The organism is Enterobacter sp. UPMP2060, from assembly GCF_053709655.1.
Genome location: NZ_JBSKJQ010000001.1, coordinates 511,024 through 566,125, shown reverse-complemented (window position 1 = coordinate 566,125; position 55,102 = coordinate 511,024). Strand labels below are relative to the sequence as shown.

60 protein-coding genes, 2 tRNA genes and 1 other RNA gene (2 of these 63 running past the window's edge) are annotated in these 55,102 nt (G+C 55.0%); 28 read left to right on the top strand and 35 right to left on the bottom strand.

The window, feature by feature from the left end:
- Positions 1–441: the 3' end of an MFS transporter gene (locus ACWKXN_RS02780; protein ID WP_454543280.1), read on the top strand. Its footprint begins 774 nt before the window's first position; only the last 441 of its 1,215 coding nucleotides appear in the window; its start codon lies beyond the left edge, outside the window; its stop codon occupies positions 439–441.
- Positions 442–516: 75 nt separating this feature from the next.
- Here the strand turns inward: ACWKXN_RS02780 and flgL are convergent, their stop codons facing one another.
- The 11 genes from flgL to flgB form a co-directional block, all read right to left on the bottom strand.
- Positions 517–1,470, bottom strand: coding sequence for a flagellar hook-associated protein FlgL (gene flgL, locus ACWKXN_RS02775; RefSeq protein WP_023311143.1), 954 nt, complete (start codon positions 1,468–1,470; stop codon positions 517–519).
- A 14-nt stretch (positions 1,471–1,484) separates the two neighbouring features.
- A complete protein-coding gene (gene flgK, locus ACWKXN_RS02770) occupies positions 1,485–3,125 on the bottom strand; it encodes a flagellar hook-associated protein FlgK (RefSeq protein WP_096151211.1) in 1,641 nt (546 codons plus the stop codon).
- 75 nt (positions 3,126–3,200) lie between these two features.
- Complete coding sequence (flgJ, locus tag ACWKXN_RS02765) at positions 3,201–4,154, bottom strand: flagellar assembly peptidoglycan hydrolase FlgJ (RefSeq protein WP_454543279.1); 954 nt, start codon at positions 4,152–4,154, stop codon at positions 3,201–3,203.
- Positions 4,154–5,251 (bottom strand): flagellar basal body P-ring protein FlgI, encoded by a 1,098-nt coding sequence (locus tag ACWKXN_RS02760; protein ID WP_029740346.1) that lies wholly within the window; start codon positions 5,249–5,251, stop codon positions 4,154–4,156. Before ACWKXN_RS02760 ends, flgJ begins: the two co-directional genes overlap by 1 nt.
- 12 nt (positions 5,252–5,263) lie before the next feature.
- Positions 5,264–5,962 carry a flagellar basal body L-ring protein FlgH gene (flgH, locus tag ACWKXN_RS02755; RefSeq protein WP_024909015.1) on the bottom strand — a complete coding sequence of 233 codons (699 nt, stop codon included), beginning with the start codon at positions 5,960–5,962 and terminating at the stop codon, positions 5,264–5,266.
- A 57-nt stretch (positions 5,963–6,019) separates the two neighbouring features.
- Positions 6,020–6,802: a flagellar basal-body rod protein FlgG gene (flgG, locus tag ACWKXN_RS02750; RefSeq protein WP_008500810.1), complete on the bottom strand. Its 783-nt coding sequence runs from the start codon at positions 6,800–6,802 to the stop codon at positions 6,020–6,022.
- 11 nt (positions 6,803–6,813) lie between these two features.
- A complete protein-coding gene (locus tag ACWKXN_RS02745; protein ID WP_033145205.1) occupies positions 6,814–7,569 on the bottom strand; it encodes a flagellar basal body rod protein FlgF in 756 nt (251 codons plus the stop codon).
- Between the two features lie 20 nt (positions 7,570–7,589).
- Entirely contained in the window at positions 7,590–8,840 is a 1,251-nt protein-coding gene (flgE, locus tag ACWKXN_RS02740; protein WP_039261882.1) for a flagellar hook protein FlgE, read from the bottom strand.
- Between the two features lie 26 nt (positions 8,841–8,866).
- Positions 8,867–9,577 (bottom strand): flagellar hook assembly protein FlgD, encoded by a 711-nt coding sequence (gene flgD / locus ACWKXN_RS02735; protein WP_029740349.1) that lies wholly within the window; start codon positions 9,575–9,577, stop codon positions 8,867–8,869.
- Positions 9,578–9,588: 11 nt separating this feature from the next.
- Positions 9,589–9,993, bottom strand: coding sequence for a flagellar basal body rod protein FlgC (flgC, locus tag ACWKXN_RS02730; protein ID WP_008500814.1), 405 nt, complete (start codon positions 9,991–9,993; stop codon positions 9,589–9,591).
- Between the two features lie 3 nt (positions 9,994–9,996).
- Positions 9,997–10,413: a flagellar basal body rod protein FlgB gene (flgB, locus tag ACWKXN_RS02725; RefSeq protein WP_023311135.1), complete on the bottom strand. Its 417-nt coding sequence runs from the start codon at positions 10,411–10,413 to the stop codon at positions 9,997–9,999.
- Positions 10,414–10,570: 157 nt separating this feature from the next.
- Here flgB and flgA point away from each other — a divergent pair, with 157 nt between their 5' ends.
- The 3 genes from flgA (at position 10,571) to flgN (ending at position 12,047) form a co-directional block, all read left to right on the top strand.
- Complete coding sequence (gene flgA, locus ACWKXN_RS02720; protein WP_023311134.1) at positions 10,571–11,230, top strand: flagellar basal body P-ring formation chaperone FlgA; 660 nt, start codon at positions 10,571–10,573, stop codon at positions 11,228–11,230.
- A gap of 93 nt (positions 11,231–11,323) precedes the next feature.
- Positions 11,324–11,617 (top strand): flagellar biosynthesis anti-sigma factor FlgM, encoded by a 294-nt coding sequence (flgM, locus tag ACWKXN_RS02715; protein WP_023311133.1) that lies wholly within the window; start codon positions 11,324–11,326, stop codon positions 11,615–11,617.
- Between the two features lie 4 nt (positions 11,618–11,621).
- On the top strand, positions 11,622–12,047 hold the full coding sequence (gene flgN / locus ACWKXN_RS02710) for a flagella biosynthesis chaperone FlgN (RefSeq protein ID WP_454543278.1): 426 nt from the start codon (positions 11,622–11,624) through the stop codon (positions 12,045–12,047).
- Between the two features lie 59 nt (positions 12,048–12,106).
- Here flgN and murJ read toward each other — a convergent pair whose 3' ends face one another.
- From murJ to rimJ, 4 genes are all read right to left on the bottom strand, one after another.
- Positions 12,107–13,642, bottom strand: coding sequence for a murein biosynthesis integral membrane protein MurJ (gene murJ, locus ACWKXN_RS02705; protein ID WP_048975864.1), 1,536 nt, complete (start codon positions 13,640–13,642; stop codon positions 12,107–12,109).
- A gap of 129 nt (positions 13,643–13,771) precedes the next feature.
- On the bottom strand, positions 13,772–14,695 hold the full coding sequence (locus ACWKXN_RS02700) for a Gfo/Idh/MocA family protein (RefSeq protein ID WP_047648104.1): 924 nt from the start codon (positions 14,693–14,695) through the stop codon (positions 13,772–13,774).
- A gap of 2 nt (positions 14,696–14,697) precedes the next feature.
- Positions 14,698–15,348, bottom strand: a complete 651-nt coding sequence (locus ACWKXN_RS02695) for a YceH family protein (RefSeq protein ID WP_335279692.1) — start codon at positions 15,346–15,348, stop codon at positions 14,698–14,700.
- 9 nt (positions 15,349–15,357) lie between these two features.
- Entirely contained in the window at positions 15,358–15,942 is a 585-nt protein-coding gene (rimJ, locus tag ACWKXN_RS02690; protein WP_008500822.1) for a ribosomal protein S5-alanine N-acetyltransferase, read from the bottom strand.
- A gap of 236 nt (positions 15,943–16,178) precedes the next feature.
- Between rimJ and mdtH the strand changes: the two genes are divergently transcribed.
- From mdtH to ACWKXN_RS02645, 9 genes are all read left to right on the top strand, one after another.
- Positions 16,179–17,387 carry a multidrug efflux MFS transporter MdtH gene (gene mdtH / locus ACWKXN_RS02685; RefSeq protein WP_182931804.1) on the top strand — a complete coding sequence of 403 codons (1,209 nt, stop codon included), beginning with the start codon at positions 16,179–16,181 and terminating at the stop codon, positions 17,385–17,387.
- A gap of 123 nt (positions 17,388–17,510) precedes the next feature.
- Complete coding sequence (locus ACWKXN_RS02680) at positions 17,511–18,071, top strand: lipoprotein (protein WP_023311126.1); 561 nt, start codon at positions 17,511–17,513, stop codon at positions 18,069–18,071.
- A 126-nt stretch (positions 18,072–18,197) separates the two neighbouring features.
- Positions 18,198–19,244: a dihydroorotase gene (gene pyrC / locus ACWKXN_RS02675; protein WP_033145198.1), complete on the top strand. Its 1,047-nt coding sequence runs from the start codon at positions 18,198–18,200 to the stop codon at positions 19,242–19,244.
- A 74-nt stretch (positions 19,245–19,318) separates the two neighbouring features.
- Positions 19,319–19,564, top strand: coding sequence for a DNA damage-inducible protein I (gene dinI, locus ACWKXN_RS02670; protein ID WP_008500826.1), 246 nt, complete (start codon positions 19,319–19,321; stop codon positions 19,562–19,564).
- A gap of 275 nt (positions 19,565–19,839) precedes the next feature.
- A complete protein-coding gene (bssS, locus tag ACWKXN_RS02665; RefSeq protein ID WP_008500827.1) occupies positions 19,840–20,094 on the top strand; it encodes a biofilm formation regulator BssS in 255 nt (84 codons plus the stop codon).
- Positions 20,095–20,210: 116 nt separating this feature from the next.
- Positions 20,211–21,329: an N-methyl-L-tryptophan oxidase gene (solA, locus tag ACWKXN_RS02660; protein ID WP_454543277.1), complete on the top strand. Its 1,119-nt coding sequence runs from the start codon at positions 20,211–20,213 to the stop codon at positions 21,327–21,329.
- A gap of 59 nt (positions 21,330–21,388) precedes the next feature.
- A complete protein-coding gene (locus tag ACWKXN_RS02655; protein WP_259386044.1) occupies positions 21,389–21,502 on the top strand; it encodes a YceO family protein in 114 nt (37 codons plus the stop codon).
- A gap of 207 nt (positions 21,503–21,709) precedes the next feature.
- Positions 21,710–22,276, top strand: a complete 567-nt coding sequence (locus ACWKXN_RS02650) for a cytochrome b (RefSeq protein ID WP_048975871.1) — start codon at positions 21,710–21,712, stop codon at positions 22,274–22,276.
- Between the two features lies 1 nt (position 22,277).
- A complete protein-coding gene (locus ACWKXN_RS02645; RefSeq protein ID WP_454543276.1) occupies positions 22,278–22,856 on the top strand; it encodes a YceI family protein in 579 nt (192 codons plus the stop codon).
- 41 nt (positions 22,857–22,897) lie between these two features.
- On the opposite strand, the gene trhO is transcribed toward ACWKXN_RS02645, so the two are convergent.
- Positions 22,898–23,947 carry an oxygen-dependent tRNA uridine(34) hydroxylase TrhO gene (trhO, locus tag ACWKXN_RS02640; protein WP_454543275.1) on the bottom strand — a complete coding sequence of 350 codons (1,050 nt, stop codon included), beginning with the start codon at positions 23,945–23,947 and terminating at the stop codon, positions 22,898–22,900.
- 221 nt (positions 23,948–24,168) lie between these two features.
- Here trhO and ACWKXN_RS02635 point away from each other — a divergent pair, with 221 nt between their 5' ends.
- From ACWKXN_RS02635 to ACWKXN_RS02625, 3 genes are all read left to right on the top strand, one after another.
- Complete coding sequence (locus ACWKXN_RS02635; RefSeq protein WP_023311120.1) at positions 24,169–25,095, top strand: Kdo(2)-lipid IV(A) acyltransferase; 927 nt, start codon at positions 24,169–24,171, stop codon at positions 25,093–25,095.
- A 140-nt stretch (positions 25,096–25,235) separates the two neighbouring features.
- On the top strand, positions 25,236–26,453 hold the full coding sequence (gene mdtG, locus ACWKXN_RS02630) for a multidrug efflux MFS transporter MdtG (RefSeq protein WP_248232665.1): 1,218 nt from the start codon (positions 25,236–25,238) through the stop codon (positions 26,451–26,453).
- Positions 26,454–26,550: 97 nt separating this feature from the next.
- Entirely contained in the window at positions 26,551–26,925 is a 375-nt protein-coding gene (locus tag ACWKXN_RS02625) for a MysB family protein (RefSeq protein ID WP_023311118.1), read from the top strand.
- A gap of 6 nt (positions 26,926–26,931) precedes the next feature.
- Here the strand turns inward: ACWKXN_RS02625 and ACWKXN_RS02620 are convergent, their stop codons facing one another.
- The 3 genes from ACWKXN_RS02620 to mdoG form a co-directional block, all read right to left on the bottom strand.
- Positions 26,932–27,159: a YceK/YidQ family lipoprotein gene (locus tag ACWKXN_RS02620; RefSeq protein ID WP_033145189.1), complete on the bottom strand. Its 228-nt coding sequence runs from the start codon at positions 27,157–27,159 to the stop codon at positions 26,932–26,934.
- 84 nt (positions 27,160–27,243) lie between these two features.
- Positions 27,244–29,772, bottom strand: coding sequence for a glucans biosynthesis glucosyltransferase MdoH (gene mdoH / locus ACWKXN_RS02615; protein ID WP_023311116.1), 2,529 nt, complete (start codon positions 29,770–29,772; stop codon positions 27,244–27,246).
- Positions 29,765–31,318: a glucans biosynthesis protein MdoG gene (gene mdoG, locus ACWKXN_RS02610; protein WP_021240787.1), complete on the bottom strand. Its 1,554-nt coding sequence runs from the start codon at positions 31,316–31,318 to the stop codon at positions 29,765–29,767. Before mdoG ends, mdoH begins: the two co-directional genes overlap by 8 nt.
- 254 nt (positions 31,319–31,572) lie before the next feature.
- Here mdoG and mdoC point away from each other — a divergent pair, with 254 nt between their 5' ends.
- Positions 31,573–32,712, top strand: coding sequence for a glucans biosynthesis protein MdoC (gene mdoC / locus ACWKXN_RS02605; RefSeq protein WP_454543274.1), 1,140 nt, complete (start codon positions 31,573–31,575; stop codon positions 32,710–32,712).
- A 33-nt stretch (positions 32,713–32,745) separates the two neighbouring features.
- On the opposite strand, the gene ymdB is transcribed toward mdoC, so the two are convergent.
- From ymdB to csgB, 5 genes are all read right to left on the bottom strand, one after another.
- Positions 32,746–33,288 carry an O-acetyl-ADP-ribose deacetylase gene (ymdB, locus tag ACWKXN_RS02600; protein ID WP_023311113.1) on the bottom strand — a complete coding sequence of 181 codons (543 nt, stop codon included), beginning with the start codon at positions 33,286–33,288 and terminating at the stop codon, positions 32,746–32,748.
- Between the two features lie 106 nt (positions 33,289–33,394).
- Positions 33,395–33,715, bottom strand: a complete 321-nt coding sequence (locus ACWKXN_RS02595) for a type 1 fimbrial protein (protein WP_096151205.1) — start codon at positions 33,713–33,715, stop codon at positions 33,395–33,397.
- A 163-nt stretch (positions 33,716–33,878) separates the two neighbouring features.
- Positions 33,879–34,211, bottom strand: coding sequence for a curli assembly chaperone CsgC (gene csgC, locus ACWKXN_RS02590; RefSeq protein WP_033145185.1), 333 nt, complete (start codon positions 34,209–34,211; stop codon positions 33,879–33,881).
- Between the two features lie 61 nt (positions 34,212–34,272).
- On the bottom strand, positions 34,273–34,725 hold the full coding sequence (gene csgA, locus ACWKXN_RS02585) for a curli major subunit CsgA (protein ID WP_033145184.1): 453 nt from the start codon (positions 34,723–34,725) through the stop codon (positions 34,273–34,275).
- Between the two features lie 41 nt (positions 34,726–34,766).
- On the bottom strand, positions 34,767–35,222 hold the full coding sequence (gene csgB / locus ACWKXN_RS02580) for a curli minor subunit CsgB (protein ID WP_033145183.1): 456 nt from the start codon (positions 35,220–35,222) through the stop codon (positions 34,767–34,769).
- 763 nt (positions 35,223–35,985) lie between these two features.
- Between csgB and csgD the strand changes: the two genes are divergently transcribed.
- Genes csgD through csgG form a run of 4 tightly spaced genes read left to right on the top strand, consistent with a single transcriptional unit; the run spans position 35,986 to position 38,327 of the window.
- Positions 35,986–36,636 carry a biofilm master transcriptional regulator CsgD gene (csgD, locus tag ACWKXN_RS02575; protein WP_021240790.1) on the top strand — a complete coding sequence of 217 codons (651 nt, stop codon included), beginning with the start codon at positions 35,986–35,988 and terminating at the stop codon, positions 36,634–36,636.
- Positions 36,637–36,640: 4 nt separating this feature from the next.
- Complete coding sequence (gene csgE, locus ACWKXN_RS02570) at positions 36,641–37,030, top strand: curli production assembly/transport protein CsgE (RefSeq protein WP_033145182.1); 390 nt, start codon at positions 36,641–36,643, stop codon at positions 37,028–37,030.
- Positions 37,031–37,053: 23 nt separating this feature from the next.
- Positions 37,054–37,467: a curli production assembly/transport protein CsgF gene (csgF, locus tag ACWKXN_RS02565; RefSeq protein ID WP_008500846.1), complete on the top strand. Its 414-nt coding sequence runs from the start codon at positions 37,054–37,056 to the stop codon at positions 37,465–37,467.
- 26 nt (positions 37,468–37,493) lie between these two features.
- Positions 37,494–38,327: a curli production assembly/transport protein CsgG gene (gene csgG, locus ACWKXN_RS02560; RefSeq protein WP_025755858.1), complete on the top strand. Its 834-nt coding sequence runs from the start codon at positions 37,494–37,496 to the stop codon at positions 38,325–38,327.
- Between the two features lie 43 nt (positions 38,328–38,370).
- On the opposite strand, the gene ACWKXN_RS02555 is transcribed toward csgG, so the two are convergent.
- From ACWKXN_RS02555 to ghrA, 4 genes are all read right to left on the bottom strand, one after another.
- On the bottom strand, positions 38,371–38,853 hold the full coding sequence (locus ACWKXN_RS02555) for a DUF1097 domain-containing protein (protein ID WP_075203910.1): 483 nt from the start codon (positions 38,851–38,853) through the stop codon (positions 38,371–38,373).
- A gap of 96 nt (positions 38,854–38,949) precedes the next feature.
- Positions 38,950–39,504 carry a TorD/DmsD family molecular chaperone gene (locus tag ACWKXN_RS02550; RefSeq protein ID WP_029740002.1) on the bottom strand — a complete coding sequence of 185 codons (555 nt, stop codon included), beginning with the start codon at positions 39,502–39,504 and terminating at the stop codon, positions 38,950–38,952.
- A 21-nt stretch (positions 39,505–39,525) separates the two neighbouring features.
- On the bottom strand, positions 39,526–40,263 hold the full coding sequence (locus ACWKXN_RS02545; RefSeq protein ID WP_033145179.1) for a phosphatase: 738 nt from the start codon (positions 40,261–40,263) through the stop codon (positions 39,526–39,528).
- An 84-nt stretch (positions 40,264–40,347) separates the two neighbouring features.
- On the bottom strand, positions 40,348–41,286 hold the full coding sequence (gene ghrA / locus ACWKXN_RS02540; RefSeq protein ID WP_454543273.1) for a glyoxylate/hydroxypyruvate reductase GhrA: 939 nt from the start codon (positions 41,284–41,286) through the stop codon (positions 40,348–40,350).
- 232 nt (positions 41,287–41,518) lie between these two features.
- Here ghrA and ACWKXN_RS02535 point away from each other — a divergent pair.
- Positions 41,519–41,606, top strand: a tRNA-Ser gene (locus ACWKXN_RS02535).
- Between the two features lie 320 nt (positions 41,607–41,926).
- Here the strand turns inward: ACWKXN_RS02535 and ACWKXN_RS02530 are convergent.
- Complete coding sequence (locus ACWKXN_RS02530) at positions 41,927–42,832, bottom strand: LysR family transcriptional regulator (RefSeq protein ID WP_094934946.1); 906 nt, start codon at positions 42,830–42,832, stop codon at positions 41,927–41,929.
- Positions 42,833–42,941: 109 nt separating this feature from the next.
- Between ACWKXN_RS02530 and ACWKXN_RS02525 the strand changes: the two genes are divergently transcribed.
- The 4 genes from ACWKXN_RS02525 to ACWKXN_RS02510 all read left to right on the top strand — a co-directional run bounded on the left by ACWKXN_RS02525 (position 42,942) and on the right by ACWKXN_RS02510 (position 44,908).
- Positions 42,942–43,802, top strand: a complete 861-nt coding sequence (locus tag ACWKXN_RS02525) for a pirin family protein (RefSeq protein WP_048975956.1) — start codon at positions 42,942–42,944, stop codon at positions 43,800–43,802.
- Between the two features lie 21 nt (positions 43,803–43,823).
- Complete coding sequence (locus ACWKXN_RS02520; protein WP_454543272.1) at positions 43,824–44,501, top strand: isochorismatase family protein; 678 nt, start codon at positions 43,824–43,826, stop codon at positions 44,499–44,501.
- Positions 44,502–44,638: 137 nt separating this feature from the next.
- Positions 44,639–44,726: transfer RNA gene (locus ACWKXN_RS02515), tRNA-Ser, on the top strand.
- 44 nt (positions 44,727–44,770) lie between these two features.
- Positions 44,771–44,908, top strand: a non-coding RNA gene (locus ACWKXN_RS02510) — RtT sRNA.
- 200 nt (positions 44,909–45,108) lie between these two features.
- On the opposite strand, the gene phoH is transcribed toward ACWKXN_RS02510, so the two are convergent.
- From phoH to efeU, 4 genes are all read right to left on the bottom strand, one after another.
- On the bottom strand, positions 45,109–45,897 hold the full coding sequence (gene phoH / locus ACWKXN_RS02505; protein ID WP_024908976.1) for a phosphate starvation-inducible protein PhoH: 789 nt from the start codon (positions 45,895–45,897) through the stop codon (positions 45,109–45,111).
- 500 nt (positions 45,898–46,397) lie between these two features.
- Positions 46,398–47,681: an iron uptake transporter deferrochelatase/peroxidase subunit gene (efeB, locus tag ACWKXN_RS02500; RefSeq protein WP_033145174.1), complete on the bottom strand. Its 1,284-nt coding sequence runs from the start codon at positions 47,679–47,681 to the stop codon at positions 46,398–46,400.
- A 5-nt stretch (positions 47,682–47,686) separates the two neighbouring features.
- Entirely contained in the window at positions 47,687–48,814 is a 1,128-nt protein-coding gene (efeO, locus tag ACWKXN_RS02495) for an iron uptake system protein EfeO (RefSeq protein ID WP_454543271.1), read from the bottom strand.
- Positions 48,815–48,854: 40 nt separating this feature from the next.
- Positions 48,855–49,688 carry an iron uptake transporter permease EfeU gene (gene efeU, locus ACWKXN_RS02490; protein WP_193139018.1) on the bottom strand — a complete coding sequence of 278 codons (834 nt, stop codon included), beginning with the start codon at positions 49,686–49,688 and terminating at the stop codon, positions 48,855–48,857.
- Between the two features lie 251 nt (positions 49,689–49,939).
- Between efeU and ACWKXN_RS02485 the strand changes: the two genes are divergently transcribed.
- Entirely contained in the window at positions 49,940–51,124 is a 1,185-nt protein-coding gene (locus ACWKXN_RS02485; RefSeq protein WP_454543270.1) for a NupC/NupG family nucleoside CNT transporter, read from the top strand.
- A gap of 70 nt (positions 51,125–51,194) precedes the next feature.
- Here the strand turns inward: ACWKXN_RS02485 and ACWKXN_RS02480 are convergent, their stop codons facing one another.
- Together ACWKXN_RS02480 and putP are read right to left on the bottom strand one after the other, a co-directional pair.
- Positions 51,195–51,614 (bottom strand): DUF3574 domain-containing protein, encoded by a 420-nt coding sequence (locus ACWKXN_RS02480; protein ID WP_028019107.1) that lies wholly within the window; start codon positions 51,612–51,614, stop codon positions 51,195–51,197.
- Positions 51,615–51,730: 116 nt separating this feature from the next.
- Entirely contained in the window at positions 51,731–53,239 is a 1,509-nt protein-coding gene (gene putP / locus ACWKXN_RS02475) for a sodium/proline symporter PutP (protein ID WP_039261698.1), read from the bottom strand.
- A gap of 422 nt (positions 53,240–53,661) precedes the next feature.
- On the opposite strand from putP, the gene putA reads away from it, so the two are divergent.
- Positions 53,662–55,102, top strand: the 5' portion of a protein-coding gene (putA, locus tag ACWKXN_RS02470) for a trifunctional transcriptional regulator/proline dehydrogenase/L-glutamate gamma-semialdehyde dehydrogenase (RefSeq protein WP_454543269.1). It continues 2,522 nt past the right edge of the window; the window shows 1,441 of its 3,963 coding nt (coding positions 1–1,441); the start codon lies at positions 53,662–53,664; its stop codon lies off the right edge, out of view.

Genomic DNA, 55,102 nt, shown 5'->3' with positions numbered 1-55,102 from the left:
GCCGCCGGTGCGTTAGCTGCCCCGCTGGCAGGGGGTCTGGCAGACAAACTGGGCGCAGGAAAAGTCACGCAGATTGGTGCCGTTCTTGTGACCGTCTCATTCGCCCTGATGTTCCTGATGCCCGCGCTGGGCGTTCATGGACAGCTGATTCTTATCGCCATCTCCGCCGTCGGGTTCGACCTGGGTCTGCAGTCCAGCCTGGTCGCTCACCAGAACCTGGTATACAGCCTTGAACCGCAGGCGCGCGGTCGCCTCAACGCCCTGCTCTTTACGGTGGTCTTTATCGGGATGGCGCTGGGTTCCGCGTTAGGCAGCAATATCTACTCGCTGGCCGGCTGGACGGGCGTGGTCGCGCTGGCGACGGTCTGTGGCGTCATTGCGCTGGCAATCCGTCTGATAGAAAGCGCACGAGTCACCTCCGCATCAGCAGAAGTTGCATAAAAAAAATGCCCAATCCAGACGGATTGGGCAGTAAAACATGCCCAGTTTCAAGACATGTTCCAAGAGGTCAAGATGTTATTTGTTCAGCTGGAACAGAGACATGCCCTGCATATCGCTAAACGCTTTATAAGACGCCTGCAAGGCCGCCTGCTGCATGGTGTAAGAGGAAATCGCTTCGTTCCAGTCAACATCCACCAGGTCACTCATCTGCTTGGTCTGACCCAGCGCGCGGTCATCGCCCAGCGTATCGAGTTTTTCCAGCTCGTTCATCTTGGTTCCCACATCCGCAACGACCGTCAGGATATTGTTCTGGGAGTTTTTGATGCCGATTTGCGCATTGGCAATCACCTGGCTTTGCGCCGTTGCGGCAGCCGGATCGTTCTCAATCGGTGTCTTCAACGAGGCAATAGCAGAATCCAGGATTTTGAACATGTTGGTCTGGCCATATCCACCGCCCGGCAGCTGTTCCGCATTACTGGTAATGCTTTCGAAAATTTGCTGTCCGGTATGGCTGATGGTCATATTTCGCGCCGTATCAACCTGCTGCGTGATGGCCTCAGCGCCGCCGTTATAATCCCCGGTCGCGGCATCAAACGGTGCGCTCTCGGTTTTGTATCCCGCAAAGATAAAGCGACCATTACCATCCGTCGTGTTGGCCAGGTTCATCAGCTGATCGCGGATCCCCTGAATATCGGTCGCCAGAGAAAGACGGTCGTCATCGCTTAATGTGCCGTTCGACGCATAAACGAGCTTCTCGCGCACGCTTGAGATCGCAGTGTTGACCTGGGTTAACACGTTATCTTCCAGCGAGACCTTCTGCGTTGCAAAGGTACGCGCGAGCGCAAACTGGCTGTTTTGCGACTGAGACTGTGACAGAACGATGGCCTGCGACGCGGCGATAGGATCGTCCGAAGGACGATTGACGCGCTTGCCGGTGGACATCTGCTCACCGTAGCTCAGCCATCTGCTCTGGGAATCGGTGATCCCACGCATGTTCTGCTCGTACATCATCTGGGTGCTAATACGCATTGTTCACCTCAACCTTAACGAATGTTGATAATTGCATCGAAGAGCGTACTGGCAGTTTGTAGAACCTGGGCATTGGCCAGGTAATACTGCTGATAACGCTGCAAATTGCCATACTCTTCGTCGAGGTTTACCCCAGAGATGGTCTGCTGCTGCTTGATTAACTGCGTTTCCACGTTGGCTTTCGTCTGGCTGCTCACCTTCAGTGACGCCGTTGAGCTACCGACGGTACTGACGAGAGAGGCATACGCATCGTTGAAGGTTTTATTTCCACCCACCACTTTGCCGTTTTGCAGATCGAGCAGTTTCTGGCCGTTACGGTTGTCACTTTCGCCGCCGTTCTGCACCGATGCCATCGCCAGTTTGGACTCGTCGCTGATCGCGAGATCCATGTTCATGATGACGTTGGAAACAGGCTTCACGGTAAAGCTGTCTTTGGTATTTGCCGTGCCGCTCACGTTGACGTTAAGGCCATCAAACGACAGATTGCCGCTGGCATCAGGGCTCATCGTAAAGCTGGTTTTGTCTGACGTGCGGGTGACCGTCCAGTCAGTGCCGTTAAACTGCAGCTTATAGTCTGTCGCCTGGACCTGTTTGCTGTCCGCCACAGAAGCCGTAACAACGGCAGAGCCGCCGTTCTTGCTGTTGGACAGGACCGCCGGAGAACCGAAGTTGAACAGCTTACCGCCCGCATCACCGTTCGCATCAAAACCGGCTTCATGCTGCGCGTTCATTGAATCGGCAAAGGCCAGCGCCATCTGGTTCAGGGTGTTACGGGCTTTATCCAGATCTTCCGTGCGGAAGGTCAGTAAACCGCCCAAAGAACCGGTGGTGATCATCTTTTCCGGGATCTCGACATTACCCGCCACGTCATCGACGTAGGCCACGGTGGTACGAGCCGGATCGGCACTCGACTTCACGGCAGCCAGCTGGTTAGCTTTACTTCCCTGAACCAGGCTGTAACCGTTGCCGAAAGAGATGTTAAACGTACCGCTATCCTGAACAGACACTTCCACGCCCACGATTTTGTTCAGCTCATTGACGAGCTGATCGCGCTGGTCGAGCAGATCGTTAGGCGATGCGCCCGCACCGACGCCGGTCAGACGGGAGATCTGATCGTTCAGGTTCGCAATCTGTTTGGCATAGTTGTTGATCTGAGACACGCTGGTCCCAATCGCGGTATTGACCTGCGTATCCTGGTCACGCAGATACTGATCGTTGGTTTTGAACTGATTGACCAGACCGCCCGCTTTACCCAGCACCGTCTGACGTGCTGCCGGGTCTTCCGCGTTACTCACCAGGGTTTGCAGGCTTTTGAAGAAGTCCTGCAGGGTGGTGGAGAGCGAGTTGGTGGTATCGGAGAGCACATCGTCAATCTTTGACATCTGCTGATAGCGCGTCGTCAGACCGCTGCTCTGCGTCTGCGCGGCGCGCAGCTGGTTGGTGATGAAGGCGTCATACTCACGCTGGACACCGGAGACATAAACCCCGTTACCTACCCAGCCACCGCCGGTCAGCGTGCTGTTAGATGCACCCAGCACCGTGGTCTGGCGGGTGTAACCTGCCACGTTATAGCTTGAAATATTATTACTGACGGTATTGAGTGCCGACTGCGCGGCACTGAGGCCACTCATGGCGCTGTTAATCAAACTGGACATGGGGGTTCCTTTTATACGTTCAGACACGAGTCCTGATGAAGGTTATCGGCAACCTCCACCGGGACTTGAGAACTTTCAGAACAGATTTTCAATATCTGTGCTATAGGCTTTGCTGACCTTCTCGCCCATGGATTTCAGCTGCTGGATCATGCTGGTGAGCTTGCGCGCATAGTTCGGGTCAGTCGCGTAGCCCGCGTTTTGTAAGGCCTGAGCGCCCTGCTCCGCCGTCGCCGCCTGCGTAACGGCGGTATAACGCGGATTGCGGCTCAGCAGGCCAACGTAGTCGGACAATGCTTCCAGATAGGAGCTGTAGACGCGGAATTTTGCTTTGACCTTCACCGCCGCACCGTTCTCGTATTCGGTGGTCGTGATCTCCGTTGTTGGCCCCTTCCAGCTGGAGGTGGCCTTCACGCCGAAGATGTTGAAGCTCGGATCGCCGTTTTCCTTGCGGATCTGACGCTGGCCCCAGCCCGACTCCAGCGCGGCCTGCGCCAGAATCAGGTGATGCGGCACGCCGCTCTGTTCGCTGGCAAGGCGCGCGGGCAGAGAAAGCTGCGCCAGGAAGTCTTTGCTGTCAGCGGAGAGCGGCTCATCGCCGCTGCCCGTGGCTTTTGGCATCGCTTTACGCACCATTTGCGTCAGAGCCTGGTTCTGATAACTGGTCACCGTTTCCAGGTCGAATTTCATCGGCACCTGCTGCGTCTGTTCCTGAGGCTGAATGCCCTGCGCGGCTTCGGTCTGTTTCACAATCATGTCAGCCAGACCGAGGCCTTTACCGGCGGTCATCTGCTGCGCAATCTGCTGGTCATACATGCTGGTGTAGAGACGCGTTGAATCACTGCTGAACATCCCGTCTTTCGGCAGGGTTTCACGCATGCTTTTCAGCATCATCTGTACAAACATCCCTTCCACCTGGCGGGCGACCGGGCGGATGTTCGCCGCCGGGTCTTTGCCTGCTTTGGTTTTCAGTTCGTTGAGCGACTGGGCGTCCCAGGCTGCACTGGTCAACAGTTTGCTATCGGTCAGCATTAGATGATTTCCAGTTTGGCGCGCAGGCAGCCCGCGCTTTGCATGGATTGCAGGATGGACATCAGATCCATCGGCGTTGCGCCCAGGGCGTTCAGGGCACGCACCACGCTGTTCAGGTTGGCGCTGGAGCGAACGCTCTGCAGCGACCCGCCGCTCTGACGCATATCAATCTGCGTTTGCGGCGTCACCACCGTCTGACCGCCACCAAATGGCGTATTCGGCTGGCTCACGTTCGCGGAACGGTTTACCGTCACGGAGAGGTTACCCTGCGCCACGGCACAGCTGTCCAGCGACACTTCCCGGTTCATCACCACCGAGCCGGTACGGGAGTTGATGATCACTTTCGCATCCTGAACCGGAACGTTCACTTCCATATTCTGGATATCCGCCAGCATGCGCACCTGGTTGCTGCTGCCGGTGGAGGTGCGGATCTGCACGGTGCGCGCGTCGAGTGCCGTTGCATTACCGTAGCCGCGGCTGCGGTTGATGGTATCGGCAATTTGCTGCGCCATGGTGAAGTCTTCATTATTAAGCTGCAGGTTGATGGTGTTGCCCGCGCCAAACTGGGTCGGCAGTTCACGCTCAATGATCGCACCGTTGGTGATACGTCCACCGTTCAGCTGGTTCACCTGCACGCTGCTTCCGCCTGCGGATGCCCCCGCACCGCCAACCAGAATGTTCCCCTGCGCCAGCGCATAGACCTGGCTGTCAACGCCTTTCAGCGGAGTCATCAGCAGCGTACCGCCGCGCAGGCTTTTGGCGTTACCCATTGAGGACACCACCACATCAATGGTCTGCCCCTGACGCGCAAACGCCGGGTAGGACGCGGTGACCATTACCGCGGCCACGTTTTTCAGCTGCATGTTGGTTCCCGCCGGCACGGTAATGCCGAGCTGGGAAAGCATGTTGTTCAGGCTTTGGGTGGTGAACGGCGTCTGGGTCGTCTGGTCACCGGTACCATCCAGACCGACCACCAGGCCATAGCCAATCAGGGAGTTTTCACGAACGCCCTGAACGCTGGTGAGGTCGCGAATACGGTCAGCCTGGGCAAACGTTGCCACCAGCGCGAGCGCCACGGCGAAGATCGATTTAAACATGGGTCACCTCGCTTACATCGGCGATAAATTAAGGAAGAAGCGCTGCAGCCAACCCATATTTTGCGCTTCATTGATATAGCCGTTACCGACGTACTCAATGCGCGCATCCGCCACCTGGGTGGACGGAACGGTGTTGGTGCCGCTAATGGTGCGAGGGTTAACCACGCCCGAGAAGCGAATGAATTCAGTGCCCTGGTTGATGGCGATCTGTTTTTCACCCACAACGTGCAAGTTGCCGTTAACCAGTACCTGGTCAACCGTGACCGTCAGCGTACCGCTGAAGGTGTTGCTGGCGTTCGCGCCGCCTTTGCCGTTAAAGGTATTGCCGCCGGACGCGTTCACATCAGCACGCGCGTTGCCGAACAGCCCTTCGAGATAGCGTGGCACGGTATCGAAGCCAAAATTGGTTTTGCCATCGCGGCTGGCGTTCGCCGACGAGCTCTTGCTCGCGCTGACGTTTTCCTGCAGCACAATGGTCAATGTATCGCCGACGTTACGCGGGCGGCGATCTTCAAACAGCGGCTGATAGCCGTAATTAATCGGCTGCGCGGTCTGGAAAATGGAGCCGTTTACCACTGGCGCGGGGCCAGGAACGGGTTGGGCAGTCGTCGCACCCTGGACCAATGGTTTAGACGGGATCAAAGCACACCCGCTGAGGGTGACAGCCAGAACAGTCAGTATCGGATAACGAAACGCCGCGTTTTTTTGCATTGCCTTCATCTTCGAAAACAGGGAGCCGGTGCGGCGTTTACCGCACCGGGCTACACCTTAGAGTTGCGTCAGTTTCTGCAGCATCTGGTCGGTCGTCGACACTGCTTTACTGTTAATTTCATACGCGCGCTGGACCTGGATCATATTCACCAGCTCTTCCGCCACGTTCACGTTGGACGTTTCAACATAACCCTGGTACAGCAGACCCGCGCCGTTCAGGCCCGGGGTGCTCTCATTCGGCGTACCGGAGGATTGCGTTTCGGTGTAGAGGTTCTCACCAATGCTTTCCAGACCGGTATCGTTCATGAAGGTGGTCAGGTTGAGCTGCCCGACCTGAACCGGCGCGGCCTGTCCCTGCTGGGTCACGCTGACCACACCGTCACGTCCGATGGTGATGCTCAGGGCATTCGCCGGGATAGTAATCGCAGGCTGAACCTGGAAACCGCCCGCCGTCACCAGCTGGCCGTTCTGATCGACCTGGAACGAACCGTCGCGGGTATAGGCAGAGGTCCCGTCAGGCAGCTGCACCTGGAAGAAGCCCTGGCCTTTGATTGCCACGTCTTTACTGTTGTTGGTCTGAGACAGGTTGCCCTGGCTGTGCAGACGCTCGGTGGCCACCGGACGAACACCGGTACCGATCTGCAGACCCGACGGCAGCGTCGTCTGTTCAGAAGACTGCGCGCCCGGCTGACGGATAGTTTGATAAAGCAAATCTTCGAAAACGGCACGCTGACGCTTGAAACCATTGGTGCTCACGTTTGCCAGGTTGTTGGCAATCACGTCCATATTGGTTTGCTGGGCGTCCAGGCCAGTTTTCGCGATCCATAAAGAACTGATCATAAGGAGTCCTGTTAACTCATAGCCAGAAGTTGGTTAGCCTTGCCCGCGTTTTCATCCACGCTGCTGATGATCTTCATCTGCATTTCAAAACGACGGGCGCTGGCAATCATGTCGGTCATGGCTTCGACCGGCTTGACGTTGCTGCCTTCCAGAACGCCGGACATCACGCGGATGCTCGGATCGGCCTGTAACGTGGCGCCACGCGTCGCCTGCGCCGCCTGGGTCAGACGGAACATGCCGTCGTCGCCGCGCTGCACGTCTTTGGCTTCCGCTTTCACCAGCTTCAGACGTCCGACGGGCGCAACGGTATTGGCCGGGTCGCCCGGGTTCAGCGCCGAAATGGTACCGTCCGCGGCGATAGTCAGCTCAGAGCCTTCCGGCACGGTCAGCGGACCCGCTTCCCCCATTACCGGATGACCCTGAATCGTCAGCTGGCCCGTCGCGCTCACCTGGATATTGCCGTTACGGGTATAGCCTTCGCTGCCGTCGGCAGTTTGCACCGCCAGCCAGCCGTCCTGCTGCAGGGCAACGTCCAGCGGGCGCGAGGTGTAGTCCATCTGCCCTGGCGTCATATCTGCGCCAGGGGTTGATGCCGTCACCAGCGTACGGGTCGGCAGGGACAGCCCTTCAACCGGCACCGCGCGCAGCGCATTAAGCTGCGCACGAAAGCCCGGCGTAGAGGCGTTTGCCAGGTTGCTGGCGGTAACGGCCTGCTGATTGAGCGTCTGACTTGCCGCGCCCATCGCGGTATATATTGCGTGATCCATTGCGCTTTCCTGTTAGCCGCTTAACGCAGGTTAACCAGCGTGTTGAGGATCTGGTCCTGGGTTTTGATGGTCTGCGCGTTCGACTGATAGTTACGCTGCGCGACGATCATGTTCACCAGTTCTTTACTCATATCCACGTTGGAGGCTTCCAGCGCGCCGTTGGTCAGCTTGCCGAAGTTACCGGTGCCTGCAGTACCCAGCAGCGCCACGCCGGAGGACTGAGTGGCAGACCAGACGTTGTCACCTTCCGATTTCAGGCCTTCGTTGTTGGCGAAGTTTGCCAGCACGATCTGGCCCAGAACCTGAGACTGTTCGTTAGAGTAGCTTCCCACCACGGTGCCATCGTCGTTGATCTGGTAGCTCACCAGGTCGCCAGGCTTGTAGCCGTTCTGATTGGTTGCCACAACGCTGTTTGCACCGGTGTTCTGCTGCATGGAGTTCTGGAAGCTCAGGGAGAAGGTCGCCGCCGTCGCACCGCTGACAGAACCCGTGGTGATGTTAATGGCCGGCGTGGCGTTTGGCGTTGCGCTCAGTACACCCGCAGCGTCGTAGTTGTAGACACCCGCCAGGTTACCGTTCGCATCAAAGTTCATCTGCGCCGCTTTTGCTGCTGTAGAACCCGCAACGCTGCCGTCCTGAGTGTAAAGATCCCATTTATTGTTGGCCGTCTTCACGTAGTAGACGTACATGTTGTGGGCGTTACCCTGGCTGTCGAATACGGTCACGGTCCCTTTTTTGTTATAGGTATCCGGGTTGGTCGCATCGAACGGGGCAGTTTGAACAGGATCGGTTGAGTTCAGGTTGATCTGCTGCGTCGCGGTGGTGGTTGATTTCGCCGCCATCAGGGTATTCGGGATAGTAATCGCCTGAGGGTTCGCACCGGTCTGAACGGTTGGAGGCGTTCCAGCTACCGGGTAGCCCGTCAGCTGCATGCCCTGCATGTTAACCAGCGTACGGTTTTCGTCCAGCTTGAACTGGCCGTTACGGCTGTAGAACACAGAACCGTTGGAATCGACCATACGGAAGAAACCGTTCTGGCTGATAGCAACGTCCAGACCACGACCAGTGTTGGTGGTGGTACCGTCGGTAAAGTCCTGAGTGATGCCCGCAACTTTCACGCCCAGGCCGACTTTGGAACCGGCAAACATGTCCGCAAATGAAGCAGAACCGGATTTAAAACCATAGGTCGCGGAGTTGGCGATGTTGTTGCCAATGACGTCCAGGTTGGTGGCCGCAGCATTCAGGCCGCTGACCGCTTGAGAAAAGGCCATGACTTACTCCTGATAAGTGTTAAGGCTTAGATAATCTGCCGAACTTCGTCGAGTGTGGTGGAACCAGAGGTTCCCAAATCCAGTTTGTTGCCGTCGCTTCCTTTAATCACGCCCTGGACCAGCGCGAACTGCAGCGGCTGCGCCACCAGCTGGGTCGTCCCGTTGCTGGCGCTGATCGCTACTTTGTAAGAACCGTTTGGTGCTTTAGTGCCGTCGGTCAGGCTGCCATCCCACGTAAAGGTGTGAACGCCCGCCTTCAGCTCACCGATATCAATGGTGCGAACTACCACGTTATTGGCATCCATGATCGTTGCAGTGACCTTCTCAGCCGCCTGCTGGAGCTCAACGCCAAACGGCGTGGTGGTCGTTGTGGTGTTGCCTTCAGTGGTGCTGGTGCCCGCCAGAATCGTGGTTCCCGGGATCATCACCCCGTGGCCAATCAGGCTTGCCGCCTGCAGAGACTGGGCGCTGTTGATCTGCCCGGAGACGGAGCCGAGGGTGGTGTTGAGTTTCTCAATGCCGCTCACGGTGCTGATCTGCGCAAGCTGCGTGGTCAGTTCGTTGTTCTGCATTGGGTTGGTGGGATCCTGGTTCTTAAGCTGCGCCACCAGCAGCGTCAGAAAGCTGCCCTGAAGATCGGAGGCATTGCTCCCGGTGAGGGAGTTAGAACCCGTCGTACTCTTCGTGTTATTAACACCCGAGTTCGTAGGATCATTCACATTTACGGCGATGGACATGCATGTCTCCTTTACTGGCCGAGAGTGAGCGTTTTGAGCATCATGCTCTTCACGGTATTCAGCACTTCAACGTTGGCCTGGTAGCTGCGGGAAGCCGACATGGAGTTCACCATCTCACCCACCACATCCACGTTTGGCATTTTCACGTATCCGCTGGCATCCGCGAGCGGGTTACCCGGCTCATACACCAGTCTGTCCGGCGCCTGGCTCTCTACCACATCAGACACCTTCACGCCGCCCGTCGCCGCGCCCGGCGCAGCATCGACCTGAAAGACAACCTGTTTGGCACGATAAGGCTGGCCGTCTGGTCCGGTTACGCTGTCGGCGTTCGCCAGGTTGCTGGCAGCCACGTTCAGGCGTTTGGACTGCGCGGTTAACGCCGAACCGGCAATATCAAAAATATTCAACAAGGCCATCTATCAGTTCCCCCCCTGCAGGACGTTCATCATGCCTTTGATTTGTCCGCCGAGTACGGTCAGGCCCGTCTGGTATTTCAGACTGTTATCGGCAAACTGGGTACGCTCCCGGTCCATATCCACGGTGTTACCGTCGAGTGAGGGCTGATCGGGAATGCGGTAAAGTAAATCGGTCGCTGGCGCGGTCATCGCCTGAGCAGGAATATGGCGAGAGGATGTCATGGCAAGTGCAACACCCGTTCCTTCGGCACGTCCACGCTCCATCACCTTTTTGAGTTCACTGGAAAAATCAATATCGCGCGCCTGAAACCCTGGGGTATCGGCGTTAGCGATGTTGGCGGCTAAAATCTCCTGCCGCTGGGCGCGTAAATTGAGCGCTTCCTGCTGAAAACGTAACGCGGCGTCGAGTTTATCGAGCATGTCTCCTCCGCTGATGGCAAAATTTCAGTTCACAGCTTAAATCTCACCCGGTCTCCCCTATCGACGGAATAAGCGCAAAATGCGTCGCTATTTATTGCGTTGATGCAAAACCACTGCAGGTAGAATTCATTCAACTCTGGAAACGGTGGAACTTGCGATGCAAACGTTAAAACGTGGCCTGGTGGCAACTTTCTTGCTGTTTAGCCCTCTGGTGCAGGCTGAAGGCTTACAGGATCGGCTGACGGCTTTTTTTGCTGAAAAGCTGGCGGGCTTTAGCGATGAGGTTAACGTTACCGTGCGCACCCCACCGAATCTGTACCCGACCTGTGACCAACCGTCATTCAGCGTGACGGGAACCACCCGGCTGTGGGGAAATGTGAACGTGCTGGCACGCTGCGCGAACGAAAAACGCTATTTACAGGTTGCAGTTCAGGCGACGGGCAATTATGTTGTCGCCGCCGTGCCCATTGCGCGCGGCAGCGTGCTGCAGACGAACAGCGTGACGTTAAAACGCGGCCGTCTGGATCAGCTGCCTCCACGCACCATGCTGGAAATGAACCAGGCACAGGACGCCGTCAGCCTGCGCGATGTCGCACCCGGCCAGCCGATACAGCTCTCAATGCTGCGTCAGTCATGGCGGGTAAAAGCGGGTCAACAGGTGATGGTGGTGGCCAACGGAGATGGCTTTAGCATCAACAGTGAAGGGAAAGCGTTAAACAATGCCGCGGTGGCGCAAAACGCCCGCGTCAGAATGTCCTCAGGCCAGGTGGTGAGCGGAACCGTCGATTCTGATGGGAATATTCTGATTAACCTATAATCTTTTTAAAGATTTCGCGGCGCGTGCCGATAAATATTCCACTAATGATGATGTCAGGCGCAAACGCCGCGAACCCTCGATGAGGACAACACTATGAGCATTGATCGTACATCAGCCCTGAAGCCGGTAAGCGCTGTACAACCTCGCGAAACGAATGACGCTCCTGCGCAGAAAACGCGTCTGGAAAAACCGTCAACGTCCAACAGCACCAGCGTGACCCTGAGCGACGCACAGGCAAAACTGATGCAGCCAGGCAGCAACGATATCAATATGGAACGTGTTGAAGCGCTGAAAACGGCTATTCGTAACGGTGAGCTGAAAATGGACACCAGCAAAATCGCTGACGCCCTGATTCAGGAAGCACAGAGTTTCTTACAGAGTAACTAACCGTATGAGTCGACTGTCAGAAATACTGGATCAAATGACGGTTGTTCTTAACGACCTGAAAACGGTAATGGACGCTGAACAGCAGCATCTCTCTTCCGGTCACATCAACGGCAGCGCGCTGCAGCGTATCACTGAAGATAAGAGTTCGCTACTGGCGACGCTGGATTATCTGGAGCAGCAGCGCCGCGCTGAGCAGGATCCTAAGCGTAGCGCCAATGACGATATTATTGAACGCTGGCAAACCATAACCGAAAAAACCCAGCACCTGCGCGACCTTAACCAGCACAACGGCTGGCTACTGGAAGGTCAGATTGAGCGTAATCAGCAGGCGCTTGAGGTATTGAAACCGCATAAAGAAACCGGACTGTACAGTGCGGATGGTCAAACAGCGACTGCACGTATTGCGGGAGTTAAAAAGATTTCGATTTGACGCCTGTGCGACAAATCATGCAGCGGGGAGCACCATAAGGTGAACTCCCCTTTTGGCGTTTATGCCGTACGGCGGGCAAACTCTTTCACTTTGAATCCCAGCACCGCGAGCGTGGCAAAGTAAGCCACCACCCCAACGCCTACCACGGCCATCAGCCGCATCAGACGATAAGGCATGGTGCCGAGGGACCACTCCGGCATCACGTACATCATGCCGAGCAGCGCGGCTGACATGACCAGTACCGCAACGATCAGACGTGCCAGGAAACTTCCCCAGCCCGGCTGCGGCGTGAAAATATCCTGCTTGCGCAGCTGCCAGTACAACAGCCCGGCATTCAGACAGGCCGCCAGACCAATAGACAGCGACAGGCCGGCATGCTTCAGCGGACCAATAAACGCCAGGTTCATCAGCTGGGTCATAATCAGCGTCACGATGGCAATTTTCACCGGCGTTTTGATGTCCTGACGCGAGTAGAACCCGGGCGCCAGAACCTTGACGACGATCAGCCCCATCAAGCCGACCGAGTAGGCAATCAGCGCGCGCTGGGTCATAGCGGCATCAAAGGCGGTGAATTTCCCGTACTGGAAGAGCGACACCGTCAGCGGTTTGGCCAGAATGCCCAGCGCCACCGCGCTCGGCAGGGCCAGCAGGAAGCAGAGACGTAACCCCCAGTCCATCAGGCGGCAATATTCATCATGGTTGCCGCTGGCGAAACTTTTCGACAGCGACGGCAGCAGGATGGTCCCCAGCGCCACGCCCAGCACCCCGGACGGGAACTCCATCAGACGGTCGGCGTAGTACATCCAGGAAACCGAGCCGGACACGAGGAAAGAGGCAAAGATGGTGTTGATGATAAGCGAGATCTGGCTGACGGAGACGCCGAGAATGGCGGGCCCCATCTGCTTGATCACGCGCATCGCCCCGGCATCTTTGAGATTGATGCGCGGCAGCACCAGCATGCCGATTTTTTTCAGATGCGGCAGCTGGTACGCCAGCTGCAGCACGCCGCCGACGGTAACCGCCCAGGCCAGCGCCAGCACCGGCGGGTTGAAGTGCGGCGCGGCGAACAGGGCAAAACCGATCATGCTGACGTTGAGAAACGTCGGCGCAAACGCCGGAACAGAGAAGCGGTTCCAGGTGTTCAGGATCGCCCCCACCAGCGAGGCCAGCGAGATGAGCAGAATATAGGGGAAAGTAATGCGCAGCAGCTGCGAGGTCAGCGCAAATTTGTCAGCCGTATCGGCAAAACCGGGCGCGGTCACCATAATCACCCAGGGCGCGGCCAGCATCCCGAGAACGGTCACCACCGCCAAAGCCAGCGTCAGCAGCCCGGAGACATAAGAAACAAAGACGCGCGTCGCGTCTTCACCCTGCTTGCTTTTATATTCCGCCAGAATGGGCACGAATGCCTGGGAAAACGCCCCTTCAGCAAAAATACGACGCAGCAGGTTCGGCAATTTGAACGCGACGAAAAAGGCGTCCGTGGCCATCCCTGCACCAAATACCCTTGCCACAATGGCGTCGCGCGCAAAACCCAGCACGCGGGAAAACATGGTCATCGAGCTGACGGCCGCCAGCGATTTTAATAAGTTCATTAACGTGAATTTCCAGAACCATACGGATTTGTAGACCGGGTTAGCGTAAGCGCCACCCGGCAAAGCCAACAAGCGGCGCTTAGTCTAACCGGATTTCAACGAATTACTATCCGCAGATGTTACAGCGAGTTATTCGCTCATGGCATCGCGCCAGAGCCTTTCCACAATGCGCTGCGCCAGAATGGCCTGCTCGCCGGACGTTTCAGGAACCGTCTGATTTTGCACGCAGGTGATAAAGTGACGGGCGCATCCTGCGAAACCGCGCTGCTCGAGGGTGCTCTGCCAGCCTGGCGCCGGGAGCGTCACCACGCCATTGCCTTTCTCTTCCCGCCATTCGCGCATGTCCGTAATGTCGTACAGCGCGCCCTCGGTCACCGCCTGCACGGATTCACGCTGGCTTCCCGCCCGACGGTGCATGCTGGTGGTAATCTGAAGATGCTCAACGGCAAAGTGGTGCTCCGCGTAGACCATCTGCCCCTGGTCATTCGTTAACAGGGTACCGCTCTTCAGCTGCGCATTACCGTTGCTCAGCCACAGCGCCGTATCCACAACGTGCAGATAATCATCCAGAAGGGTGAAGCGCAGATCGTTTGGCCCAATGCTGTCGGTGCGGTGCTTATCCATCCGCAGCGAGGCGAGCGTGCCCGACTGCGCCTTCAGCTGCTGGTAAAGCGGCGCGAAGCGGCGGTTGAAGCCTACCATCAGCGTCAGTTTTTTGCGCGCGGCCAGCTCAATCAGCCGTTCGGCATCCTGAACATTTTCCGCCAGCGGTTTATCCACGCAGACGTGAACCCCCAAATTGAGCAGCTCGCTCACCACCTGATAGTGGGTTGCCGTTGAGGTATGTACAAAGACCGCATCACACTCGCGGGCCAGATCCTGCAGGGAGGCAGCATACGGAATGCGCCAGGTTTCGCAGATACGTTCTGCCTTTTCTCGAGTGGGTGACCATGCCCCTTGCAGGGTCCAGTCCGTTGCTGCACCTAAAACAGGCAGCCAGGCTTTTTGCGCGATGCCGCCGAGCCCCACCACGCCTACGCGTAATTTTTTCACCGTCAGTCTCCCAGATGTGCCAGCAACGCATCCAGGCGCTGTTTCAGCCCGGCGACCTCGTCTTCCAGCGCTTCTACGCGCGTGGCAAGAGTGTCATTGCTTGCTGAGGATCCCGCGTCGCTCTCCACGGTAGCGACATCGACGTCGCCGCTGAACAGATGCATATAGCGGCTTTCACGTTTGCCCGGCTCGCGCGCCAGACGCACCACGTATGGGCCGTCTTCGCGAGAAGCCAGCCCTTCCAGGGTCTGCTCAACTTCCTGCATATCGCTGAACTCATGCATACGGGAAGCGCGCGTGCGCAGCTCTCCCGGCGTCTGCGCCCCGCGCAGCAACAGCGTGGTGATGACCGCCACTTCCGCACTGCTCAGCTTCAGGTCGCCGAATTCGGAGTTACAGAAGCGCTGTTCGTATTTGGTCACGCGGTTGCCGAAGCCGCTGACGGTGCGCAGATAGTGGCGTTTTACCAGCGCATCCAGCACGTCCTGAACCTCATGCTCGCTGAGGTTCATCACCGGCTCGCGGTTGGTCTTCTGGTTGCAGGCCATGGTCACAGCGTTGACGGAGAGCGGATACTGCTCCGGCGTGGTGACCTGTTTTTCGAGTAAGCACCCAATCACGCGCGCTTCTGTACCGTTTAGCTGATACTTCATCTTTTCTCCTTAACGACCTGCGGTCCAGTCCCGGGTGGTTAACGCCGTCAGAACGTGGTCGCGCCACTCTCCGTCTATCAGCAGATAGTCTTTGGCGTAACCCTCTTTCTCGAACCCTAAGCGGGCCAGCAAATTGCCGCTGCGCTGATTATGCGGCATATAGTTCGCCATAATGCGATGGATATGCTGCGTGCGTTGCATATAGCGGATCGCCACCGTTAACGCCTCGTACATCAGCCCCTGCCCCTGCCATTTCTGGCCGATGGAGTAGCCAAGGTAGCAGGCGTGAAACGACCCGCGCACCACGTTTGAAAAATTAGCGATCCCGATAATCTCTTTCTCTTCGGGATCCAGCAGAGCGAAATAAAACGCGCTGCCCTGCTTGTGAAATTCCGTAATCATGCTGAGGCGCGCCTGCCAGCCGGAAGGGTAACAATGGCTCTCATCCCGAACGGGTTCCCAGGGTTTTAAAAACTGGCGATTCTCGGCGTAATAATCCGCCAGACGCCAGGCATCACGCTCATGCACCAGACGAACGACCAGCCGGTCCGTTGTCAGACGCACTTTTGGCACATTGCTGCGATAGCCAAACATCGATACCACTCCTTCCCGTCACTTCTGCTGACCCATTAGCTTTACTATACCTGCGCCTGTGCCGTCTGTGAAAACAGTGACATACCATTTTCACCTCTTTTCACATTTTTCGATGAGAACTCTCTATCAAAGCACCCTTTTGATAAAAAAATATTGTCACCCACGGGGGTGGGAAAAAACGCGGCGACACCGCAGAATGTTAGCGTGCTCACCTTCTTATTTTCCCTGGAGGGAAAATGTCCCGCGTATCACAGGCCAGGAGCCTGGGTAAATATTTCCTGCTCGTCGATAACATGCTGGTCGTGCTCGGCTTTTTTGTCGTTTTTCCGCTGATATCGATCCGCTTTGTCGATCAGATGGGCTGGGCGGCATTAATGGTTGGCATTGCCCTGGGGCTACGCCAGTTTGTCCAGCAGGGCCTGGGCGTCTTTGGCGGGGCCATCGCTGACCGCTTCGGCGCTAAGCCGATGATCGTTACCGGTATGCTGCTGCGCGCGGCAGGCTTTGCCACGATGGCGGTCGCCCAGGAGCCATGGCTGCTCTGGTTCTCCTGTTTCCTCTCCGGTATCGGCGGCACGCTGTTCGATCCGCCACGCACCGCGCTTGTGGTAAAGCTTATTCGCCCCCAGCACCGCGGCCGTTTCTTCTCGATTCTGATGATGCAGGACAGTGCCGGGGCGGTTATCGGCGCCCTGCTGGGAAGCTGGCTGCTGCAGTATGACTTCCGTCTGGTCTGCGCCGCTGGGGCGGTGCTCTTTATTCTGTGCGCGCTGTTCAATGGCCTGTTCCTGCCCGCCTGGAAACTGTCGACGGTCAAAGCGCCGGTCCGGGAAGGGCTTGGCCGCGTCCTGCGCGACAGGCGTTTTGTCACCTATGTGTTGACCCTGACGGGATACTACATGCTGGCTGTACAGGTCATGCTGATGCTGCCGATCATGGTTAACGACATCGCGGGGACCCCTGCAGCCGTTAAATGGATGTACGCCATCGAAGCCTGCCTGTCGTTAACGCTGCTCTATCCGATTGCCCGCTGGAGCGAACGGCGTTTTCGTCTGGAGCATCGCCTGATGGCCGGGCTGTTCCTGATGACGCTGAGCATGATGCCGATCGGCCTGGTGAACTCTCTCCAGCAGCTGTTTACGCTGATTTGCACGTTCTATATAGGGTCGATCATCGCCGAGCCTGCCCGTGAAACGCTGAGCGCCTCGCTTGCGGATGCGCGTGCGCGCGGCAGCTATATGGGTTTCAGCCGGCTGGGGCTGGCGCTTGGCGGCGCATTAGGTTACGCGGGTGGCGGCTGGTTGTTTGATGCCGGCAAAGCGTTAAACCAGCCCGAACTCCCGTGGATGATGCTCGGCGTGGTGGGCTTTATGACGCTCCTTGCTCTGTGGTGGCAGTTCAGCCCGAAACGCAGCGCGAGCGGGATGCTCGAGCCTGGCGCGTAGCCTTTCCCTCGGGCGGGAGCCCCTCCCGCCCCACTTCTCAGTTTTTTCTGCTGGTTTCTGCCAATTCACACTGACATACTGGCGCAACAGGACAGAAGCGCCGATTTTTCGTTGAGGAACACTATGAAGAAAATTGTCTTTGCCGCGGCATTAGTAGTCAGCGGCCTGCTGGTTGGCTGTAACCAGCTCACGCAATATACCGTCAGTGAACAGGAAATTAATCAGGCGCTGGAAAAACATAACAATTTCTCTAAAGACATTGGCGTGCCGGGACTGGCGGACGCGCATATCGTCCTGACGAACCTGACCAGCCAGATCGGACGTGAAGAGCCAAACAAAGTCACCCTGGCCGGTGATGCGGATCTCGATATGTCATCCCTCTTTGGCAATCAGAAGGCCAACATCAAGCTCAAGCTGAAGGCCCTGCCCGTTTTCAACAAAGAGAAAGGGGCGATTTTCCTGCAGGAGATGGAAGTTGTCGATGCGCAGGTGTCGCCGGACAAGATGGCACCGGTTCTGCAAACCCTGATGCCCTATCTGAACCAGTCGCTGCGTAATTACTTTAACCAGCAGCCCGCGTACGTCTTAAGCGAAGACAAAAGCAAGGGTGAAGCTCTGGCGAAAAAATATGCAAAAGGTATAGAGGTGAAACCGGGAGAAATTATCATTCCTTTCACCGATTAACCTGAAGGGCGCTGCGGCGCCCTTTTTTTTACGGAAAAGTGTGCAAACGAAAACGTTTCCGCTTATGATTTGTGTCCGGCAAAAACAGCCATCCTTATGACTGATTCCTGACAAGCCGGAGCTTCCATGACTGCACAACCCCAGGTTCTTAAAATCCGCCGCCCTGACGACTGGCATATCCATCTGCGTGATGGCGATATGCTGAAAACCGTCGTGCCTTATACCAGCGAAATTTATGGCCGCGCGATTGTCATGCCTAACCTGGTTCCACCAGTCACCACCGTCGATGCCGCGATGGCCTATCGCCAGCGCATCCTGGATGCCGTTCCTGCGGGACACGATTTTACCCCGTTGATGACCTGCTATCTTACCGACTCGCTGGATCCGAACGAAGTGGAGCGCGGGTTTAACGAAGGCGTATTTACGGCGGCGAAACTCTACCCGGCAAATGCCACCACCAACTCCAGCCACGGCGTCACCAGCATTGATGCCATCATGCCGGTTCTGGAACGCATGCAGAAACTGGGCATGCCGCTGCTGGTCCATGGTGAAGTCACGCATGCCGAGATTGACATCTTCGACCGTGAAGCCCGCTTTATCGAGACCGTGATGGAGCCTCTGCGCCAGCGCCTGCCCGCGCTTAAAGTGGTCTTTGAGCATATCACCACCAAAGACGCGGCAGAGTATGTACGCGACGGCAACGATCTTATCGCCGCGACCATTACGCCACAGCACCTGATGTTTAACCGTAACCACATGCTGGTGGGCGGGGTGCGTCCTCACCTGTACTGTCTGCCTATTCTCAAGCGCAACATCCACCAGCAGGCGCTGCGCGAGCTGGTTGCCAGCGGGTTCTCCCGCGCGTTCCTCGGCACCGATTCCGCACCTCACGCCCGCCACCGCAAAGAGGCGAGCTGCGGCTGTGCAGGCTGCTTCAACGCCCCAACGGCACTGGCCAGCTACGCGACCGTCTTTGAAGAGATGAACGCGCTCGAACATTTTGAAGCGTTCTGCTCCCTTAACGGCCCGCGCTTCTACGGCCTGCCGGTCAACGACACCTTTATCGAACTGGAGCGTAAAGCGAGCCACGTTGAGGAGTCCATTGCGCTGACGGATGACACGCTGATCCCATTCCTGGCGGGCGAAACCGTTAACTGGACGGTAAAACGTTAAAAAATCAATGCCCCTTGTTGTCAAATCGATAATATGCCTGTATAAATAAACAGTATATTACACAGGGGGCATTTATGCGTATTGAAGTCACCATAGCCAAAACAACCGTTCTGCCTGCCGGCGCGCTTGATGCACTGGCAGGCGAATTATCCCGCCGTATTAACAACACCTTTCCCGACAACGCGGGTGCCGTAACGGTGCGTTACGCCGCGGCGAACAACCTCTCCGTCATTGGTGCTGCGAAAGAAGATAAAGATCGCATCAGCGAAATCCTGCAGGAAACGTGGGAAAGCGCAGACGACTGGTTTATCACAGATTAACACTGCTCCCTCATTGTGTTTTTTTGCCGGGTCGCCCCGGCTTTTTTTTTGTCTAAAAATCCTGCAAGTTCAAATTAATTCGGCATCTTCTTTAAAAATCGTGAACGAGATGGTGTTTTATTGTTCGAACAATCCTAAAAAGCAGAAAAATGTGTTGCCACCTGTTTATTTTTCCCGTTGGAACCCTTATTACTTGGTATACTGAAGATGCTTTCAGAAAAACATGCATTGAACCTCAGAGCCGTTGTCTTCTAACACGCATTAAGGGGGTTATAATGGAAAAGAATAGTGAAGTGATCCAGACCCATCCACTGGTTGGCTGGGATATCAGTACCGTAGATAGCTACGATGCGCTGATGCTGCGTTTGCACTACCAGACCCCGAATCAACTCAACCGTGAAGAAGCGGAAGTTGGACAGACGCTGTGGCTAACAACAGACGTCGCCCGTCAGTTTATTTCTATTTTAGAGGCAGGTATTGCAAAAATAGAATCTGGCGACTATCAGGAAAATGAGTATAAACGGCACTAAGCTTATGCCCACTTTTCTCTCTACAGGCACCCACGCGGTGCCTTATTTATTTCTCCCTTGTCTAACCCCGCGTTGTTAATTACTCTGCTAACAAAACATCAGTTTATGAGATGCATATGAGATACGACTTAATCATTATTGGTAGCGGCTCCGTGGGTTCCGCCGCCGGTTATTACGCAACACAGGCAGGTCTGAAGGTCCTGATGATCGATGCCCACCTTCCTCCTCATTCGGAGGGCAGCCATCATGGCGATACCCGTCTCATGCGCCATGCGTATGGAGAAGGCGAGCGCTATGTGCCGCTGGTGCTTCGCGCCCAGACGCTGTGGGATGAACTGGCGACACAGACCGAAGAGCGTATTTTCGAGCGTACCGGCGTCGTCAACCTTGGCCCTGCTCATTCTGATTTTCTCGCCGGCGTTGAGCGCAGCGCAAAAGCCTTTAATCTGGATGTTGAGAAGCTGGACGCAACGGGCATTACCGCGCGCTGGCCTGAAATTACCGTCCCGGACGATTACATCGGCCTCTTTGAAGCCCACTCCGGCGTGCTGCATTGTGAAACGGCAATCAAAACCTGGATCGATCTTGCCGCTAAGGCCGGCTGTGCGCAGCTGTTTAACTGTCCGGTGGAGGCCATCACCCATGACGTGAATGGCGTCACGGTAACAACTCTTGACGGCGACTATTCAGCGTCCCACCTGCTCGTCAGCGCAGGAACCTGGGTCACTCGCCTGCTGCCGGAACTGCCAATCCAGCCGGTGCGCAAGGTCTTCTCCTGGTTCCAGTCGGATGGTCGCTACAGCGCGCAGAATAAATTCCCGGCCTTCACCGGCGAATTGCCGAATGGCGATCAGTTCTACGGTTTCCCTTCCGAGAAAGACGCGCTGAAAATCGGTAAACACAACGGTGGCCAGGCTATCGCCTCTCCTGACGAACGCAAGCCTTTTGGCGCCTGTCCACAGGATGGTTCAGAAGCCTTCTCGTTCCTGCGCACTATTCTTCCGGGCGTCGGTGGCTTGCTGTATGGCGCGGCCTGTACCTACGACAACACGCCGGATGAAGACTTCATCATTGATACCCTGCCAGGGCATGACAACGTCCTGCTGATTACCGGGCTGAGCGGCCACGGCTTTAAATTCGCTTCCGTGCTGGGCGAGATCGCCGCGCAGTTCGCCCAGGGTATCAAACCGCAGTTTGATCTGACGCCCTTCTCGCTCTCGCGTTTTAACGGATAATCCGCACGGGCTCTGGAGGTACCGGGGCCCGTTTTATTCACACTGCATTACGGGGCATTATGCGCAGGATCGTTAGCTTTCTGATAAATAATATTCGCGAGCATTTCATGCTCTATATCTTATTGTGGGCGCTGCTGGCTATTATTGATTTTGTTTACATTGTATTTTATTGAAAACCCTGACTGACAATAATTGACATTAATTTAGCTTTATTGAAACTCTCAATTCCTCTTGCACGAAGACATTGAATTACCTTCGCCCTTTCCTTTCAAAATTGCTGAAATAAATAAAATAAAAATCAATAGATAATTATTTCAGTTGCAATGTCTTATCTTCCCGTTCATTTTTACCCTTCGGTTAATATGAAAATGGACATTCTGATGCAACTGCGTAACACCTCCCGGCGCTACGGAATAATATCCATAGGTTTGCACTGGATATTTGCTATTGCCGTCTACGGTATGTTTGGCCTTGGACTCTGGATGGTCACGCTCAGCTATTACGACGGCTGGTATCACCAGGCACCGGAGTTACATAAAAGCATTGGCGTTCTCCTGATGCTGGGTCTGGTTTTTCGTGTGATCTGGCGACATATTTCCCCGCCGCCCGCGGCGCCGAAGACCCACGGCAAATTTACCCGCGTCAGTGCAGTCGCCGCGCATATCGCGCTCTATGCGCTGCTCTTCGCCATTCTGATCAGCGGCTACCTTATCTCAACGGCGGACGGTAAGCCGATTAGCGTCTTTGGCCTTTTTGACGTCCCGGCAACGCTCAGCGATGCGGGCGCTCAGGCTGACACCGCCGGGGTCGTTCACCTCTGGCTTGCGTGGAGCGTCGTGATCCTGTCCGTGCTGCACGGGCTTGCCGCCCTCAAACACCATTTTATTGATAAAGACGATACGCTAAAGCGCATGCTTGGCCGCTCGTCAGTTGACTCTGGAGCATAAAATGAAAAAACACCTGCTGGGTATCGCCCTGGGTTCTCTGTTATTCACCGCCGGTTCCGCCGTGGCGGCTGATTATAAAATTGATAAGGAGGGCCAGCACGCTTTCGTCAATTTCCGTATTCAGCACCTGGGATACAGCTGGCTGTACGGTACCTTTAAAGATTTTGACGGCACATTCACCTTTGACGAGAAGAATCCTGCCGCCGATAAGGTCAACGTAACCATTAATACCAACAGCGTGGATACCAATCATGCTGAACGTGATAAACATCTGCGCAGTGGGGAATTCCTCAATGTCGGGAAATACCCACAGGCGACCTTCACCTCCACGGAAGCGAAAAAAGAGGGTGATAAGCTGAATATTACCGGCAACCTGACGCTTAACGGCGTAACAAAACCGGTCACGCTGGATGCTAAATTACTGGGTCAGGGTGACGATCCGTGGGGCGGTAAACGCGCAGGTTTTGAAGCGGCGGGTAAAATTCACCTGAAAGATTTTAATATCACAACGGATTTAGGCCCCGCGTCTCAGGACGTTGAGCTGATTATTTCCGTTGAAGGCGTACAGCAGAAATCATAATAGATTCGCCCGGCAGGCTTTCGCCGTGCCGGGCGTTATTATCATTCCGGGTCAGGGATACCCAGTTTGGTATTCAGACGGCCGCGTGATTTATTAAAAATCTTGTTGCCGTTTTCACGTCCTGCGCGACGGCGACGCTGCTCTTCTTCCGGCAGGATGCTCTCTTCGCTGCACAGTTCGCTACAGCAGCCGTTAAACTTCTCGGCACAGGCCGGGCACTGAATGAACAGCAGATGACACCCGTCGTTTTTGCAGTTGGTGTGGGTATCGCACGGTGCGCCGCACTGGTGGCACTGGGCAATAACGTCTTCAGAAATACGCTCACCCATACGCTCGTCAAAGACAAAGTTTTTCCCGATAAAGCGTACCGGTAAACCCTGCTCGCGGGCGCGGCGGGCATACTCAATAATGCCGCCTTCAATATGCCAGACCTTATTAAAGCCGTTGTGCTTCATCCACGCGCTGGCTTTCTCACAGCGGATACCGCCGGTGCAGTACATAACGATCTTTTTATCTTTATGTTCCTGCATCATCTCAACCGCTTTGGGCAGCTGCTCGCGGAAGGTATCGGCCGGGATTTCCATCGCGTTCTCGAAATGCCCCACTTCGTATTCATAGTGGTTACGCATATCAATGAACACGGCATCCGGATCGTCCAGCATCGCATTCACTTCCGCAGCCTTGAGATATTCACCGACATCCGCCGCGTTAAACTCGGGATCGTCGATACCGTCCGCCACGATGCGTTCACGCACCTTCATGCGCAGCACCCAGAAGGATTTCCCGTCATCGTCCAGGGCAATGTTCAGGCGCAAGCCGTCGAGGGCCGGATCGAACTGATAAAGACACTCGCGGAAATCGCTGACTTTGCTTTCCGGTACGCTAATTTGCGCGTTGATGCCTTCACGGGCAAGGTAGACGCGGCCGAAGACGTTCAGGGCCGTGAACGCCTGATAAAGCGCATCGCGGGTCGCCTGCGGATCGTCGATCGTGAAGTATTTATAGAAAGAGATGGTTGTGCGCGGTTCGGTTTCAGCCAACATACGCGCTCTTAACATCTCATTCGACACGCGGTTGTGTAACACTGGCATGGTGTACAGTCCTGGAATCGTTAGAGAGAATGAAAAATCGGTCGGCATCATATAGCAAACAAAACCAATTTACATCCCCACAATTTACGCTACATTTCACACACCCTGATTAATCAGGCTTAACAATTGCTGTATTCGTGCACGCTTCGAAAGCAGATATTTTGGCTATGTCTCAAAAAATGAGACACTAGCAAAACAGGACGTTTGAACACAGGAAAGACATGACCCAGTTACCAAAATTTACTGCCGCCCTTTTGCATCCCCGCTATTGGTTGACCTGGCTTGGCATCGGCTTTTTATGGCTTCTGGTACAGCTTCCCTACCCTGTTATTTTTCGGTTGGGTAAATTTCTGGGCCGCTTCGCGCAACTGTTTATGAAGCGTCGCGCCAGAATCGCGTACCGCAATCTTGAGCTGTGTTTTCCCCAGATGAGCGAGCCAGAGCGTCACGATATGGTCGCGAAGAATTTCGAATCCGTCGGGATGGGGCTCATGGAGACCGGTATGGCGTGGTTCTGGCCGGACAAACGCATGGCCCGCTGGAGCGAGGTGACGGGAACCGGCATGGAGCCTGTGCATACGCTTCAGGCCAACCAGACGGGCGTTTTGCTGATCGGCGTTCATTTCCTGACGCTGGAAATCGGGGCGCGCATGTTCGGCATGCAGGCGCCGGGCATTGGCGTTTATCGTCCTAACGATAACCCGGTCATCGATTTAATCCAGACCAACGGCCGCATGCGCTCCAACAAAAGCATGATCGACCGTAAGGATCTGAAGGGGATGATCCGCGCGCTGAAATCCGGTGAAGTGGTCTGGTATGCCCCCGACCACGACTATGGCCCACAGGCCAGCGTATTTGTTCCCTTCTTCGCCGTTGAAGAGGCCGCCACAACGACCGGTACCTGGATGCTGGCGCGGATGTCTAAAGCTGCCATCGTGCCTTTCGTCCCTCGCCGTAAGCCGGATGGTTCAGGCTACGAGCTGATGATGCTGGAGCCGGAGCTTGCGCCACCGCTTGACGATGCGGAAACCACCGCGCGCTGGATGAACAGCGTTGTGGAGAAGTGCATCATGCTGGCGCCCGAGCAGTATATGTGGCTGCACCGCCGTTTTAAAACGCGTCCACAAGGCACGCCGTCCCGCTATTAATCCCCATGCGGTCTTCAGGGCCGCATGCCGTTTTAGCTTTAAAAGCTCCTCGTCATTGCGGCAATCATAACCCAGGCGCATAATTAGCAGGCTTATTACTTTATGCTTCAGGTGCTCTGCACCTCATTATGCGGATAGTTATGTCACCCTCAGATGCCCCCATAAACTGGAAGCGTAACCTCGCGGTTGCGTGGCTTGGCTGTTTTCTTACCGGCGCGGCCTTTAGCCTGGTCATGCCCTTCCTGCCGCTCTACGTCGAACAGCTTGGCGTAACGGGCCACAGCGCGCTCAATATGTGGTCCGGTCTGGTATTCAGCATCACGTTTCTCTTTTCCGCGATGGCCTCGCCCTTCTGGGGCGGCCTTGCCGACCGCAAGGGACGTAAAATCATGCTGCTGCGTTCGGCGCTGGGGATGGCCATTATCATGGCGCTGATGGGCGTGGCGCAGAACGTCTGGCAGTTTCTGATCCTGCGCGCGCTGCTGGGCCTGCTGGGAGGATTTATTCCCAACGCGAATGCCCTGATAGCCACGCAAATCCCCCGCCATAAGAGCGGCTGGGCGCTAGGAACACTCTCCACCGGCGGCGTGAGCGGTGCTCTGCTGGGACCGCTGGCCGGCGGATTACTGGCGGATAACTACGGCCTGCGGCCGGTCTTCTTTATCACCGCCAGCGTGTTGTTCCTGTGCTTTATCGTCACCCTGCTCTGTATCCGGGAAAACTTCACGCCTGTCGCCAAAAAAGAGATGCTCCACGCCAGAGAGGTGCTGACCTCGCTCAAAAATCCCAGACTGGTGCTGAGCCTGTTCGTGACGACAATGATTATCCAGGTAGCTACCGGGTCGATTGCCCCTATTCTGACGCTGTACGTTCGCGATCTGGCGGGTAACGTCAGCAATATTGCGTTCATCAGCGGGCTGATTGCCTCCGTGCCCGGCGTGGCGGCGCTGCTGAGCGCCCCGAGGCTGGGTAAACTGGGAGACCGCGTTGGTCCCGAGAAAATCCTGATCTGCGCGCTGGTCATTTCCGTCCTCCTGCTTATCCCGATGTCGATGGTGCAAACGCCATGGCAGCTGGGCGTCCTGCGCTTTTTACTGGGTGCCGCTGATGGCGCGTTGCTGCCCGCCGTACAGACCCTGCTGATCTACAACTCCACGAACCAGATCGCCGGGCGTATTTTCAGCTATAACCAGTCATTCCGCGATATCGGTAACGTCACCGGACCGCTGCTCGGAGCCGGGATCTCCGCCAGCTTCGGTTTTCGCGCCGTCTTTATCGTGACGGCGGGCGTCGTATTGTTCAATGCCATTTATTCATGGTTCAGTTTATCCCGCGCGCTGCGGCCCGTGACGGAATAAGACGAACGCCTGACGGCTTATTTTCGTATTCATACTTGCAGAATCTTATATTCAGCTATTCTTTCCCTGAAACCTTCTGGAAAACAGGGAGACACCAATGACCATGTACGCCACGCTGGAAGAAGCTATTGATGCCGCTCGTGAAGAGTTCCTCGCCGACAACCCCGGCGTTGAAGAAGAAGATGCTGACGTGCAACAGCTTAATATCCAAAAATACGTTCTGCAGGATGGGGATATTATGTGGCAGGCCGAATTCTTTGCCGATGAAGGTGAAGAAGGGGAATGTTTGCCGATATTAAGTGGTGAAGGTGCGCAGGCCGTCTTTGATGGCGACTACGACGAAATCGAACTTCGGCAGGAATGGCTGGAAGAGAATACCCTGCACGAGTGGGATGAGGGTGAGTTTCAGCTCGAGCCGCCGCTGGATACGGAAGAAGGTCAAACCGCAGCCGACGAGTGGGACGAGCGTTAATTTACGCTATTCGTAAGGGCCGTGGCTGGCATCGATCGGCAGCAACAGCGTGTCGAAAATCAGCGAGAACGGCAGATCGAGCACGGTCAGGTAGCGCCACGCGGAATCACGAAGATCCCATTTCACGCCCGGGTAATACTGATTTCCGTGGCCCTGCCCTGGAATGGTGCGACTGATGATACTGCCGCAGCCGCTGAGCAGGCATGCCACCATAACGACGATGATTATTCTCATCTTTAACCTCTAAAAAAATACCGGCGATTTAGCCGGTATTTTATCTGGCGGGTGGCGCTTCGCTAACCCGCCTTACTTAACTGCTTACTTCGCCTTAAGAGCGAGCGGATTCAGCTTCACGTCCTTATAGTAGTTCACCCACGAAGAGTATTTCTCCGGAGCGGACCACACGCGGTAGTGAAGACGCGCCATTGTCACCGGGTCGCTCAACAGCACCAGACGACGGTCGCGGTTGAGTTTTTCCGGGGTCTCGTTAAGCGCCTGCTCAACGTGACGATCGCGGGCAATCTCCAGCACCTGGCTGGCGCGGTGACGCGCGGTCGCCATTGCCGTCGCCAGGGCGTTGAATGACGGGTTAAACACGGCGTGCATGAAGCCGTCATCCAGCGAGCGACTGCGGTTCTGTTCCAGGTAACGATCGGTATCCACCAGCACCTGCGGCGGGGAATACTCTTCCGGGATCAGGAACAGCTTCCAGCGTTTGGTTCGCAACCCCACCGTTGAACGGCTGGAAATCACGGACACAAACGGCGACAGGATCAGCGAGAATACAATCGGCGCCAGCCAGAACAGGAAGCGCAGATCCAGCCACGCCATCCCGGCAGCCCACACCAGACCCAGCAGAAGCTGAGAACCGTGGCGCATAAAGGCTTCACCCCACGGCGTGGAGTCGTCGTCACGCTGCGGTGAGTTCCAGACCACTTCCCAGCCCAGGAACGCACTGACCACAAACACGGTGTGGAACAGCATACGTACCGGCGCCAACAGGACGGAGAACAGCACTTCCAGCAGCAGCGAAAGGGTCACGCGGAAGAAACCGCCGTACTCTTTCGAGCCTTTGCACCAGATCAGGATGATGCTGAGCAGCTTAGGCAGGAACAGCAGCACCATGGTGGAGGCAAACAGCGCAATCGCCAGCTCCGGACGCCACTGCGGCCACACCGGGAACAGCTGCCGCGGTTGCAGGAAGTATTGCGGCTCCGTCAGGGCATGGACAACCTGCAGCGCAGTGGAGAGCGCGAGGAACATAAACCACAGCGGTGCAGAGAGATAGGACATCACGCCCGTCAGGAACACCGCGCGGTGAACCGGGTGCATCCCTTTTACCAGGAACAGGCGGAAGTTCATCAGGTTACCGTGACACCAGCGGCGGTCACGCTTGAGCTCGTCCAGCAGGTTCGGCGGCAGCTCTTCGTACGATCCCGGCAGGTCGTAGGCAATCCAGACGCCCCAGCCAGCACGACGCATCAGCGCCGCTTCTACGAAGTCATGCGACAGAATAGAACCGGCAAACGAACCCTCACCCGGCAGCGGCGCCAGCGCACAGTGTTCAATGAACGGCTTCACGCGGATAATGGCGTTGTGACCCCAGTAGTGCGACTCACCCAGCTGCCAGAAGTGCAGACCGGCCGTAAACAGCGGCCCGTAAACACGGGTGGCGAACTGCTGGCAGCGCGCATAAAGGGTGTCCATTCCGGACGCTTTTGGCGAGGACTGAATGATACCGGCGTTAGGGTTGGCCTCCATCAGACGCACCAGACCGCTCAGGCAGTCTCCGCTCATGACGGAGTCAGCATCCAGCACCACCATGTAGCTGTACTGGTTACCCCAGCGACGGCAGAAGTCATCGATGTTGCCGCTTTTACGCTTCACGCGACGACGGCGGCGACGGTAGAAGATCTGGCCTTCGCCCTGCACTTCTGCAATCAGCTCCATCCACGCTTTTTGTTCCGCCACGCAGATATCCGGGTTGTAGCTGTCGCTCAGGATGTAAACGTCGAAATGCTCCGCGTTGCCGGTCGCCTTCACGGACTCCCAGGTCGCACGCAGGCCCGCAAATACGCGGTCAACGTCCTCGTTACAGATAGGCATAATCAGCGCGGTACGGTGTTCGGGATTAAGGGGTTCATCCCCGACCGTTGACGCCGAAATGCTGTATTTGTCACGCCCCATCAGCAATTGCAGGAAGCCCATCAGCGCGGTCCAGAAACCGGCCGAGACCCAGCAGAAGAGGACCGCGAACAGCAGGAGAATGCCGCTCTGCAGGATATACGGCAGCAGCTGCATGAAGGAGACCCAGAGATCCTGGCCCATCATGTCCGTTGGGTTGATAAACGCCCAGCCCTGGTAAGGCAGGATAGTTTTCATGTACCAGGTCGCGACGACCGTCTGCGCCAGCGTCAGAAGCAGCAGGATATAGCGACGGATTGTCCCGACGGTACGCCATTTCTGTTCGGACGCCTGCTCTTCTTTCGTCAGGCGCGACAGATAGCGCGGCGTCACATCACGCCCGCGCAGGCGATCCCAGAAGCGACCCACCGGGTTGGTGCGCCATGGATCGGGGAACATAGAGGAACGCGTAGCCTTCGGCATCGCCTGAAGCTGATCGCGTCCTTCGTCGTCTTTAATCAACTGCCCTTCCGCCAGCGAGTCCGGCCAGGCCTGCTCCAGACGCGCCTTGACTGACCCGAGCGGCGTATCATCATCACGGGAAAACGTATGATGTTCACCATCCAGCGCGGTGTGAACCGCGCGGATGTCGCTCTTTGGCAGTGCCGCTTTTTCGATATCCGTCAGCGGCATGGCATCAATATATTCAGATGTATTATTCATTGGCAGGTAGCTGATAGCTCCAGGTTTCACTCAGCGGCTGATCGTTACTGACCAGCGCAGCACGCATTTCAGTGGTCTGTTTCGGATCTTTCACTTTCACGCGCAGGGTCAGACGCCAGCCTTTGGTTACCGGGTTGTAACGCACGGTATTCTCAACGATCTCACCGTTATCACCGATGCTGGCCTGAGCGGCAACGGCGGTGTCCGGCGACAGTTTCTTCATATCCTGGCCTGTGAAGTCCACGACAAACGCCACGGTACCGTCAGGCTGACGGATAAGATTAGACTGCTTCACATCACCCGTTGAGCGGCGAGTCTGCATTACATACGCGTTATCCGGCGCATGCAGCTTATCTTCGTCGCGGCTGAAGGTAATGGTGTACTTGAAGTTCATCTCTTTACCGGCTTCCGGCAGTTGATCCGGCGTCCAGTAAGCGACGATGTTATCGTTGGTTTCGTCGTTGGTTGGAATTTCTACCAGCTCGACCTTGCCTTTACCCCAGTCACCGTTTGGCGTGACCCAGGCGCTTGGACGCTGGTCATAGCGATCGTCCAAATCTTCAAAGCGGGAGAACTGACGACCACGCTGCAGCAGGCCAAAACCTTGCGGGTTTTCCATTGCGAAGCTGCTAACCGCGAGATGTTTCGGGTTATTCAGCGGACGCCAGATCCACTCGCCGTTGCCGGCATGAATAGACAGACCGTTGGAGTCGTGCAGTTCCGGACGGAAGTTGGTAGCCGGTGACGGCTGGTTCGGCCCAAACAGGAACATACTGGTCAGTGGCGCAACGCCCAGTTTGCCCACTTTATCACGCAGGTAAACCTTGGACTGCACGTCAACTACCGTGTCACGACCCGGCATAATTACAAAGCGATAGGCACCGGTTGCACGCGGGGAATCCAGCAGCGCATAAATGGTCAGACGCTTATCCGTTGGCTTTGGACGTTCAATCCAGAACTCACGGAAACGCGGGAACTCTTCACCTGATGGCAGCGCGGTATCAATAGCCAGACCACGCGCAGAAAGCCCGTAAACCTGCCCCGCGCCGATAACGCGGAAATAGCTGGCTCCAAGCATGCTGACGATTTCGTCGTTTTTATCTTTGCTGTTGATCGGGTAAAGCACCTTAAAGCCTGCGAAGCCCAGGTCTTTCACCGTATCTTTGTCGTGTTGCACATTGCCAAAATTGAAGTAATCCGGGCTGTACTTGATCTTACGTACCGCGGTTGCCGTCACTTCATTGATGGCAACAGGCGTGTCGAAGTACATACCCTGATGATAAAATTCAAGCTTGAACGGGGTTTTAATATTGCTCCAGTACGCTTTGTCGTGATTGAACTGGATCTGCTGATAGTCCGCATACTTCATGTCGCGGAAAACGGAGGGCAAGTTACTTTTCGGCGCTTCGTAGCTCTTGCCTGCCATCGATTTTGCCTGTTTTGCGACATCGTCGATGTTAAAGGCCAGTGCCGATGAGGTATACAGTGATAACACCACTGCAGCACCCAACCAACGCATTTTCATCATCTGTGGTTTATGTTTCATAATAAGTAAGCACTTCCCCCTTTGTGTGCTTATATCGATCCGATCCATTTTAATGGAAACTCAGGCAATCCGACAACATTATCACTGCTTTGTTCAGCTGCTGGCTCATGGAATAAGCAAATGAAAGAACCCGCTATTCACTTTGCGTGCTTATCCTGGAGACAGGGTGTCGGTCTTGGTGTAGGGTTGGCTTCGAATGTAACCATTATGAGTCTTAGGGATAAGACGAAAAGTCTGAGAATGCACAACGTTATATGAGCACAACACCAACAGAACGTGAATATTTCCTCGACTCGATCAGGGCCTGGCTGATGCTATTGGGGATCCCCTTTCACATTTCACTGATTTACTCCAGCCACACCTGGCATGTGAATAGCCAGATGCCCTCCTGGTGGCTGACGCTGTTTAATGACTTTATTCACGCCTTCCGTATGCAGGTGTTCTTCGTCATATCCGGCTATTTCTCTTACATGCTGTTTCTGCGATACCCGCTCAAGCGCTGGTGGAAAGTGCGCGTAGAGCGCGTGGGGATCCCCATGCTGACCGCAATTCCACTGCTGACGCTGCCTCAGTTCATTATGTTGCAATACGTCAAAGGCAAAGCGGAGAACTGGCCGAACCTTACGCTGTATGAAAAGTACAATACGCTGGTCTGGGAGCTGGTGTCTCACCTGTGGTTCCTGCTGGTGCTGGTGGTGCTCACAACGGTGAGCCTGTTGATTTTCAGCCGCCTGCGCCACCGTCTGAGTACAAAAGCCGACACCTTCTTCGCCAACGTTACGATGGGCAAACTGTCTGTGCTCTTCTTGCTGTTGGGGATTGCCTATGCCGCCGTGCGACGGACGCTGCTTATCGTCTATCCGCCGATTTTGAGCGACGGGTTATTTAATTTTGTGGTGATGCAGTCCTTGTTCTACATTCCGTTCTTTTTAATCGGCGCGCTGGCTTTTATTCATCCGAAGCTTAAATCGCTGTTTGTCACCCCGTCACCGTGGTGCGCGCTGGGGGCAAGCCTCGCGTTCGCGGCCTATCTGCTGAATCAGCGCTACGGCAGCGGCGACGCCTGGATGTATGAAACGGAAAGCGTGATCACTATGCTGCTGGGGCTGTGGATGGTGAACGTCGTATTCGCGCTGGGCCACCGCTTGCTGAACTTTAAGTCCAGCCGCGTGACCTACTTCGTTAATGCGTCACTGTTTATCTATCTGGTGCATCACCCGTTGACGCTCTTCTTCGGGGCTTACATCACACCGCGCATCGCCTCCAACACGCTGGGCTTCTTTACCGGGCTGGTGTTTGTTGTAGGGGTGGCAATCGTACTCTACGAAATCCATCTGCGGATCCCGCTCCTGCGCTTCCTCTTTTCAGGAAAACCACAGGCAAAAGCCTCATAAATCACGCGGCGCATCAGATGCGCCGCGTTTGCATCAGCTCTCCAGTTCTTGTCTGCGCTGAGTCAGAAGCCGCTGATAAAGATGCGTGGTGTCGTCGTCGAAACAGACAAAAATCACCTTCTCTGGCAGCGGTTTTAGCGACAAATAGCGGTAAACCGTTTCAACGGCGATCGTTGCGGCAGCGGCCTTAGGGTAACCATACACGCCGGTGCTGATCGCCGGAAACGCCATCGTTTTATAACCGTTGTCGGCGGCCAGTCGCAGACAGTTCCGGTAAGCTTCTTCCAGAATACTCGCTTCGTGCTGATCACCGCCATGCCAGACCGGCCCTACCGCGTGAATTACCGCTCTCGCAGGCAGATTGCCCGCCAGCGTAATCACCGCGTGACCGGGAGGACATTCGCCCTGCTGTTGCCGCACGGTTTTACAGGCTTCCAGCAGCTGCGGTCCGGCAGCCCGGTGGATAGCCCCGTCCACGCCGCCTCCCCCCATCAGGGAGGGATTGGCCGCATTGACGATAACGTCGACGTGCACTGTCGTAATATCGCCATGAATAATTTCAATTTGCGGTTTCATAAAGCCCCTCTGCAACCCGCCATTTTCTTAAGTGTATCGCAGAGGAGACCGGGAGAAAAAACTATCAGAAAAAATCCTCATCCACCGCAGGGCGGGAGAGCGCGCATTAGCGATACTGGATTTCGACAACCGCGAGCGTTTTTTCAGGATTAAGGTATTTCATATTGAGCGTTGCCACGTTTGAGTCGCTCACTTTCCCGTTAAGCGCCTCTTCATAGCTGACCATACGCGTTTGCATACGGTTATTATCTGGACATGACATGGCAAACTGTTGCTTCTGGGGAGTGACTTCACAGGGGTCGGCGACAATGGCACCGCGAAAATGAATGACACCGCCGTCAACAACCCTGGCCGAATAAGCCGGGATACTCAAAGCAGAAACGACCAGACCCAGACCTGCCATGAGTCGAGCAAAATAGTTGTTCATTATAGGTACTCCTCAATGAAAATCGTCCATGAGGGGTAAACGCGCTTCATTTATTATTGCAAACGAAGTTTCACGTTACGGAACATAACGACCTGGTCCCTGATATCAGCATAGCTCAACGGCACAGACCCGCCACATTCTCAACCTATTGATTTATGAACGTTTAGAGCGAGCGCTCCGCTGGCGACCACTGTTGTGATAAATGCAGCGATTTACCGTCTGAAACGGTGACAACGATTTTTACCGTGTCTCCCGCATTAATATTTAAACTCAGGCGCATTAAATCAATCGTCTGATTAGCGGGTATAAAAAGTGTGTTTTGCTGCCGGGAAGAACTTTGTCCCCCCTGCCCTTCTCGCACAGAAACAATCTGAACCTGACAATCACACGACTGCGCCAGAGTGACCTGAGGAACAATGGTGGTCATATTTTCCTGCTGTGACGTTTTGAAGGTTATCTGGCTGGAAAGCGCGGCGAGTAGAATTAAGGTATTCATGATGAACTCCCGAAAAAAAACAGGGCTGATGCCCTGTTTTTTTGTAGCACAGATTTCAGTATCAGTACTGATGAGCTGACGCGTGGTTACCAAAACCGATCTGGGTAACGTTAACAGTCGAGTTGGACGCAGTCTGGTCTACGAGTGCACCGTTAAAGCCGCCGGACTGGCTAACGTTCATAACGGATTTTTTACTGTTCCACTGATCAAGTGTCGCACTGTTACCAAAACCTTTCTGGGTCAGGTTGATTTTACTGTCATCAGAGCCCTGACCAACGTCAGCACCGTTAAAGCCGCCGGTCTGGCTAATATTCAGGACGGAATTTCTGGCGTCTGTCTGCAGGGCAACCGCGGAGTTACCGCCACCGTTCTGATAAATATTCAGGGTTGAATTTGGGCCACTGTTTCCACCATGACCATGTCCATGACCCCATCCGCCCTGATTAATAGAACCCGCCATAGCACTACCAGAAACTACGATTGCTGCAAGTGCTGCCACTTTGATAAATTTCATGGTAAACCCCCATCGGATTGATTAAAGTCGTCGCGAACGCGCTAATGTTGAATAACGTTAATCGCCATTTGCGACTGTTTCTGCACTACAACTGCGGTTTTCTGCGTACCGTACTGCGTAATATTTGCTCTATTACCCGACCCTTTCTGGATAATTTTCGCGCTATTACCGTATCCATCTTGCGTAATACCTGCATCATTCCCGTTACCGCTCTGATCGATCCAGGCTAAATTGTAACTCCCTGATTGATCAACTCTCGCTCTGTTACCCGCCCCATCCTGAGATACAATGGATAAGAGTCTTGAACCGTCCTGGCTAACCTCAGCGTTATTGAAAACGCCCCGTTGACCAATAATGGCTGCCTGATTGAGTGATGAAAGACTTAATTCGTTAACCGCAAAGTTATATTCAGCATTTGCCAAATCTGAATTCGCTGCGGTTACAAATCCAGGCGCACCCAGTAATGTAAACATCATAATTAACGATGTGTTTTTCATGTTGTCACCCTGGACCTGGCTATTTAATCACGCCATAACCCTATAACAATGCTACTTGTTAAAACGACTCGTATTGTGTTAACGCGTCGTTACGGTGAAGAGTATGTCCGCTGAAACATTTTAAATATCTCACCCGCGCGGCTTATTTTTATTTATCGGCTCACCACAAAGTCGTAATTTACATCAAAAATCACTTTAATCAGGTCAGCTTATATTTTTTATTAAGCAGGTCTTGCGATCGGGTTGTACAACGGGATGAAGGCTGTCCAGGCGTCATCCCGCGTTGTTTAACCGTAACGGCTGGAGATCATTTTTCTCAGTGCGTGACACGACGCCTGTTTTCTTAAGCCAGGCAGCAGCCCATTCATGGGCTTAGAAATAATCTGAAACTCATACTTAATTACTGCTGCGTAAAAATAACAAATAATCTCAAAAATCAATCACATAAAAATATTTGTATGATTTTTAAAATCTGTGCACATCTATTTATATGTACAACTTTTTCATCAATTATTACCATTAACAACAAGCAGTTTTCACAAATTAATATTGATTTTTACATTCTGTTACACGTTTAACACTTGCTTTAAACTTCGTAAAAGCTAGATTGAAATTAGATGTACGAAATTGGTTTTATATTTACCTCCCTGTGGAGGTTATGGTCTGATTCTACACACAGCAGTGCAACATCTGTCAGTACTTCTGGTGTCCTCTAATAAACAGGAGGACAGCTGCCAGGTGCCAAAAAAAGTGGGGTTTCATCATGTATAATGAAGTCCATAGTTTACATGGTCATACATTACTGTTGATCACAAAACCTTCTTTGCAAGCGACAGCGTTATTACAACATTTAAAGCAATCTTTATCACTGAACGGGAAATTGCATAATATTCAACGTTCTTTTGATGATATTGCACCTGGCAGCATCATTCTTTTCGATATGATGGAAGCTGATAAAAAGCTTATCCATTACTGGCAAGATATTTTAAGCAGGAAAAACAATAATATCCGCGTGCTATTATTGAATACGCCTGATGAATATCCTTTCAGAGATATTGAAAGCTGGCCGCATATCAATGGCGTGTTCTACGTCACGGAAGAAGAAGACCGGGTGGTAGAGGGGCTGCAAGGTATATTGCGCGGAGAGTGTTATTTTTCGCAAAAGCTTGCCAGCTATCTCATCACGCACTCCGGAAATTATCGCTATAACAGTTCAGAGTCCGCGCTGCTCACGCACCGTGAGAAAGAGATCCTGAACAAGTTACGCATTGGTGCTTCAAATATTGAAATCGCCCGTTCGTTATTTATCAGCGAAAATACGGTAAAGACGCACCTTTATAATCTTTTCAAGAAGATAGCTGTTAAAAACCGAACTCAGGCTGTTTCGTGGGCAAACGATAACCTCAGGCGTTAATCACATGAAGCGCACGTTGAGTTGGATCGCCGCAGCGAGTTTCCTGCTCGCTGCCGGGAATCTGAAGGCCGTCGAGGTCGAAGTTCCCGGATTGTTAACAGACCACACTGTCTCATCGGTCGGGCACAGTTTTTACCGCGCCTTCAGTGACAAATGGGACAGTACCTACACCGGAAATATAACAATCAACGAGCGGCCCAGTGCACGATGGGGAAGTTGGATAACAATAACGGCTAATCAGTACGTTATTTATCAAACGTTTTTATTCCCGACCAAAATAGACTTCGATAAAAACGTAGCCTTAGCACTGGCACAATCAGAAGACGCTATTAATCGCCTGCAAATAGATAAAGCCCTATTAAGCACCAGCGATTTAGCAAAAGACGAGTTCTAGCGAACCGATATGCGGAGGCTGTCATGCGTATTGCATATGCAGTTGTTTCGATAATGCTGATAACACCCATAAGCTGGGCCGGAAACATGACGTTTCAGTTCCGTAACCCTAACTTTGGCGGTAACCCTAATAACGGCGCGTTCCTGCTGAACGAAGCCCAGGCGCAAAACTCCTATAAGGATCCCAGCTTAAAGGATTTTAGCGTTGATACCCCGTCCGCACTGGACAACTTCACTCAAGCTATTCAGTCGCAGATTTTAGGGGGGTTACTGACCAACATTAATACCGGTAAACCCGGCCGCATGGTGACCAACGACTTTATCGTTGATATCGCCAATACTGACGGACAGCTTCAGTTGAACGTGACCGATCGTAAAACCGGAAGAATCTCCACCATTCAGGTTTCCGGTCTACAAAGTAATTCAACTGACTTTTAAACAATAGCTAAATAAGGACAACGATCATGCAGCGCTTCCTGATATTTGTTGCAGTGTGCTTATTGAGCGGTTGTTTAACTGCTCCACCTAAAGAAGCTGCAAAACCGACATTAATGCCTCGGGCCCAGAGTTATCGTGATTTAACGCATTTACCTTCACCTACGGGGAAAATATTTGTCTCCGTATACAACATTCAGGATGAAACCGGGCAATTCAAACCTTACCCGGCAAGTAACTTCTCCACGGCTGTGCCGCAAAGCGCCACCGCCATGCTGGTTACCGCGCTCAAGGATTCGCACTGGTTTATTCCGCTGGAACGTCAGGGGCTCCAGAACCTGTTGAATGAACGCAAAATCATTCGTGCCGCTCAGGAAAATGGCACCGTCGCGGACAATAACCGCATGCCTCTGCAATCTCTGGCGGCAGCGAACGTGATGATCGAAGGATCGATTATTGGCTACGAAAGTAACGTTAAGTCGGGTGGTGCAGGAGCTCGTTACTTCGGTATCGGTGCGGATACCCAGTACCAGCTTGACCAAATCGCCGTCAACCTGCGTGTGGTTAACGTCAGTACAGGCGAAGTGCTCTCTTCGGTGAACACCAGCAAAACCATTCTGTCTTATGAAGTGCAGGCTGGGGTATTCCGCTTCATCGATTACCAGCGTTTGCTGGAAGGTGAAATTGGCTACACCTCTAACGAGCCGGTCATGATGTGCCTGATGTCAGCCATTGAAACCGGCGTGATCTTCTTAATCAACGACGGTATTGACCGCGGGCTGTGGGATCTGCAAAACAAAGCAGACGTGCAGAACCCGATACTGGTGAAATACCGCGATATGTCAGTCCCTCCGGAATCCTGACAGGAACCGCATAAAAAAGGCGAGATGATTATCTCGCCTTTTTTTATTCGCTCACCGCAGTGATGTTTTGCGCTTTTCCCCGTCGCGACGCCAGCCAAAGACCGCTGTTTTTCATGGCATAGCCAAACAGCAACCCCAGCGCCAAGGAGGGAACCACCAGCTTCCAGTCACCCTGCCCTGCAAAGGTCGCGCACGCCCCCATAAAGGTCCCCGGCACAAATGAAAGCAGCAGATGCTTAGCCTGGATGCACATTAAAAAGGCAACGACACCCGTCATGACGTACCCCAGCATCTCCAGATGTGGCGCCAGCGCGCTGCCCTTCATGATCACCAGCGCCCAGATAACACCGCTCATCAGCGTGCAGCCAGAGATAAAGAGCCCTTTGACGCCCCCCTGCGGACAGGCGAAATAGGCGGTGCAGCCGAGGAACCCGGCCCAGCTGAGCAATCCGAGAGACACGGCTACCCATCCCCAGAGCCCGGAGAGAATACCTGTCGTTATTGCGATACAAAGTAATATATTCATGGCGCGCATCTTAGCAGATGCGCACCATAGAAATGAGATCAGAAGCACATTACTTGCAAGTTGAAATGTTGAGTTGCAGAATTTATGTGATATAAATCACTCTTCGTTCTCTTCTTCCAGCTCATCCCACATTGCCGCAATAGCGTCGCGGGTCAGCGGGGCCAGCGTTCTCCAGAACGGCGAGGTGGCATGCGCTTCGACTTTACCCAGGAATGTCCCGACCCACGGCAGCAGGTACGTTTCGAACAGGGTTTCGATGGCTTCATTCTCATCATCACCGGCGTTGTCTTCGATCCAGGACGCCGCCAGCAGCAGCGTACCGATATGATCGGCTGGCGTATCGCTCAGCGGCATACCGCGCGTGGAGAGGAACGCGCGGACTTCCGCTTCCGTTGCCCCTTCCTGCCAGGCTGAACGGTATGGCGAAACGCGGCACTCATCGCCGACGAACAGCGCATTGTAGTCCGTCGCGATCTGCTGCATGTCGCAGCTTTTTTGCAGACGTTCCAGTAAATCATCCTGTTCCAGCGGCCAGTTCTGCGCCAGTTTGCCTTCACGAATTAACGTAAAGAGCGGAACCAACAGCGGGTCTTGCGGCTGGCGATAATAGAGCGTACCCAGCACGCGGCAGAGGATGGAAAACTCGTTCATTTTTATGATTCCATTACACAATTAAAGATCGGCAAATTCGGCTATCGGTTCCATTCCGCGCGACTCGAGGAAATCGAGCATGCGGCGTGGGGTCACGTTCAGGATTTGCGCTTCCGGGAAGTTAACATCATTCAGCACTTTCAGGCACTCGCTGAAATCGCCCAGCGTAAACGCGGTATGAGAGTCTGAGCCCAGCGCCACCATGCCACCTGCGTCACGCACGGCGGCAGCCACTTCGCGACAGTTGGCTTCACTGCCCTTACGCGAGTGCACAAAAGAGGAGTTGTTAATCTCCAGCGCCACGCGGTGCTTCGCTGCCGCCTGCGCGACAGCCTGAATATCAATCGGATACCTCGGGTTACCGGGGTGGCTGATAATGTGCACATTGCCGCTGGCAATGGTGGCAATCATCGCCGCGGTGTTGGTGTCTTTATCCTGAGGCGGGAAAACCGGCTCATGAAAACCGGCGAGGATAAGGTCAAGAGATGTCAGCATCGGGCCGGTGCAGTCGATCTCACCGTCGGTATTTTTGATGTTCGCCTCAATGCCGCGCAGTATCCCAATGCCGTCCACCAGACGTGGCCAGATCCGCATATTCACAAAATGCCAGTAGTGCGGCGCATCCGCCATGTCCGGGCCATGATCGGTGATCGCGAACAGCTTGATGCCTTTAAGCTTCGCCTGGGCGATATAATCATGGAGGTTGCTATACGCGTGGGTGCTGGCGACGGTGTGCATATGCAGGTCAACGGGATACATCTCTCTCTCCTCTGCGGTTTTTCCAAAGGATAGCAGTTATCAGCGGCGAATATTAGCAAAAACCCGGCGAACGCCGGGTTTCTCTCAGTAGCCGCGCTGTCTGTCGACCTGTCCGGTGACCGCGTTACCCTTTTCCATTTCGCTGATGGTATGGGATATATACGCCACCGCTTCTGCCGGACGCGTCACGGCAGCCACGTGCGGGGTCATCGCCACGCGCGGGTGCGCCCACAGCGGGCTTTCCGCGGGCAGCGGCTCACGGCTATAGACATCCAGCATGGCGCCTTTTAGCTTTCCGCTGTCCAGCGCCTTCAGCAGATCGCCTTCCACGACATGTACCCCGCGCGCCAGGTTCATCAGGTAGCTCTGGTCGACGAGCTGATTGAGCAGGGCTTCATTGATGATCCCTACCGTTTCCGCCGTGTTTGGCAGCAGGTTAATAAGCACGCGAGTGCCTTTCAGGAATGCAGGAAGCTCATCCGTTCCGGCAAAACTCTCAACGCCCGGATAATCCTTGCGGCTGCGGCTCCAGCAGCGCAACGGGAATCCCCACGGGGCAAGCGCTTCGGCCACTTTTGAGCCCAGCACGCCCGCACCGAGTATGCCGATCGTAAAGTCTTCGCGATGGTACTCCGGCAGCGGCTCCCAGTGGGCTCGCTGTTTAAAGGCCTGATAGTCATCGAAGCGGCGGAACCAGTGCAGCACCTGGCTCACGGCATATTCCTGCATTTGCTGGCCCATTCCGGTATCTTCCAGGCGGAAAAGGGGGATATCTTCCGGCAGCATTTCAGGGTGTGCCTTCAGTTTGCTCAGAATGGAATCCACGCCGGCTCCCAGGGCAAAAACGGCCTTCAGCTTGCGGCCCTGGAGCATCTCAACCGGAGGATGCCAGACCAGCGCATAGTCAGCATGTTCATTATCGCCACGCTTCCACTCGCGAACGCGTGCGCCGGGTAACGCCGCCGAAAGCGCCTTGATCCAGTATGCCGTATTAAAAGTGGGGTGATAGAAAAGTATATCCATAGTCATTCCTGCCTTTTATTGCGCTGATTTATTTTGCTTTTTCACTGGATGGTCAGCATAACAAATTTATAGCGCGACTGTGTTGCTGATAAAAAAGACGCTTTCAGCACATTTAAGAATCATGTTGCCTGAAGTTTGTCTAAACGCGCTAAATTACTGAAAAAGTGAGTTGACGGCAGTTCGGCTTTTCCTTACATTAGCGCCCGTCCCGGCAACAACGGGATGACAATATGGTGAGGTGTCCGAGTGGCTGAAGGAGCACGCCTGGAAAGTGTGTATACGGCAACGTATCGGGGGTTCGAATCCCCCCCTCACCGCCATATTTAAGATGAGAGCTCGTACGAAAGTACGGGCTTTTTTCTTTTATATTCTCCGTAAAGGGGGGGGATGAGAACCCCCGACTGGGGTTCGACAACTGGCGACAGCCAGTTGGACAGACTGAGAGCGCAGCGAACAGGCTGCCCGCACAAAAACGCCGGGAGCATTTTTGAACAACGCCTGCGTTGGCCCAAAGGGGCGAGGCCCATGGATGGGCCGAGTAACCGCGAGCGAAGCGAGTCAATCCCCCCCCGGTGCTATATGCAGCTCGGTGCGGTCTGAGCCCCTCACCCTGCCCCTCTCCCCAGGGGAGAGGGAAGTGTTACTCTTCCACCATCCGCGCATACTCTTCGGTCAGAAAATCCACCAGCGTCCTGACGGACGGCAGCAGGCCGCGCCGCGAAGGATAAACCGCGTGAATCACTTCGCGTCGGGGTTCCCACGCATCCAGCACCCGTACCAGTTCCCCCGTCGCCAGCTGGTCCTTAACCATCAAAATCGGCAGCTGCACCACGCCGATGCCTGCCATGGCAGCTTCACGTAGCGCCAGCATGTCGGTGGTGATCAATCGAGGATGGTAATGGATCTCCGCTTTGGCACCTCCGGGACCGGACAGCTCCCATTTATGAATATGTTTCCCCTCGTTCATGCTTAACCCGGGCCAGGCACTGAGTTCAGACGGCACGACGGGTTCTCCCATGCGTTGAATCAACGCCGGACCCGCGACCAGACAATGTCCCCTGTCAGCCAGCACCCTTAATACCAGGTCGCTGTCATCAAAGGGACGCGGGCGTACGCGGATCGCGATATCAACCCCCTCTCCCACCAGGTCTACCCGCCGGTTGGTCGCCTCAAGCTGAAGATTAATCCCGGGGTAGCGCGCCATAAATCTGGCCAGCATCGGACCCACGTGGACATGCAACAGAGTTATCGGGCACGTAATCCTGACAACACCGCGCGGTTCAGCCTGCAGTGCAGCCACGGCTTCCTCCGCGGCCTCGGCCTCCACCATCATCGCTTTACAGTGCTGGTAGAAGGTCTGCCCGACCTCGGTCACCGTAAACTGTCGGGTTGTTCGGTGGATAAGCCGCACGCCAAGGCGTTCCTCGAGCTGCGCTATCCGGCGGCTTAGCCTGGACTTTGGCAGATCAAGCGCCCTTCCCGCCGCCGCAAAGCCGCCGTAGTCCACCACCTTCACAAACCAGACGAAGTCATTGAGATCCTGCATAAATCCTCATCGTTCCATTTTCAGAACAGTGAATGCCATTTTCACTATCTACCGGAGTATTAACTCTGAATATAAGCTAATTACATCAACAGAACATCAGGAGTTAATCATGAAAAACGTAACAGGCGTTTATACCGCTCCCCGCCAGCACTGGGTTGGCGATGGTTTCCCGGTACGTTCGATGTTTTCTTACCAAACCCACGGCGAGCCGCTGAGCCCGTTCCTGCTGCTGGACTACGCGGGCCCGTACACCTTTCCGGCAGATGGGGCGAAACGCGGCGTAGGCCAACACCCTCACCGGGGTTTTGAAACGGTCACCATCGTCTATTCCGGTGAAGTGGAGCATCGCGACTCCACGGGCAAAGGCGGCGTCATTGGCCCCGGCGACGTGCAGTGGATGACGGCAGGTGCAGGCATTTTGCACGAGGAGTTCCACTCCAGCGCGTTCTCGCAGAAAGGCGGAGAACTGAAAATGATGCAGCTTTGGGTCAACCTGCCGGCCAAAGACAAGATGGCGGCACCGGGCTACCAGAGCATTACCAAGGATGCGATCCCGGTCGTGACGCTACCGGATAACAGCGGTTCGCTGCGGGTTATTGCCGGTCGCTACGAGACAGTTACCGGCCCGGCGCACACCTTCTCACCGCTCAACGTCTGGGACATCGCGCTGAACCAGGGAAGCCATCTGACGCTCAATCAGCCCGAAGGCTGGAGCACCGCGCTGGTCGTGCTTGAAGGCAACATCACGGTGAACGGTACAACGCAGGCGGGTGAAGCCCAGCTGGTCGTTTTGAGTCAGGAAGGCGACAAACTGCACCTGGAGGCGAACAGCGATGCCAAAGTGCTGCTGATGGCCGGCGAGCCGCTGAATGAACCCATCGTGGGCTATGGCCCGTTTGTGATGAACAGTAAAAGCGAAATCAACGAAGCCATTCGTGATTTTAACTCCGGCCGCTTCGGCCAGATCTGAAATTAATAAAAGGAGAAGATAATGTCTACACCTGCGAATTTTAATGGCGCACGTCCGGTTATTGATGTGAACGATGCGGTGATGTTGCTTATCGATCACCAGAGCGGTCTGTTCCAGACCGTTGGGGATATGCCAATGCCGGAACTGCGTGCCCGTGCGGCTGCGCTGGCAAAAATCGCGACTCTGGCGAAGATCCCGGTGATCACCACCGCGTCCGTCCCACAGGGACCGAACGGACCGCTTATCCCGGAGATCCACGCCAACGCGCCGCATGCACAGTATGTTGCCCGTAAAGGCGAGATCAACGCCTGGGATAACCCGGAGTTTGTTGCGGCGGTGAAAGCGACCGGGCGCAAGACGCTGATTATCGCGGGCACTATCACCAGCGTCTGCATGGCCTTCCCGTCAATCAGCGCGGTGGCGGACGGCTATAAGGTGTTTGCGGTGATTGATGCCTCCGGCACCTACAGCAAAATGGCGCAAGAGATCACCCTGGCGCGCGTGGTGCAGGCCGGTGTGGTTCCGATGGATACGGCGGCGCTGGCCTCTGAGATCCAGAGAACCTGGAACCGTGAGGACGCAGCCGAGTGGGCTGAGGTATATACCCACATCTTCCCGGCTTACCAGCTGCTGATCGAAAGCTACGGCAAAGCACAGGAAGTAGTTAAAAACAGCGAAGTGCTCGATTCACAGCGTTAATAACCCGTGCTGCGACAAGAGCTGATTAAGGCTTAACCGAACGAGCACGAATACAGAAAATCTGCTTGACCGTGTTAGCGCAACTCCCTATAGTAGCGCCCCGTTGCCCCCCAAGCGGTCAGGCAGCAAAAAAATATGGTGAGGTGTCCGAGTGGCTGAAGGAGCACGCCTGGAAAGTGTGTATACGGCAACGTATCGGGGGTTCGAATCCCCCCCTCACCGCCATATTTAAAGAAGAGCTCGCATGAAAATGCGGGCTTTTTTTTCGCATATTGCACGCCTGCGGGGGGATGAGAATCCCCGACCGGGGTTCGACAACTGGCGACAGCCAGTTGGACAGACTGAGAGCGTAGCGAACAGTCTGCCCGCAGGGCGAGCGAAGCGAGTCAATCCCCCCCTCACCGCCATATTTAAAGAAGAGCTCGCATGAAAATGCGGGCTTTTTTTTTCGCATGTTGCACACCTCTGGGGGGATGAGAATCCCCCGGTGCTATATGCAGCCCGGTGCGGCCTGAGCCCCTCACCCTGCCCCTCTCCCCAGGGGAGAGGGGATAAAAAGCACAAAAAACAAAGCCCGGTTTCCCGGGCCTTGAACACAACAGCAAACTCAATAATACGCTTGCAGCGTGCGCTGACAGAGCGCTGAACGCACGCAGTCCTCTTTAGTGAAGCGTACCACCCCAATCATCTCATCTTCCTCAAAACGTGACATGGCGTCGCTCAGCCCGGATTTCACGCCGGATGGCAGGTCACACTGGGTAATATCGCCGTTAACGATAACCGTCACGTTCTCCCCGAGGCGCGTTAAAAACATCTTCATTTGCGCAGCGGTCACGTTCTGAGCCTCGTCAAGAATGACGACCGCATTTTCAAATGTACGTCCGCGCATATAGGCGAACGGCGCGATTTCCACCTTGCCAATCTCTGGTCGCAGGCAGTACTGCATAAAGGATGCACCCAGTCGCTTCACCAGCACGTCATAGACGGGCCTGAAGTACGGAGCAAACTTCTCCGAAATATCTCCGGGCAGGAAGCCGAGATCTTCATCAGCCTGCAGTACAGGACGGGTAACAATAATGCGCTCCACATCCTTATGAATCAGCGCTTCCGCCGCTTTGGCTGCACTGATCCAGGTTTTCCCGCATCCGGCTTCACCGGTTGCAAAGATGAGCTGTTTACTCTCGATAGCATTCAGGTAGTGCGCCTGAGCCTCATTGCGCGCCACAATTGGAGAATTATCACGGCTGTCTCGGGCCATGCCAATTGCTTCTACGCCACTCATCTGCACAAGCGAGGTGACCGATTCTTCTTCACGCTGTTTATGGCTACGTGAATCCCGTCTCAGCACACGTTTTGCTTCGCGACGAGCTTTGATCACTGCTTTTTGTCTTCCCATGGATAGCACCTTGAGTTGTTGGTATTCATCACACGCGCCAGCTTCGGCACGATTATGCGCACGAACATCAGAGGGTTGGCTTCCTTGTAAGCCATTGCTTGCTTTATCGGATAACGATACGGAACAGCTACGCGCACCGTTCTGCACGTCGGTCGAATCAGATTCTTGAGGAAGGGGGGAGAATTTAGTGGTGAGGAAATCGCTGCCGGAGTCTGAGCCTCCGCGCCGGGTGCTGCGGTTGTTATGTTTACCTTGTCCAGTACAGGACGCAACCATTCGCGATCTCCATAGTGATTCAGCATCACTGCCGGGAACTACCGCTGTCTTATCTTAAGTACATCAGGAGTTATCATAAATGCAACATTTATTTTACCTGAATGCAACTTTTAAGACTGTCCCTACAGGTGAAATCAGTCTCATATAGAAATATTACAGAAATATAACAGGAGGATAGTCATATGAAAAAATAATGTCCCCGCGAACGGTTGCGGGGACAATTATCAGGCTTCAATAAGACCTTGAGCGAGGTACGCGTTCCGATCGCGCACGCCCGGCAGGGCAAAGAAATAGCCGCCGCCGATGGGCTTAATGTACTCTTCCAGCGCTTCGCCGTTGAGCCGCTTCTGCACGGTCAAGAAGCCTTTTTCCAGATCGTGCTGATAGCAGACGAACAGCAGGCCCATATCAAGCTGACCGGCGTTGGTCACGCCGAGCGAATAGCTGTAGCCACGACGCATCATCAGGCTGGACTGCGTCTCTTTGGTGCGCGGATTAGCCAGACGAATGTGGCTGTCCAGCGCGATGGTATCGCCATTGGGATCGCTGGCGTAGTCGGGCACGTCATGCTCGTTCTTCATGCCGAGCGGCGCGCCGCTTTGCTTATCGCGACCAAAGATCGTCTGCTGTTCTTTGAGCGGCGTGCGGTCCCAGAACTCCACGTGGAACTGGATAATCCGCACCGCCTGATAGCTGCCGCCCACCGCCCATGCCGGTTCGCCCTGATCCGCCGTCACCCATACCACGTCTTTCATCAACGCCGCATCGCTGCTGTCCGGGTTGGCCGTACCGTCCTTAAAGCCCAGCAGGTTCACCGGGGTCTCTTTCCCTTTACTGCGGGCGGCGTGGTCCGAGATAAAACCTTCCCGCTTCCAGCGCACGCTCAGCAGATCCGGCGTGTGCTTGATGATATCGCGCAGGGCGTGGATCACCGTGTCCTGAGTATTGGCGCAAATCTGCAGGAGCAGGTCGCCATGGCACAGCGCCGCGTCCAGGGAGTCATTCGGGAAACGCGTCATTTTCTGCAGCGCTTTCGGCTTCTGTTTTGCCAGCCCATAGCGCGCGTCAAAGAGCGACTCACCGAGCGAAACGGTAATGGTCAGGTTATCCGGGGCGATAAACGGCCCCAGAATGCCGGAGTCCATTGGCGGAAGACGCGGGTTCGGCGTATCGGGCGCCGGTCCGCCGGCAGTGAGAAACGCGATACGCGTCGTCAGCAGGCGGAACAGGCGCTCCAGATCGGCTTTATCGCTGGCCAGCGAATCAAAGGCCACCAGCATCATGGACGCCTGCTGCGGCGTCAGGATGCCCGACTGATGTTCGCCATAAAACGGCTGCGTCTCCATGCGGGCATTGGGTGACAGCGTGCCGGGCGCGCTCTGCGGTTTCGCCGCATGCGCTACCGGACAGCCACCGGCCAGAGCAAGAGCGCCCCCCAGCGCCCCTACTCCTTTTAACAATCGACGACGTGAAGGCTCAACCACATCGTTCTCGTTATGCTTATTCATCGTGCTTAGTCCAGACCCAGTACGCCGCGCAGCAGAGAGAGATCTTCCGCCAGGGCGGTAATCGGGCCTTTCAGCGCGTTACGGTCGGCATCGGTCAGCTTGTCGTAGGTTTCAAACCCGTCTTTGGTACGATACTTCGCCAGAATGGTGTCGACTTTTTTGAAGTTGGCATCCACTTTGGCCAGCAGTTCGCCGTTCTCTTTCTGCAGCTGAGGACGCAGCAGGTTAACAATTTTCTGCGCGCCGTCGACGTTGGCCTGGAAGTCCCACAGATCGGTATGGCTGTAGCGATCTTCTTCGCCGCTGATTTTGCTCGCGGCCACTTCTTCAATCAGACCAGCCGCGCCGCCCACCACTTTTGACGGCGGGAAGGCCAGCTCGCTGATGCGCTTTTGCAGCTCCAGCACGTCGCCATTCAGCTGCTCGGCGTATTTCTCCATCCCTTTGGTAGAGTTGTCGCCAAACAGCGCTTTTTCCAGACGGTGGAAACCGGTGAATTTCGGATCGGCGGCTTTCTGCTCGTAATCGTCTTCGCGGGCATCAATGCTGCCATCAAGGTCAGAGAACAGTTCGGCAATCGGCTCGATGCGCTCGTAGTGCTGACGGGTTGGTGCATACAGGGATTTCGCTTTTTCGATGTCACCGGCCTTCACCGCATCGGTAAAGGCTTTGGTTGCCGCCGCCAGGTCCGCCGTCTCTTTCGTGACATAGGCTTTATATGCCGTAATCGCGTCGCCCAGGCCCAGCACCGCAGCGCCTTTCGCCGCATCGGCCGTCGCTTCACCTTTGACGATCAGCTTCCCTTTAGGGTTGGTCAGCAGACCGCAGGTCATCTCATACTCGCCCGGCTGCAGGTTGGCGGTCATCTTCTGGCTGAAGCCAGGGGCGATGTTTTCGCGTTCCTCCACCACCAGAACCCCTTTCAGGATCTCCCACTCCAGCGCTTTCTGGCTGTGGTTCTGAATAATGAACTGGGTTTTGCCGCTGTTCACCGTGAGGGTCATCGGCTCACACTGCTTATCATTAACGGTGACTTTAACCTGAGGAACATCCGCGCCCCAGGCGGAGAATGCAGAAGCGAACAGCGCGGCAATGCCTGCGCATAACGCACTACGACGGAACTGAATTGCCATGACTCTTCCCTTTAAAAGTATGTTGTAACTAAAACAAAAATTATGGCGTAACGCGCGACGCCTGCGTGCCGGTACGCGGCGGCATAGCGAACAGCACCAGCGCCGGAACCAGATAGATAAAGTACATCGCCACTTCGCTGACGCTCGGCGTTTCCTGATAGCCGAAGATACCTTCGAGCAGGGTACCGGTCAGAGAGTGCGTGGAGAGCACGTTGCTGAGGTCGAACGCGACGTCCTGGAAATGGTTCCACAGGCCCGCCTCGTGGAAGGCGCGAATCGCCCCTGCCGCCAGCCCTGCCGCCACCAGCAGAATAAACAGGCTGGTCCACTTGAAGAAGGCGCCCAGATTGAGACGAATGCCGCCCCAGTAGAGCAGAAAGCCCAGCACAACGGCGGTTGCCAGCCCGAGCATCGCGCCAACCGGCGGCCAGATACCGACATCCTGCTGAAACGCCGCCAGCAGGAAGAAAACGGACTCCAGGCCTTCACGCGCGACGGCAAAAAAGACCATCATGATCAGCGCCCAGCCGTGGTTATTGCCCTTTTGCAGCGCGTTATCCACCGCCTGCTCCAGCTGCACCTTCACGTTACGGGAGACTTTACGCATCCAGAACACCATCCAGGTCAGGATCACCACCGCAATTACGGCGACGATCCCCTCAAACAGCTCCTGCTCTTTCTGCGGGAACTCCCCGGTGGTTTCGTTGATGAGGATACCGAGGCCCAGACAAAGTGCCGCGGCAAGGAATACCCCGACCCACATGACGCCAATCCAGCGTCCGCGCTGGGTTCGCTTCAGATAGCTGGCGATGAGGCTCACGATAAGGGCAGCTTCAAGCCCTTCACGAAACATAATGAGAAATGGAACAAACATGCCGACACCTTAAATGTTTATCGCGGTCAACTGATGCAAAGAAAGGTAAATTCTTGTGATAGTGATTATCATTACGGCGAAAAGAAACACAAGCGAAATGTGTGGTGTTTTGATGACGAGTTGTAAACGCCGAGCCTGGTAATAGTTACATACGTTACGTTCAGGTTTATAAGTTATAACGAAAATGCCCATTTACGCTGGTACGGGGCTGTGGCTAAATATCCGCCTCAAACACCTGGTGAAAATTAATTATGTTTAAAATTGTCCATTTCCTGCTGGCGCTGGTCATTATTCTCGCGCTTGCCTGGCTGGTAAGTTTCGACCGCCGAAAAATTCGCATTCGTTATGTTTTACAGCTGATTGTTATTGAAATTGCGCTGGCGTTCTTTTTCCTGCACGCCGAAAGCGGGTTATTCCTGATTCAATATGTTTCCGGCTTCTTTGAGTCACTGCTGAAATTTGCTTCGGAAGGGACCAATTTCGTCTTTGGCGGAATGGGGGAAAAAGGGCTGGCGTTCATTTTCCTCGGCGTGCTTTGCCCGATTATTTTTATTTCCGCGCTGATTGGTATTCTTCAGCACTGGCGGATCCTGCCGATTTTTATTCGGGTCATCGGCACGCTGCTGTCAAAACTGAACGGTATGGGCAAGCTGGAATCCTTTAACGCGGTGAGCTCGCTGATCCTCGGCCAGTCGGAAAACTTCATTGCCTACAAGGGCGTGCTGGGCGATCTCTCCTCTCGTCGTCTCTTCACCATGGCGGCCACGGCCATGTCGACGGTCTCCCTGTCGATTGTCGGCGCCTATATGACCATGCTCGACGCCAAATTTGTCGTCGCGGCGCTGATTCTGAACATGTTCAGCACCTTTATTATTCTCTCCGTCATCAACCCGGCGCGCCCGGAAGCGGAGCCGGATATCAAGCTGGAAAAACTGCATGAATCGCAGAGCTTCTTCGAAATGCTCGGCGAGTATATTCTGGCCGGTTTTAAGGTGGCGATGATTATTCTGGCTATGCTGATCGGCTTTATCGCACTTATTAGCGCCGTTAACGCCCTCTTCTCCAGCGTATTTGGCATGAGCTTCCAGCAGATCCTGGGCTATGTATTTTATCCCCTGGCATGGCTTATTGGTATTCCGCTGAGCGATGCCTTAAACGCGGGCAGTATTATGGCAACCAAGCTGGTGGCGAATGAATTTGTGGCGATGATTGAGCTGCAAAAAATCGCTCATCAGATGTCCCCGCGCGGGCTGGGCATTTTATCCGTCTTCCTGGTGTCCTTCGCGAACTTCGCGTCCATCGGCATTGTGGCCGGGGCGATTAAGGGCCTGAACGAGCAGCAGGGGAACGTGGTGTCGCGGTTTGGTCTGCGTCTGGTGTACGGCGCGACGCTGGTGAGCCTGCTGTCGGCGAGCTTTGCGGGGCTGGTGCTCTGATGCAATACCGGGTGGCGCTTCGCTTACCCGGCCTACAAAACAACAACGGCGGGAATTCCCGCCGTTTTTATTAGAACTGCACGCACACCGGCTGGTCGACGCGCATCACCGACTCCTGCGCGAAGCGGGATTTATAAATCCCGCGTAACGCTTCGATGTTCTTCTCGCTCTGCGCATCCTTACCGTGGATCAGCATCAGCGCTTTGCTGGGTTCACGCGCCACTTTCCCGTCGTTCCCCAGCCACTGCCCGCGCGCGTCAAACACCGTTAAGCCATCGCGGAAACGCGGCGTCACGTCCTGATCGACAAACTGCTGCCACTCGTTGCTGGTGATTTGCGCCCCGGCAGGACGATTTAAGCCGAAATAGAGCGTGGTTTGCTGCATCTGGTTATCCGCCTTGCAGGTCTCTACAGCCGCGTGTTGCGATGGCGCCGTGCAGCCAGCGAGCATCAATAATGCCGCTGCCATTACCCCTGTTTTGATTGTCATGCTTCGCTATCCTCATTGTTATAAGCACAGGGATATCACAGGAAATTACGGATTTTGGCAAGAAAAAAGCCGGGTGCGCATGCGCTCACCCGGCCTGCATTGTACAGCGAGAATAATTATTCTGCCTGGAGCTTAGACGGCGGCGCAGTGTGGTAATGCGCGTCGGCTTCAGCAAAGCGTTTCTGCATGGAGGCAGACGGGGCTTTACCCAGCAGGCTGAACACCACGATGCCGATGCTGCCGAAGATGAAGCCCGGAATGATTTCGTACAGGCCCAGCCACGCGAATTGTTTCCAGACGATAACGGTCAGCGCACCGATAATCATCCCCGCCAGCGCGCCGTTACGGGTCATACGTGACCACATGACGGAGAACAGTACTACCGGACCAAACGCCGCACCGAAGCCCGCCCACGCGTAGCTCACCAGGCCCAGCACGCGGTTTTCCGGGTTGGCCGCCAGCGCGATGGCAATCAGCGCCACCAGCAGCACCATAAAGCGCCCTACCCACACCAGCTCTTTCTGGCTCGCATTTTTACGCAGGAAGGCTTTGTAAAGGTCTTCGGTGATCGCACTGGAGCAAACCAGCAGCTGACAGCTCAGGGTGGACATCACCGCCGCCAGGATTGCGGAGAGCAGAATACCGGCAATCCACGGGTTAAACAGAATTTGCGCCAGCTCGATGAACACGCGCTCGGCGTTCTGGTTCACCGCGCCCGCCTGCGCCGGGTTGTTGTTGAAGTACGCGATGCCGAAGAAGCCGACCGCGCACGCCCCTGCCAGACACAGGATCATCCACGTCATGCTGATGCGACGGGCATGAACGATGGTGTGGTGGGAATCCGCCGCCATAAAGCGCGCCAGGATATGCGGCTGACCGAAGTAGCCCAGGCCCCAGCCCATCAGGGAGACGATGGCCACGAAGTTCAGCCCTTTCAGCATGTCGACGTTTTCGATGCTCTTCTGCTTGATCACTTCCAGCGATTCGCCAAAGCCGCCAACGGTGAAAATCACAATCACCGGAGTCAGGATCAGGGCGAAGATCATCAGGCTCGCCTGCACGGTATCGGTCCAGCTTACCGCCAGGAACCCGCCCACGAAGGTATAGAGGATGGTCGCCGCCGCACCGGCCCACAGGGCGGTTTCGTAGCTCATGCCGAAGGTGCTTTCGAACAGACGCGCGCCGGCCACGATGCCGGAGGCACAGTAGATGGTGAAGAACAGCAGGATAACTACCGCAGAGATAATGCGCAGGATGCGGCTGTTATCTTCAAAACGTCCGGTGAAGTAATCCGGCAGCGTCAGGGCGTTGTTGTTGGCCTCGGTATGCACGCGCAGACGGCCTGCCACCAGCTTCCAGTTGATCCATGCGCCGACGGTCAGGCCGATGGCGATCCAGCTTTCCGAGATACCGGAGATAAAAATCGCGCCGGGCAGCCCCATCAGCAGCCAGCCGCTCATGTCGGAGGCGCCCGCAGAGAGTGCGGTCACCATCGGGCCTAAACTGCGTCCGCCCAGAATGTAGTCGTCAAAGTTCTTTGTAGAACGCCACGCCAAAAACCCTATCAGGATCATGCCAAAAATATAAACGAGAAATGTCACCAGCATCGGTGTGCTAATAGCCATTCAAATTCTCCAAAATGTCGAGCGACAACCATCCGGGCTGCCTTGTTATATGATCACCGGAACGAGGTGAATGTATCTTGTGTTTCGGTTGGGCGCGCTATCCTGCCGTATGCGCCTTCCGCTGACAAACGATTTAACACTGCATTTACATCAATTTCATCCCCGGTTTGATACGAGTTTCCTATAGGTTGCACTCGCTCACGCTTTTACGGGTTGCACCTTTGAAAAGTGTTAACTACCGCATAAAACCAGGTCTCCTGCACAAAAGCCAGCGCGTTTTACCAGCTAACCATTCGTTAACAATCCATTCATTTTCCGGGTTGCAAACCAGGTCACATTTAACACGGTTGCACAAAGTTGCAACATGGTGGATATTTCACGCTATCAACAGAACGCTATTACAGAACAACAGGAGCTTTGGCATGGGTATGACCACCATGGGGGTTAAGCTGGATGACGCAACCCGCGAACGGATTAAGACCGCAGCAACCCGCATTGACCGCACGCCGCACTGGTTAATTAAGCAGGCGATTTTTAACTATCTCGAAAGACTCGAGAGCGATGAGGGCCTGCCGGAGCTGCCTGCCCTGCTGGCCGGCGCGGCGAACGAAAGTGAAGAAGCCCCGGCCGCTGGCGACGAGAACCATCAGCCGTTCCTCGAATTCGCCGAGCAGATCCTGCCGCAGTCCGTCAGCCGTGCCGCCATTACCGGCGCCTACCGCCGTGCCGAAACCGACGCCGTGCCGATGCTGCTGGAGCAGGCTCGCCTGCCGGAAGCCATTGCCGCACAGGCGCACAGCCTGGCGTATCAGTTAGCCGACAAGCTGCGCAACCAGAAAACCGCCACCGGCCGCGCCGGGATGGTTCAGGGTCTGCTGCAGGAGTTTTCCCTCTCGTCTCAGGAAGGCGTGGCGCTGATGTGCCTCGCGGAAGCGCTGCTGCGTATTCCGGATAAAGCCACCCGCGACGCGCTGATCCGCGACAAGATCAGCAACGGTAACTGGCATTCCCACATTGGCCGCAGCCCGTCGCTGTTCGTCAACGCGGCAACCTGGGGCCTGCTGTTTACCGGCAAACTGGTCTCCACTCATAACGAAGCCAACCTCTCCCGCTCCCTGAACCGCATCATCGGCAAGAGCGGCGAGCCGCTGATCCGCAAAGGCGTGGATATGGCGATGCGCCTGATGGGCGAGCAGTTTGTCACCGGGGAAACCATTGCCGAAGCGCTGGCGAACGCCCGCAAGCTGGAAGATAAAGGTTTCCGCTACTCGTACGACATGCTGGGCGAAGCGGCCCTGACCGCCGCCGACGCGCAGGCCTACATGGTTTCTTACCAGCAGGCGATCCACGCCATTGGTAAAGCGTCCAACGGTCGCGGTATTTATGAAGGCCCGGGCATCTCCATTAAGCTCTCCGCCCTGCACCCGCGCTACAGTCGCGCGCAGTTCGACCGGGTGATGGAAGAACTCTACCCGCGCCTGAAGTCCCTGACCCTGCTGGCGCGCCAGTATGACATCGGCATTAACATCGACGCCGAAGAGGCCGACCGTCTGGAGATCTCCCTCGATCTGCTGGAAAAACTGTGCTTCGAGCCGGAGCTGGCAGGCTGGAACGGCATTGGCTTCGTTATCCAGGCCTACCAGAAGCGCTGCCCGTTCGTCATTGATTACCTGATTGACCTGGCAAGCCGCAGCCGCCGTCGCCTGATGATCCGTCTGGTGAAAGGCGCCTACTGGGACAGCGAAATCAAACGCGCCCAGATGGAAGGGCTGGAAGGCTATCCGGTCTATACCCGCAAGGTATACACCGACGTCTCTTACCTCGCCTGTGCGAAAAAGCTGCTCGGCGTGCCGAACCTGATCT

Bases quoted from the DNA above. Each gene is read 5' to 3' on its own strand.
- flgL (WP_023311143.1), bottom strand. From the start codon at position 1,470: ATGCGTATTAGCACCCAGATGATGTACGAGCAGAACATGCGTGGGATC.
- flgK (WP_096151211.1), bottom strand. From the start codon at position 3,125: ATGTCCAGTTTGATTAACAGCGCCATGAGTGGCCTCAGTGCCGCGCAG.
- flgJ (WP_454543279.1), bottom strand. From the start codon at position 4,154: ATGCTGACCGATAGCAAACTGTTGACCAGTGCAGCCTGGGACGCCCAG.
- ACWKXN_RS02760 (WP_029740346.1), bottom strand. From the start codon at position 5,251: ATGTTTAAATCGATCTTCGCCGTGGCGCTCGCGCTGGTGGCAACGTTT.
- flgH (WP_024909015.1), bottom strand. From the start codon at position 5,962: ATGCAAAAAAACGCGGCGTTTCGTTATCCGATACTGACTGTTCTGGCT.
- flgG (WP_008500810.1), bottom strand. From the start codon at position 6,802: ATGATCAGTTCTTTATGGATCGCGAAAACTGGCCTGGACGCCCAGCAA.
- ACWKXN_RS02745 (WP_033145205.1), bottom strand. From the start codon at position 7,569: ATGGATCACGCAATATATACCGCGATGGGCGCGGCAAGTCAGACGCTC.
- flgE (WP_039261882.1), bottom strand. From the start codon at position 8,840: ATGGCCTTTTCTCAAGCGGTCAGCGGCCTGAATGCTGCGGCCACCAAC.
- flgD (WP_029740349.1), bottom strand. From the start codon at position 9,577: ATGTCCATCGCCGTAAATGTGAATGATCCTACGAACTCGGGTGTTAAT.
- flgC (WP_008500814.1), bottom strand. From the start codon at position 9,993: ATGGCCTTGTTGAATATTTTTGATATTGCCGGTTCGGCGTTAACCGCG.
- flgB (WP_023311135.1), bottom strand. From the start codon at position 10,413: ATGCTCGATAAACTCGACGCCGCGTTACGTTTTCAGCAGGAAGCGCTC.
- flgA (WP_023311134.1), top strand. From the start codon at position 10,571: ATGCAAACGTTAAAACGTGGCCTGGTGGCAACTTTCTTGCTGTTTAGC.
- flgM (WP_023311133.1), top strand. From the start codon at position 11,324: ATGAGCATTGATCGTACATCAGCCCTGAAGCCGGTAAGCGCTGTACAA.
- flgN (WP_454543278.1), top strand. From the start codon at position 11,622: ATGAGTCGACTGTCAGAAATACTGGATCAAATGACGGTTGTTCTTAAC.
- murJ (WP_048975864.1), bottom strand. From the start codon at position 13,642: ATGAACTTATTAAAATCGCTGGCGGCCGTCAGCTCGATGACCATGTTT.
- ACWKXN_RS02695 (WP_335279692.1), bottom strand. From the start codon at position 15,348: ATGAAGTATCAGCTAAACGGTACAGAAGCGCGCGTGATTGGGTGCTTA.
- rimJ (WP_008500822.1), bottom strand. From the start codon at position 15,942: ATGTTTGGCTATCGCAGCAATGTGCCAAAAGTGCGTCTGACAACGGAC.
- mdtH (WP_182931804.1), top strand. From the start codon at position 16,179: ATGTCCCGCGTATCACAGGCCAGGAGCCTGGGTAAATATTTCCTGCTC.
- ACWKXN_RS02680 (WP_023311126.1), top strand. From the start codon at position 17,511: ATGAAGAAAATTGTCTTTGCCGCGGCATTAGTAGTCAGCGGCCTGCTG.
- pyrC (WP_033145198.1), top strand. From the start codon at position 18,198: ATGACTGCACAACCCCAGGTTCTTAAAATCCGCCGCCCTGACGACTGG.
- dinI (WP_008500826.1), top strand. From the start codon at position 19,319: ATGCGTATTGAAGTCACCATAGCCAAAACAACCGTTCTGCCTGCCGGC.
- bssS (WP_008500827.1), top strand. From the start codon at position 19,840: ATGGAAAAGAATAGTGAAGTGATCCAGACCCATCCACTGGTTGGCTGG.
- solA (WP_454543277.1), top strand. From the start codon at position 20,211: ATGAGATACGACTTAATCATTATTGGTAGCGGCTCCGTGGGTTCCGCC.
- ACWKXN_RS02655 (WP_259386044.1), top strand. From the start codon at position 21,389: ATGCGCAGGATCGTTAGCTTTCTGATAAATAATATTCGCGAGCATTTC.
- ACWKXN_RS02650 (WP_048975871.1), top strand. From the start codon at position 21,710: ATGCAACTGCGTAACACCTCCCGGCGCTACGGAATAATATCCATAGGT.
- ACWKXN_RS02645 (WP_454543276.1), top strand. From the start codon at position 22,278: ATGAAAAAACACCTGCTGGGTATCGCCCTGGGTTCTCTGTTATTCACC.
- trhO (WP_454543275.1), bottom strand. From the start codon at position 23,947: ATGCCAGTGTTACACAACCGCGTGTCGAATGAGATGTTAAGAGCGCGT.
- ACWKXN_RS02635 (WP_023311120.1), top strand. From the start codon at position 24,169: ATGACCCAGTTACCAAAATTTACTGCCGCCCTTTTGCATCCCCGCTAT.
- mdtG (WP_248232665.1), top strand. From the start codon at position 25,236: ATGTCACCCTCAGATGCCCCCATAAACTGGAAGCGTAACCTCGCGGTT.
- ACWKXN_RS02625 (WP_023311118.1), top strand. From the start codon at position 26,551: ATGACCATGTACGCCACGCTGGAAGAAGCTATTGATGCCGCTCGTGAA.
- ACWKXN_RS02620 (WP_033145189.1), bottom strand. From the start codon at position 27,159: ATGAGAATAATCATCGTCGTTATGGTGGCATGCCTGCTCAGCGGCTGC.
- mdoH (WP_023311116.1), bottom strand. From the start codon at position 29,772: ATGAATAATACATCTGAATATATTGATGCCATGCCGCTGACGGATATC.
- mdoG (WP_021240787.1), bottom strand. From the start codon at position 31,318: ATGAAACATAAACCACAGATGATGAAAATGCGTTGGTTGGGTGCTGCA.
- mdoC (WP_454543274.1), top strand. From the start codon at position 31,573: ATGAGCACAACACCAACAGAACGTGAATATTTCCTCGACTCGATCAGG.
- ymdB (WP_023311113.1), bottom strand. From the start codon at position 33,288: ATGAAACCGCAAATTGAAATTATTCATGGCGATATTACGACAGTGCAC.
- ACWKXN_RS02595 (WP_096151205.1), bottom strand. From the start codon at position 33,715: ATGAACAACTATTTTGCTCGACTCATGGCAGGTCTGGGTCTGGTCGTT.
- csgC (WP_033145185.1), bottom strand. From the start codon at position 34,211: ATGAATACCTTAATTCTACTCGCCGCGCTTTCCAGCCAGATAACCTTC.
- csgA (WP_033145184.1), bottom strand. From the start codon at position 34,725: ATGAAATTTATCAAAGTGGCAGCACTTGCAGCAATCGTAGTTTCTGGT.
- csgB (WP_033145183.1), bottom strand. From the start codon at position 35,222: ATGAAAAACACATCGTTAATTATGATGTTTACATTACTGGGTGCGCCT.
- csgD (WP_021240790.1), top strand. From the start codon at position 35,986: ATGTATAATGAAGTCCATAGTTTACATGGTCATACATTACTGTTGATC.
- csgE (WP_033145182.1), top strand. From the start codon at position 36,641: ATGAAGCGCACGTTGAGTTGGATCGCCGCAGCGAGTTTCCTGCTCGCT.
- csgF (WP_008500846.1), top strand. From the start codon at position 37,054: ATGCGTATTGCATATGCAGTTGTTTCGATAATGCTGATAACACCCATA.
- csgG (WP_025755858.1), top strand. From the start codon at position 37,494: ATGCAGCGCTTCCTGATATTTGTTGCAGTGTGCTTATTGAGCGGTTGT.
- ACWKXN_RS02555 (WP_075203910.1), bottom strand. From the start codon at position 38,853: ATGAATATATTACTTTGTATCGCAATAACGACAGGTATTCTCTCCGGG.
- ACWKXN_RS02550 (WP_029740002.1), bottom strand. From the start codon at position 39,504: ATGAACGAGTTTTCCATCCTCTGCCGCGTGCTGGGTACGCTCTATTAT.
- ACWKXN_RS02545 (WP_033145179.1), bottom strand. From the start codon at position 40,263: ATGTATCCCGTTGACCTGCATATGCACACCGTCGCCAGCACCCACGCG.
- ghrA (WP_454543273.1), bottom strand. From the start codon at position 41,286: ATGGATATACTTTTCTATCACCCCACTTTTAATACGGCATACTGGATC.
- ACWKXN_RS02530 (WP_094934946.1), bottom strand. From the start codon at position 42,832: ATGCAGGATCTCAATGACTTCGTCTGGTTTGTGAAGGTGGTGGACTAC.
- ACWKXN_RS02525 (WP_048975956.1), top strand. From the start codon at position 42,942: ATGAAAAACGTAACAGGCGTTTATACCGCTCCCCGCCAGCACTGGGTT.
- ACWKXN_RS02520 (WP_454543272.1), top strand. From the start codon at position 43,824: ATGTCTACACCTGCGAATTTTAATGGCGCACGTCCGGTTATTGATGTG.
- phoH (WP_024908976.1), bottom strand. From the start codon at position 45,897: ATGGGAAGACAAAAAGCAGTGATCAAAGCTCGTCGCGAAGCAAAACGT.
- efeB (WP_033145174.1), bottom strand. From the start codon at position 47,681: ATGAATAAGCATAACGAGAACGATGTGGTTGAGCCTTCACGTCGTCGA.
- efeO (WP_454543271.1), bottom strand. From the start codon at position 48,814: ATGGCAATTCAGTTCCGTCGTAGTGCGTTATGCGCAGGCATTGCCGCG.
- efeU (WP_193139018.1), bottom strand. From the start codon at position 49,688: ATGTTTGTTCCATTTCTCATTATGTTTCGTGAAGGGCTTGAAGCTGCC.
- ACWKXN_RS02485 (WP_454543270.1), top strand. From the start codon at position 49,940: ATGTTTAAAATTGTCCATTTCCTGCTGGCGCTGGTCATTATTCTCGCG.
- ACWKXN_RS02480 (WP_028019107.1), bottom strand. From the start codon at position 51,614: ATGACAATCAAAACAGGGGTAATGGCAGCGGCATTATTGATGCTCGCT.
- putP (WP_039261698.1), bottom strand. From the start codon at position 53,239: ATGGCTATTAGCACACCGATGCTGGTGACATTTCTCGTTTATATTTTT.